The 57,671-nt window shown below is 41.1% G+C and carries 57 protein-coding genes and 3 other annotated features (2 of these 60 cut by a window edge); of the genes, 8 read left to right on the forward strand and 49 right to left on the reverse strand.

The window, feature by feature from the left end; translation table 11 throughout:
• The 8 genes from ACSVDJ_RS13045 to zapA form a co-directional block, all read right to left on the reverse strand.
• Nucleotides 1–1,048 carry the 5' portion of a sensor histidine kinase gene (locus ACSVDJ_RS13045; protein WP_439169918.1) on the reverse strand. It extends 311 nt beyond the left edge of the window, so the window shows 1,048 of its 1,359 coding nt (coding positions 1–1,048); its start codon is at nt 1,046–1,048; the stop codon falls past the left edge of the window.
• Nucleotides 1,045–1,719: a response regulator transcription factor gene (locus ACSVDJ_RS13050; RefSeq protein ID WP_439169917.1), complete on the reverse strand. Its 675-nt coding sequence runs from the start codon at nt 1,717–1,719 to the stop codon at nt 1,045–1,047. Before ACSVDJ_RS13050 ends, ACSVDJ_RS13045 begins: the two co-directional genes overlap by 4 nt.
• A gap of 138 nt (nt 1,720–1,857) precedes the next feature.
• Nucleotides 1,858–3,054 (reverse strand): MFS transporter, encoded by a 1,197-nt coding sequence (locus tag ACSVDJ_RS13055; RefSeq protein ID WP_439169916.1) that lies wholly within the window; start codon nt 3,052–3,054, stop codon nt 1,858–1,860.
• A gap of 175 nt (nt 3,055–3,229) precedes the next feature.
• On the reverse strand, nt 3,230–3,637 hold the full coding sequence (locus tag ACSVDJ_RS13060; RefSeq protein WP_439169915.1) for a DUF350 domain-containing protein: 408 nt from the start codon (nt 3,635–3,637) through the stop codon (nt 3,230–3,232).
• A gap of 25 nt (nt 3,638–3,662) precedes the next feature.
• Nucleotides 3,663–6,017 carry an endonuclease MutS2 gene (locus ACSVDJ_RS13065; protein ID WP_439169914.1) on the reverse strand — a complete coding sequence of 785 codons (2,355 nt, stop codon included), beginning with the start codon at nt 6,015–6,017 and terminating at the stop codon, nt 3,663–3,665.
• 19 nt (nt 6,018–6,036) lie between these two features.
• Nucleotides 6,037–7,746, reverse strand: coding sequence for a DNA polymerase/3'-5' exonuclease PolX (gene polX / locus ACSVDJ_RS13070; protein WP_439169913.1), 1,710 nt, complete (start codon nt 7,744–7,746; stop codon nt 6,037–6,039).
• Nucleotides 7,747–7,824: 78 nt separating this feature from the next.
• Entirely contained in the window at nt 7,825–8,370 is a 546-nt protein-coding gene (locus tag ACSVDJ_RS13075) for a CvpA family protein (protein WP_439169912.1), read from the reverse strand.
• Nucleotides 8,371–8,375: 5 nt separating this feature from the next.
• On the reverse strand, nt 8,376–8,636 hold the full coding sequence (gene zapA / locus ACSVDJ_RS13080; protein ID WP_439169911.1) for a cell division protein ZapA: 261 nt from the start codon (nt 8,634–8,636) through the stop codon (nt 8,376–8,378).
• 91 nt (nt 8,637–8,727) lie between these two features.
• Here zapA and rnhC point away from each other — a divergent pair, with 91 nt between their 5' ends.
• Complete coding sequence (gene rnhC, locus ACSVDJ_RS13085; RefSeq protein WP_439169910.1) at nt 8,728–9,654, forward strand: ribonuclease HIII; 927 nt, start codon at nt 8,728–8,730, stop codon at nt 9,652–9,654.
• Between the two features lie 190 nt (nt 9,655–9,844).
• Here rnhC and ACSVDJ_RS13090 read toward each other — a convergent pair whose 3' ends face one another.
• The 4 genes from ACSVDJ_RS13090 to ACSVDJ_RS13105 form a co-directional block, all read right to left on the reverse strand.
• Nucleotides 9,845–11,524 carry a methyl-accepting chemotaxis protein gene (locus ACSVDJ_RS13090; protein ID WP_439169909.1) on the reverse strand — a complete coding sequence of 560 codons (1,680 nt, stop codon included), beginning with the start codon at nt 11,522–11,524 and terminating at the stop codon, nt 9,845–9,847.
• Between the two features lie 179 nt (nt 11,525–11,703).
• Nucleotides 11,704–14,118 carry a phenylalanine--tRNA ligase subunit beta gene (gene pheT, locus ACSVDJ_RS13095; protein WP_439169908.1) on the reverse strand — a complete coding sequence of 805 codons (2,415 nt, stop codon included), beginning with the start codon at nt 14,116–14,118 and terminating at the stop codon, nt 11,704–11,706.
• A 17-nt stretch (nt 14,119–14,135) separates the two neighbouring features.
• Nucleotides 14,136–15,170, reverse strand: a complete 1,035-nt coding sequence (gene pheS / locus ACSVDJ_RS13100) for a phenylalanine--tRNA ligase subunit alpha (RefSeq protein ID WP_439169907.1) — start codon at nt 15,168–15,170, stop codon at nt 14,136–14,138.
• A 71-nt stretch (nt 15,171–15,241) separates the two neighbouring features.
• Nucleotides 15,242–15,471 (reverse strand) — a binding site (T-box leader).
• Between the two features lie 45 nt (nt 15,472–15,516).
• Nucleotides 15,517–16,284 (reverse strand): TrmH family RNA methyltransferase, encoded by a 768-nt coding sequence (locus ACSVDJ_RS13105; RefSeq protein WP_439169906.1) that lies wholly within the window; start codon nt 16,282–16,284, stop codon nt 15,517–15,519.
• A 116-nt stretch (nt 16,285–16,400) separates the two neighbouring features.
• On the opposite strand from ACSVDJ_RS13105, the gene sspI reads away from it, so the two are divergent.
• Nucleotides 16,401–16,610, forward strand: coding sequence for a small acid-soluble spore protein SspI (gene sspI, locus ACSVDJ_RS13110; RefSeq protein WP_094835357.1), 210 nt, complete (start codon nt 16,401–16,403; stop codon nt 16,608–16,610).
• 954 nt (nt 16,611–17,564) lie between these two features.
• Nucleotides 17,565–17,885 (forward strand): alpha-helical endospore appendage domain-containing protein, encoded by a 321-nt coding sequence (locus ACSVDJ_RS13115; protein ID WP_518619028.1) that lies wholly within the window; start codon nt 17,565–17,567, stop codon nt 17,883–17,885.
• Between the two features lie 16 nt (nt 17,886–17,901).
• Here the strand turns inward: ACSVDJ_RS13115 and ACSVDJ_RS13120 are convergent, their stop codons facing one another.
• The 3 genes from ACSVDJ_RS13120 to ACSVDJ_RS13130 all read right to left on the reverse strand — a co-directional run bounded on the left by ACSVDJ_RS13120 (nt 17,902) and on the right by ACSVDJ_RS13130 (nt 18,909).
• Nucleotides 17,902–18,363, reverse strand: a complete 462-nt coding sequence (locus tag ACSVDJ_RS13120; protein WP_439169904.1) for a hypothetical protein — start codon at nt 18,361–18,363, stop codon at nt 17,902–17,904.
• Nucleotides 18,357–18,704: an alpha-helical endospore appendage domain-containing protein gene (locus tag ACSVDJ_RS13125; RefSeq protein WP_439169903.1), complete on the reverse strand. Its 348-nt coding sequence runs from the start codon at nt 18,702–18,704 to the stop codon at nt 18,357–18,359. The genes ACSVDJ_RS13120 and ACSVDJ_RS13125 overlap by 7 nt, the downstream gene beginning before the upstream one ends.
• 64 nt (nt 18,705–18,768) lie before the next feature.
• Nucleotides 18,769–18,909 (reverse strand): hypothetical protein, encoded by a 141-nt coding sequence (locus tag ACSVDJ_RS13130; protein WP_518619031.1) that lies wholly within the window; start codon nt 18,907–18,909, stop codon nt 18,769–18,771.
• A 167-nt stretch (nt 18,910–19,076) separates the two neighbouring features.
• Between ACSVDJ_RS13130 and ACSVDJ_RS13135 the strand changes: the two genes are divergently transcribed.
• Nucleotides 19,077–19,244, forward strand: coding sequence for a hypothetical protein (locus ACSVDJ_RS13135; protein WP_518619033.1), 168 nt, complete (start codon nt 19,077–19,079; stop codon nt 19,242–19,244).
• A 27-nt stretch (nt 19,245–19,271) separates the two neighbouring features.
• Here the strand turns inward: ACSVDJ_RS13135 and ymaG are convergent, their stop codons facing one another.
• From ymaG to ACSVDJ_RS13210, 15 genes are all read right to left on the reverse strand, one after another.
• Nucleotides 19,272–19,499 carry an inner spore coat protein YmaG gene (ymaG, locus tag ACSVDJ_RS13140; RefSeq protein ID WP_518619035.1) on the reverse strand — a complete coding sequence of 76 codons (228 nt, stop codon included), beginning with the start codon at nt 19,497–19,499 and terminating at the stop codon, nt 19,272–19,274.
• A 123-nt stretch (nt 19,500–19,622) separates the two neighbouring features.
• Complete coding sequence (locus ACSVDJ_RS13145; protein WP_439169900.1) at nt 19,623–20,141, reverse strand: DUF1648 domain-containing protein; 519 nt, start codon at nt 20,139–20,141, stop codon at nt 19,623–19,625.
• A 228-nt stretch (nt 20,142–20,369) separates the two neighbouring features.
• The gene (locus ACSVDJ_RS13150) at nt 20,370–20,537 is read right to left on the reverse strand and encodes a hypothetical protein (RefSeq protein ID WP_439169899.1); all 168 of its coding nucleotides are present in this window, start codon (nt 20,535–20,537) and stop codon (nt 20,370–20,372) included.
• Between the two features lie 182 nt (nt 20,538–20,719).
• Entirely contained in the window at nt 20,720–21,805 is a 1,086-nt protein-coding gene (locus ACSVDJ_RS13155; RefSeq protein WP_439169898.1) for a M42 family metallopeptidase, read from the reverse strand.
• Nucleotides 21,806–21,891: 86 nt separating this feature from the next.
• Nucleotides 21,892–22,329, reverse strand: a complete 438-nt coding sequence (dut, locus tag ACSVDJ_RS13160) for a dUTP diphosphatase (RefSeq protein WP_439169897.1) — start codon at nt 22,327–22,329, stop codon at nt 21,892–21,894.
• Between the two features lie 21 nt (nt 22,330–22,350).
• Nucleotides 22,351–22,635, reverse strand: coding sequence for a DUF1294 domain-containing protein (locus tag ACSVDJ_RS13165; RefSeq protein WP_439169896.1), 285 nt, complete (start codon nt 22,633–22,635; stop codon nt 22,351–22,353).
• A 143-nt stretch (nt 22,636–22,778) separates the two neighbouring features.
• On the reverse strand, nt 22,779–23,138 hold the full coding sequence (rplT, locus tag ACSVDJ_RS13170) for a 50S ribosomal protein L20 (protein WP_095477526.1): 360 nt from the start codon (nt 23,136–23,138) through the stop codon (nt 22,779–22,781).
• A 30-nt stretch (nt 23,139–23,168) separates the two neighbouring features.
• The gene (gene rpmI, locus ACSVDJ_RS13175; RefSeq protein WP_041097707.1) at nt 23,169–23,369 is read right to left on the reverse strand and encodes a 50S ribosomal protein L35; all 201 of its coding nucleotides are present in this window, start codon (nt 23,367–23,369) and stop codon (nt 23,169–23,171) included.
• A gap of 19 nt (nt 23,370–23,388) precedes the next feature.
• Nucleotides 23,389–23,910: a translation initiation factor IF-3 gene (infC, locus tag ACSVDJ_RS13180; RefSeq protein ID WP_439170036.1), complete on the reverse strand. Its 522-nt coding sequence runs from the start codon at nt 23,908–23,910 to the stop codon at nt 23,389–23,391.
• Between the two features lie 68 nt (nt 23,911–23,978).
• Nucleotides 23,979–24,113, reverse strand: a sequence feature (ribosomal protein L20 leader region).
• A gap of 110 nt (nt 24,114–24,223) precedes the next feature.
• Entirely contained in the window at nt 24,224–26,164 is a 1,941-nt protein-coding gene (gene thrS, locus ACSVDJ_RS13185) for a threonine--tRNA ligase (RefSeq protein ID WP_439169895.1), read from the reverse strand.
• A 57-nt stretch (nt 26,165–26,221) separates the two neighbouring features.
• Nucleotides 26,222–26,449 (reverse strand) — a binding site (T-box leader).
• 64 nt (nt 26,450–26,513) lie between these two features.
• On the reverse strand, nt 26,514–27,446 hold the full coding sequence (gene dnaI / locus ACSVDJ_RS13190) for a primosomal protein DnaI (RefSeq protein WP_439169894.1): 933 nt from the start codon (nt 27,444–27,446) through the stop codon (nt 26,514–26,516).
• Complete coding sequence (locus ACSVDJ_RS13195) at nt 27,433–28,833, reverse strand: replication initiation and membrane attachment family protein (protein ID WP_439169893.1); 1,401 nt, start codon at nt 28,831–28,833, stop codon at nt 27,433–27,435. The genes dnaI and ACSVDJ_RS13195 overlap by 14 nt, the downstream gene beginning before the upstream one ends.
• A gap of 54 nt (nt 28,834–28,887) precedes the next feature.
• Nucleotides 28,888–29,346: a transcriptional regulator NrdR gene (gene nrdR, locus ACSVDJ_RS13200; protein ID WP_439169892.1), complete on the reverse strand. Its 459-nt coding sequence runs from the start codon at nt 29,344–29,346 to the stop codon at nt 28,888–28,890.
• Between the two features lie 130 nt (nt 29,347–29,476).
• Nucleotides 29,477–29,854 (reverse strand): adenosylmethionine decarboxylase, encoded by a 378-nt coding sequence (speD, locus tag ACSVDJ_RS13205; RefSeq protein ID WP_094834373.1) that lies wholly within the window; start codon nt 29,852–29,854, stop codon nt 29,477–29,479.
• A 320-nt stretch (nt 29,855–30,174) separates the two neighbouring features.
• Nucleotides 30,175–31,203 carry a glyceraldehyde-3-phosphate dehydrogenase gene (locus ACSVDJ_RS13210; protein WP_439169891.1) on the reverse strand — a complete coding sequence of 343 codons (1,029 nt, stop codon included), beginning with the start codon at nt 31,201–31,203 and terminating at the stop codon, nt 30,175–30,177.
• Nucleotides 31,204–31,453: 250 nt separating this feature from the next.
• Here ACSVDJ_RS13210 and ACSVDJ_RS13215 point away from each other — a divergent pair, with 250 nt between their 5' ends.
• Complete coding sequence (locus ACSVDJ_RS13215) at nt 31,454–32,341, forward strand: PhzF family protein (RefSeq protein WP_439169890.1); 888 nt, start codon at nt 31,454–31,456, stop codon at nt 32,339–32,341.
• A 40-nt stretch (nt 32,342–32,381) separates the two neighbouring features.
• Here the strand turns inward: ACSVDJ_RS13215 and coaE are convergent, their stop codons facing one another.
• From coaE to ACSVDJ_RS13265, 10 genes are all read right to left on the reverse strand, one after another.
• Nucleotides 32,382–32,984, reverse strand: a complete 603-nt coding sequence (gene coaE / locus ACSVDJ_RS13220; RefSeq protein ID WP_439169889.1) for a dephospho-CoA kinase — start codon at nt 32,982–32,984, stop codon at nt 32,382–32,384.
• Nucleotides 32,985–32,997: 13 nt separating this feature from the next.
• Complete coding sequence (gene ytaF / locus ACSVDJ_RS13225) at nt 32,998–33,630, reverse strand: sporulation membrane protein YtaF (protein WP_439169888.1); 633 nt, start codon at nt 33,628–33,630, stop codon at nt 32,998–33,000.
• Between the two features lie 59 nt (nt 33,631–33,689).
• Nucleotides 33,690–34,523, reverse strand: coding sequence for a DNA-formamidopyrimidine glycosylase (gene mutM, locus ACSVDJ_RS13230; protein ID WP_439169887.1), 834 nt, complete (start codon nt 34,521–34,523; stop codon nt 33,690–33,692).
• A 15-nt stretch (nt 34,524–34,538) separates the two neighbouring features.
• Complete coding sequence (gene polA, locus ACSVDJ_RS13235; RefSeq protein ID WP_439169886.1) at nt 34,539–37,163, reverse strand: DNA polymerase I; 2,625 nt, start codon at nt 37,161–37,163, stop codon at nt 34,539–34,541.
• Between the two features lie 243 nt (nt 37,164–37,406).
• Entirely contained in the window at nt 37,407–39,182 is a 1,776-nt protein-coding gene (gene pnpS / locus ACSVDJ_RS13240) for a two-component system histidine kinase PnpS (RefSeq protein WP_439169885.1), read from the reverse strand.
• Entirely contained in the window at nt 39,179–39,895 is a 717-nt protein-coding gene (locus tag ACSVDJ_RS13245) for a response regulator transcription factor (protein ID WP_439169884.1), read from the reverse strand. Before ACSVDJ_RS13245 ends, pnpS begins: the two co-directional genes overlap by 4 nt.
• A 157-nt stretch (nt 39,896–40,052) precedes the next feature.
• Nucleotides 40,053–40,991 carry a malate dehydrogenase gene (gene mdh, locus ACSVDJ_RS13250; RefSeq protein ID WP_439169883.1) on the reverse strand — a complete coding sequence of 313 codons (939 nt, stop codon included), beginning with the start codon at nt 40,989–40,991 and terminating at the stop codon, nt 40,053–40,055.
• Between the two features lie 79 nt (nt 40,992–41,070).
• Nucleotides 41,071–42,339 (reverse strand): NADP-dependent isocitrate dehydrogenase, encoded by a 1,269-nt coding sequence (gene icd / locus ACSVDJ_RS13255; RefSeq protein WP_439169882.1) that lies wholly within the window; start codon nt 42,337–42,339, stop codon nt 41,071–41,073.
• Nucleotides 42,340–42,450: 111 nt separating this feature from the next.
• Nucleotides 42,451–43,566: a citrate synthase gene (gene citZ / locus ACSVDJ_RS13260; RefSeq protein WP_439169881.1), complete on the reverse strand. Its 1,116-nt coding sequence runs from the start codon at nt 43,564–43,566 to the stop codon at nt 42,451–42,453.
• Nucleotides 43,567–43,847: 281 nt separating this feature from the next.
• Nucleotides 43,848–44,306: a DUF441 domain-containing protein gene (locus tag ACSVDJ_RS13265; RefSeq protein WP_439169880.1), complete on the reverse strand. Its 459-nt coding sequence runs from the start codon at nt 44,304–44,306 to the stop codon at nt 43,848–43,850.
• 105 nt (nt 44,307–44,411) lie between these two features.
• On the opposite strand from ACSVDJ_RS13265, the gene ytvI reads away from it, so the two are divergent.
• Nucleotides 44,412–45,542: a sporulation integral membrane protein YtvI gene (gene ytvI / locus ACSVDJ_RS13270; RefSeq protein WP_439169879.1), complete on the forward strand. Its 1,131-nt coding sequence runs from the start codon at nt 44,412–44,414 to the stop codon at nt 45,540–45,542.
• Between the two features lie 29 nt (nt 45,543–45,571).
• Here the strand turns inward: ytvI and ACSVDJ_RS13275 are convergent, their stop codons facing one another.
• From ACSVDJ_RS13275 to dnaE, 8 genes are all read right to left on the reverse strand, one after another.
• Nucleotides 45,572–45,961: an FxsA family protein gene (locus ACSVDJ_RS13275; protein WP_439169878.1), complete on the reverse strand. Its 390-nt coding sequence runs from the start codon at nt 45,959–45,961 to the stop codon at nt 45,572–45,574.
• Between the two features lie 76 nt (nt 45,962–46,037).
• Nucleotides 46,038–47,801: a pyruvate kinase gene (pyk, locus tag ACSVDJ_RS13280; RefSeq protein ID WP_439169877.1), complete on the reverse strand. Its 1,764-nt coding sequence runs from the start codon at nt 47,799–47,801 to the stop codon at nt 46,038–46,040.
• A gap of 29 nt (nt 47,802–47,830) precedes the next feature.
• Nucleotides 47,831–48,790 carry a 6-phosphofructokinase gene (gene pfkA / locus ACSVDJ_RS13285; protein ID WP_439169876.1) on the reverse strand — a complete coding sequence of 320 codons (960 nt, stop codon included), beginning with the start codon at nt 48,788–48,790 and terminating at the stop codon, nt 47,831–47,833.
• A gap of 206 nt (nt 48,791–48,996) precedes the next feature.
• Nucleotides 48,997–49,950: an acetyl-CoA carboxylase carboxyl transferase subunit alpha gene (gene accA / locus ACSVDJ_RS13290; RefSeq protein ID WP_439169875.1), complete on the reverse strand. Its 954-nt coding sequence runs from the start codon at nt 49,948–49,950 to the stop codon at nt 48,997–48,999.
• Nucleotides 49,947–50,819 (reverse strand): acetyl-CoA carboxylase, carboxyltransferase subunit beta, encoded by an 873-nt coding sequence (accD, locus tag ACSVDJ_RS13295; protein WP_439170035.1) that lies wholly within the window; start codon nt 50,817–50,819, stop codon nt 49,947–49,949. The genes accA and accD overlap by 4 nt, the downstream gene beginning before the upstream one ends.
• A 67-nt stretch (nt 50,820–50,886) precedes the next feature.
• Nucleotides 50,887–51,498, reverse strand: a complete 612-nt coding sequence (locus tag ACSVDJ_RS13300) for a FadR/GntR family transcriptional regulator (RefSeq protein ID WP_439169874.1) — start codon at nt 51,496–51,498, stop codon at nt 50,887–50,889.
• A 4-nt stretch (nt 51,499–51,502) separates the two neighbouring features.
• Nucleotides 51,503–52,741 carry an NADP-dependent malic enzyme gene (gene ystJ / locus ACSVDJ_RS13305; RefSeq protein WP_439169873.1) on the reverse strand — a complete coding sequence of 413 codons (1,239 nt, stop codon included), beginning with the start codon at nt 52,739–52,741 and terminating at the stop codon, nt 51,503–51,505.
• A gap of 108 nt (nt 52,742–52,849) precedes the next feature.
• Nucleotides 52,850–56,203: a DNA polymerase III subunit alpha gene (dnaE, locus tag ACSVDJ_RS13310; RefSeq protein WP_439169872.1), complete on the reverse strand. Its 3,354-nt coding sequence runs from the start codon at nt 56,201–56,203 to the stop codon at nt 52,850–52,852.
• 148 nt (nt 56,204–56,351) lie between these two features.
• Here dnaE and ytrH point away from each other — a divergent pair, with 148 nt between their 5' ends.
• Both ytrH and ytrI read left to right on the forward strand, forming a co-directional pair.
• A complete protein-coding gene (gene ytrH / locus ACSVDJ_RS13315) occupies nt 56,352–56,687 on the forward strand; it encodes a sporulation membrane protein YtrH (RefSeq protein ID WP_439169871.1) in 336 nt (111 codons plus the stop codon).
• Nucleotides 56,684–57,193 carry a sporulation membrane protein YtrI gene (gene ytrI, locus ACSVDJ_RS13320; RefSeq protein ID WP_439169870.1) on the forward strand — a complete coding sequence of 170 codons (510 nt, stop codon included), beginning with the start codon at nt 56,684–56,686 and terminating at the stop codon, nt 57,191–57,193. Before ytrH ends, ytrI begins: the two co-directional genes overlap by 4 nt.
• On the opposite strand, the gene ACSVDJ_RS13325 is transcribed toward ytrI, so the two are convergent.
• Nucleotides 57,190–57,671, reverse strand: partial view of a DHH family phosphoesterase gene (locus tag ACSVDJ_RS13325; RefSeq protein WP_439169869.1) — the 3' portion only. The gene runs 463 nt beyond the window's last position; only the last 482 of its 945 coding nucleotides appear in the window; its start codon lies off the right edge, out of view; the stop codon is at nt 57,190–57,192. The genes ytrI and ACSVDJ_RS13325 overlap by 4 nt on opposite strands.

The raw sequence follows: 57,671 nt of genomic DNA on the forward strand, positions 1-57,671 counted from the left end.
TCATCCACACTTGATAAAGCAGATCACGATCAGCTTCAATTGTTGCTTTTGGCAATTTAATCTCAAGCTCCAACGCTTTTTCCAACCATTGAGGCTCCATTTTCAAAATTAAACTACGTATTTGTTCATCTAGAGCATAGGAAACTAGGTGAAAAGGATGTTGATCAGATTCTAACGAGGCGAGACTAAGTAAATTGCTACATAACCTTGATAATCGTTCGCTTTCCTGTTCAATCACTTCACTGAATTCCATTCGATCGACTTCCGATAAACCATCGCGCTTCAACGCTTTAGAAAACCCTCGAATAGAGGTAAGCGGCGTTTGAATTTCATGGGAAACGTCAGAAATAAAGTTGCGGCGCATTTCTTCAAGACGGCTTAAATCTTTCGCCATGGAGTCTATGCTTCTAGCGAGCGTTCCGATTTCATCTTTTCGCTTCGAGTGCAACTGCACATCAAATTGTCCTTTAGCAAGCTTCTTCGTGGCATTCGTCATTTTCGTCAGCGGGTGAACGATGTAACGAGAAACAACTAAAATTAACAGTGCCCCAAGGACAATCGCAACGAACAAGCCAATGTTTAATATTCGATAAAAATCGGTCGTCAGTCCTTTATCATCAATGTAGACAAATGCCGCATATCGCTCGCCTTCCATATCGAAAGGAAGCCCCATCGTCATATAGCCAAAAATATTTTTTTCGCTTTTATATGTCTCCCCCTCTTGAACAGATCGAACAAGATCCTCGGGAATCTTTTCTGGCTTTCCTTCTTCACCGCCAAATACTTGAACATTCCCTGCTTCATCGTATAGTTGAATGCGTAAATACAACGATTCTAGCAATTGACTATATTCCTGCTTTAACAACTGCTTATCAGGAACCATTTTGTAAATCTGTATAAAGCTTTCCCCTTGCTCTAGTAGCATTTTATCTTGCTCTTTACTATATTTTTCATCCATAAAAAAATTCACTGTGACGACTCCCGCCACAAGACTAATAATAAAAATTAAAATATAAATAAGCGTCATTCTCGTATATAGCGTTTTCATGCTATCACTTCTAAACGGTATCCGAGTCCACGAACCGTCACAATTTTAAAATGTTCATCCATTTGCCTCGTTCGCTCACGAATTCGCTTGATGTGAACATCAACGGTACGCTCATCTCCTTCATAATCCATCCCCCAAATTTGCTCGATTAGTTGAGCACGAGTGAAAATTTTTCCTGGGTAGCTAGCTAAACGAAATAATAACTCAAACTCCTTTTGTGGGAGCACAATTGATTGATCGTTCATTGAAATGCTCAAGGCTAATTTATCGAGTAATGCGCTCCCTAGCTGGAGGTGGTGAGACCAGCTAATCCGGTATCTTCTTAATAAAGCTTTTACGCGCATCACAAGCTCCATCGGATCAAACGGCTTCACGATATAATCATCCGCTCCATTTTGAAAGCCATTTAATTTATCGATCCGCTCTCCTTTAGCGGTGACCATTAAAATCGGTAGCTGTGAAAAGGTGCGCACTTCCTTACAAACCTCGATCCCATCCATTTTCGGCATCATAATATCTAATACGAGTAATTCCGGCTGAAGCTCAAATAGTTTATTAAGCGCTTCTTGCCCATCATAAGCTTGAATGACTTCAAACCCTTCAGGCTCTAAATAAATTTTCAACAACCGTTGAATATTAGGATCATCCTCAGCCACTAAAATCCGCACCATGGGTCTATTCCCCCTACTGTTTTCTTCCATCATACCGTAACAACATGAACTATATGTGAACAAATTTCCATTGTTGGAAATAAAAAAACCGACACCTTACCATATAGATGATAAGACATCGGATTCCATTTCCACTCTTCATTTAGTTGACATATAACTTTTCTGCCTTTTCATTAACCGTACAAGCAAGCCAGTCGCAACCATCATCAACAGGCTAGATGTATAGACGGCACTCGGAACGGTCATCATATCGGTTAACACGCCACCAAGCAGAGGACCAATAATCATCGCAAACGCAAACAGCATATTAAAAAAAGCATACGCCGTTCCATATTCATCCCCATCACCGCCATTGTCATCGACTACCTCGCCTAATGCCGAAAGAGTCGGAGAAAGAGTAAAGCCAGCTGCTCCTCCAATGGTGATACCTGCAAACACAAGCACCCATATCGAGGTACTGATCACAAGAAACGGCAACGATAACGCCATCCAAATTAGACCGATCATCATAATTTTATAGGGATTATATTTGCTAGAGAGAGAACCGGAAATCGGCGAGAATACACTGTAGGCAATCGTCATCACACCGAATAACAAGCCAATCGCTTGGGCATCCATGCTTAAATTGTTAGCGGCATATACCGGCAGTACTGGCTCTAGCATCGTGATCATTCCTTCGCCGATCAAAATGACCGCCGTAATCCATCTCACTTCTCTCACTTTTAATAAGGAAAGAATGCCACTTTGTGATTGAGATGGTGTACGCTTCGGTTCTTTTAATAAAAATAAAGTCACCAGAAAAATGATCAGATTGCATATAATCGTTACAACAAATGGTAATTGATAACCACCTAAATTAAATAGCCAGCCGCCAACAGGCGCACCGAGCAACGTTCCCGCCGACACAGCTGATAAAGCAAAGCCCATGATCGGTCCTCTGCTTTTCCCCGGAAATAAGTCAGCAAGCAAGGCAAAGCCAGCTGTCCACGAAGCACCAGCCGCCACACCTTGAATAAAACGAGCAATGATTAACATCCACATATGCTCCGAAACGATAAATAACAGCGTGGAAATAATAAGCGCAAAAATCCCTACTAGCATGGGGATTTTTCGACCAACCTTATCGGATAGTCGTCCTAAAAAAGGAGTAGCGATTAACAATCCGACCGCATAGGTACTAAATAAGACGCCCATCATCGTCGCAGTCGGTTGATACGTTTGATCAATATAAGGAGTAATCGGCACAAGCAAGCTATACATAATCATATCGGTAAACAGCACAGCAATTACAACGAAAAGCCCTGTCTTTTGCAAGTTTGTCCATTCTTTTTTCATTTGAGTCTCTCCTATTTATCTAGCCATTCATGAAAAAAACTTCCTTATTCACAGGAAGTTTTTTCAATTAGATTAAGCGAGAAAAAATAAATAAATTATGCCGATGACGAAAAAGCCCCCGCCCACTACGAGTAACACTTTTGCTAAAGTTTCCATCGCTTCACTACTCTCCTTATCATAATAAAGCTGCGCCAATGACATAGGATAGACCGATAGAGATGACCATAGAGATAAACCCAACTGCGCGATTGTCTTTTTCAATCTCCTCATCAATTTTAAAATGCGGGGTTAAAAATTCAAACATAAAGTAACCGATAAGCAGAAGCGAGAAACCACATACACCCCATCCTACCATCGCAAGCAACGAATCGTTATGCAAAATGGAATGGCGAAAAATATTCGAAATCCCGAATATTTTTCCACCTGTGGCCAGCGCTACAGCCATATTTCCTTTTTTGATTTCTTCCCAATTACGATACTTTGTCACAAGCTCAAACACAGCTAGAAATAAAATTACACAGACAATAACGACACTGATATATCCGGCAAGCTGAACAAAATTATTTTCCCAGAATCGGTTCATCCTCGCAATGTCCCTCCATTATGCCTTACTTGAGCTCAACAACGGTTACGCCGCTGCCACCTTCTCCTGCTTCACCGAAACGAGTGCGTTTAACAGAGCGATGATTCTTCAAATACTCTTGTACGCCTTTTCTTAAAGCACCGGTCCCTTTCCCGTGAATAATGGACACGCGAGAATAGCCGGCAAGTAAAGCATCATCAATATATTTCTCTACTTTTAACAAGGCATCCTCATAACGCTCCCCTCGAAGATCCAGTTCAAGGTTCACATGAAAATCCTTTCCGCGAAGAGTCGCCATCGGCTTCGGCTCGGCTTTTTTCTCCGATTTGATCCACTCTAAATCCGATTCCTCTACCTTCATTTTCATAATGCCCATTTGGACGTGCCATTCCTTCTCTCCGCTTTTTTCAAGAAGATGACCTTTTTGGCCGAAGCTTAAAACTTTCACTTCATCGCCTGGTTTGAATGTGCGTGCTGTAGATGCCGTTTTTTTCTTCTTCGGCTTTGTTGTCTCTGGAACGGCTTCTTCAAGACGACGCTTCGCTTCAATTAATTCATGCTCTTTAATGTTTGCGCGCTGTTCTAGCTGCATTTTGCGTAAATCCTTCATCACGGCTTCCGCTTCCGCTTTTGCTTGTTCGATGATCGCCGCTGCTTTTTCACGCGCTTTTTCCGCTAATTCTTCTTCATGCGCATAGAAATGTTGCATTTGCTTTTGCATATCTTGATGAAGTTTTTCTGCCGTTTTTAAATAATCGCGTGCTTCCTTCTCTTGTTCTTCTGCCTTCTTACGACTTTGTTCAAGTGAAGCAATCATTCGGTCGACTTCATTTGTATCTGCGCCAATTAAGCTCCTCGCCTGATCAATAATATCGAGATTTAACCCAAGACGCTTCGAAATTTCAAAAGCATTGCTTCGTCCTGGCACTCCTATTAACAGTCGATACGTCGGGCTTAACGTTTCCACATCAAATTCCACGCTCGCATTAATGACGCCTTCACGATTATAGCCATATGCCTTTAATTCAGGATAATGCGTCGTGGCAATCACTCGCGCCCCACGGCGATGGACTTCATCCAAAATCGAAATCGCTAGAGCCGCTCCCTCTTGTGGGTCCGTTCCTGCTCCTAACTCATCAAACAGAACTAAACTTTCATGATCGACTTCTTGTAAAATGTCGACGATGTTCACCATATGAGATGAGAACGTACTTAAGCTTTGTTCAATGGACTGCTCATCGCCAATATCAGCAAAGATAGACTGGAAAACTGCTGTTTCAGAACCATCAAGTGCCGGAATCGGTAGTCCGGCTTGCGCCATTAACGTCGTTAGTCCGACCGTTTTTAACGTCACCGTTTTTCCGCCTGTATTCGGTCCGGTGATAACAATCGTGTTGAATTCTTTTCCAAGCTCTACATCACTCGGTACAGCTTCATCCATCGGCAAGAGCGGATGTCTCGCTTTATGTAAGCGAATGTAGCCATCAGGGTTGACGTTCGGCTTCGATCCTTTAATCGTCTTGCCGTACTTTGCTTTCGTAAACATAAAGTCTAACTCACCAAGTAAACCCGTTAAATGATAGAGCTCAGACCCGTGCAGTTCAACTTCCGCCGTCAACTCGCTGAAAATCCGTTCGATTTCTAACGCTTCTTTCAACTTCAATTCCCGGACTTGATTGTTCATTTCCACCACTGATTCCGGCTCAATAAATAATGTCTGTCCAGAAGAAGATTGATCATGAACAATACCACCGTAATGGCCACGATATTCCTGTTTCACCGGAAGCACATAGCGATCGTTTCGAATCGTAATAATGGCATCCGACAGCATTGTTTGCGCGTTTTTTCCTCGGATTAAGCTTTCTAGCTTGCTGCGAACGCGGCTTTCATTCGCTCGCAATTGCTGGCGAATATGTCTTAATGCATCACTCGCGGAGTCTAATACGCCTCCATGCTCATCGACCGTATGTTTAATTCGATGCTCAAGCGGAGTTAACACTGGAATCCGTTCTTCTTTTTCTGAAAGGATCGGTAGTTGCTCTCCTTCTTCCATCAATCCAATAATGAAATTTTTCATCATTCGACCTGCATAAATCGTACTGGCGATTTGGACAAACTCCATTCCATTGAGCATGCCGCCAATTTGTGAGCGTTTCACATGCGGACGGATGTTGTAAATACCGCCAAGCGGCGCATGCCCTTTCATCCGCAACACTTGAGCGGCTTCATCTGTTTCTTCCTGCAAACGAACGACTTCTTCATAAACAAGTGCCGGCATTAACGCTTCTGCTTGCTCTCTTCCTAACGAAGACGCTGCGTGTTCCGCTAATTGCTGCTTAATTTTGTCAAACTCAAGAGTCGCTAATACTTTTTTATTCACGGAAAAAATTTCCTCCCACTTATCTATTTAAAAAAGCTAAGAAATCGGCTTTACTGTACGTGTTGATGACCGTTTCTGGACGAAGCCACCCTTTACGGCCAGCCTTCACACCGACCTCCATAAAGTTAAGATGTTCAATAGCATGAGCATCGGTATTAATGATCACTTTCACACCTGCTTCTTGCGCTTGGCGAAGGTGCTCGGCGCATAAATCAAGCCGATGCGGATTCGCATTTAATTCCAGAGCGGTGTTCGTTTCCTTCGCCAATTGAATCAACATCTCCATATCGACAGCATAGCCTTCTCGACGGCCGATAATTCTGCCTGTCGGGTGCGCAATCAGATCGACATGCGGATTACTTAACGCCGTTTTTAAACGGTCCATAATGATGTTTTCAGCTTGAGAAAAACTAGAGTGAATCGACGCAATTACAAAATCGAGCTCACTTAATAGCTCATCTTCATAATCTAACGTTCCATCCGGCAAAATATCCATTTCAATACCTGATAAAATTTCAATATCATCGTATTTGGCATTTAATCGGCGAATTTCTTCGTTTTGCTTTAATAGCCGTTCAATCGATAACCCATTGGCGACTTTTAAATAACGAGAATGATCGGTGATCGCCATATATTCATAGCCCTTAGCTCGACACGCTTCAACCATTTCTTCAATCGAATTGGCTCCATCTGACCATGTCGTATGCATATGAAGATCGCCTTTGATTTGCTTCTCATCTAATAAGCTTCCCTCTTCTGTGAATCGCTCCACTTCCATACCATCTTCTCGAATTTCAGGTGGAATCCACGGCAAGTCAAAATGATGGTAGAAATCTGCTTCAGATTGAAATGTTTTTATTTCGCCTGTTTCGTTATTTTCTACTCCATACTCACTGATTTTTTCCCCACGCTCTTTCGCTAGCTGACGCATGCGAACGTTATGGTCTTTTGAACCGGTGAAATGATGAAGAGTAGAGGCAAATTCCGCTTCTGTCACAATCCGAAAATCAACAGAAACATCCCACTCCCCATCGAGGACAACGGATACTTTTGTATCTCCGCCGGCAATGATTTCTTTAATATTCGGCAGTTCTAATAATTGCTCCTTCACGGTCGCCGCTTCTTTTGTCGCGATGATAAAATCTAAATCTTTAATCGTTTCTCGCAAACGACGTAAGCTGCCCGCTCGTGAAAATTTCTCTATCTCGCGCATCGACGCAAGCTCTGCTTCAACCGACTCCGCCACTGTTAACATATAAGAAATCGGCAATCGTTCTGGTCGCTGTCCAACGTTCGCAATCGCGGCTAAAATTTTCTCCTCTGTTTTGGCTCCAAACCCAGTTAGACCGCGCACACTCTGATTTTCACACGCCGCCTTTAATTCATCGACATTTGTAATTTCAAGTTCTTTATAGAGCTTGGCAATTTTTTTGCCGCCAAGTCCTGGAAGCTGCAATAACGGAATTAAACCAGCTGGCACCTCTTCTTGAAGCTCGGCCAAAACGGTCGATTGACCTGTTTCACGATATTCTTCAATCACCGTTGCTGTCCCTTTTCCAATTCCGGCAAGCTTTGTCACATCATCGATTTCGGTTAAGCTTCTTTCATCATTTTCTAAAGCTGCAGCTGCCTTACGAAACGCTGATATTTTAAACGGATTATCTCCTTTTAATTCCATATATATCGCAATTTTTTCTAACAAACGAATAATATCTTTTTTATTGATCATAATGGGTCACCATGCTTTCCAAATGACTATCTTCCTTATATACTAGCAGAAAAGCTAGATAAAATAAAAACTTCTCTACTAAAAAGAGAAGTTGTTCACATAACTCATTGGATCAAACGTTTTTAATGCTTCTGATAAATAAGGTGTGTCATGAAGAATATAAGTAGCAATCGTGGACTGGGCCACTAGCTGTTGAATGTCATTTCCTGCAAACAAAGCTCCAACATAAAGCAAAACAAATAAAACGAGGTACACTTCCGCAAACCCGAGAAGTCCCCCACCAATTTTATTGATCTCCTTTATAAGAGGGATTTTCGCCAGCATATTGACAAAAGACGCTACAATCGATAAAGCGACTTTCACAAGAAAAAATAAAAGGATAAAAGCTATTGTGCCATAATAAAAGGCTTCAAAATGATCCGGGATGTATTGAAAGATCGGCGTATCCTCAATCGGTGGCATCGGAATCCATTGAAGCATTGGTGCCACTTGTTCACGCATAGAAATCGCCACAATAACAGCGATAATTGTGCCTACCATGTGAAACACTTGCAAGATAAAGCCTCGCTTTAACCCTATGGCAATTCCTGCTAATAAAAATATGAATAAAATAATATCAATCATTGAGGTCAATCCTTTAATTTTTTTAATTCTTCTTTTAGTTGTTCCACTTCTTCTTGAAGCTTCAAATAGTCATGAACGGTATTCACAGCGGTTAATACAGCGATTTTATTTAAGTCTAGCATTGGATTCTTTACGCTGATTTCACGCATTTTTTCGTCGACCATATTGGCCACTTCACGAATATGGCTTTTCGATTCTGTCCCGATAATAGTATAATGATGTCCACGTATTTCTACGGTAATTCGAGTTTTTTCTCTACCTTGCAATTTGAATGGCCTCCATTCTAAAGAATCCTAACTGTTATCATACCACGAGTATTATTGTGTGAAAAGTCGAAACTATAAAGGGGGATTTTCATTGAACCATACTGTATTAAAAGTTACTAACCGGACGCTTGAAGAGATGAAAAAGCATTACGCAGGTGCTGCTACTGGAAAATTACCAACAGGCGCTGTATTTGCTGCTAAAACGAGCAATTGTTCAATCACAGGCTACCGTTCAGGCAAAGTGTTGTTTCAAGGAAAAGGAGCGAGCACAGAAGCCGCTCGCTGGAGTGGAGAAACCGCCGCTCCCGTCCAAAAGAAAAAAACAGCTACAAACACCTTGCCAGCTAATTTTCACTCATTGTCCGTCATCGGCAGTGATGAAGTCGGAACGGGTGATTACTTCGGCCCGATGACGGTCGTTGCAGCATTTGTGAAAAAAGAGCAAATTGCTATGCTCCAAGCGATCGGTGTTCAAGACTCCAAAAACTTAACCGATGCCCAAATTATCAATCTAGCGAAGCAAATCGTCAAAATAATTCCTTACAGCTTGCTCATTTTACACAACGAAAAATACAATGAACTACAAATGCAAGGAATGTCACAAGGAAAAATTAAAGCATTGCTTCACAACCAAGCATTGATCAAGCTCAATGAAAAAATCTTGCCTGATCGCCCTGAAGCAGTATTAATCGACCAGTTTGCTGAAAAAACAACGTATTACCGCTATTTAAAAGAACAGAAACGAATTTTTCAAGAAAATGTCTACTTCAGCACAAAAGGAGAAAGCGTTCATCTCGCTGTTGCCGCAGCCTCGATCATCGCTCGCTACGCATTTGTGAAAGAGATGGACAAATTAAGCAAAGAAGCAGGCTTCACGATTCCTAAAGGAGCAGGTAGCCAAGTCGACGTTGCCGCAGCCCGCTTAATTCACGAAAAAGGAGAAGCCGCCCTCCTTCATTTTACGAAACGGCATTTTGCTAATACGGAAAAAGCAAAGAAACTCGTCAACAGAAGATAATACGGGAATGGCTGGCTCATTAACAGGGTCAGCCTATTTATAGAAGAAGAGGGTGTCCAAAAAAGTCGAAGAAACCGTTCGTAAAGTCAAAGAAGCCTCCAGAAAATCAGTGAAAACTGACTTTCTGGATAGCTTCTCAAATTTATTCCATATTAACAGGCTACGAAAAAACAATCATCGACCTTTCACTTTATACTTTAAATCGTCGCACAAGTGTATTTAGCTTCTCTGCAAGACTTGCCAATGAATCCGCATTTCTGGAAATTTCCTGCATCGAGATGGTCGATTGTTCGGACGAAGCCGCTGTTTGTTCAACTCCCGCCGCTGTTTCTTCTGAAATGGAAGCGATGCTAGTGATCGCTCCTTCCATCTCTTCTGTTTCTTGTACAATTCCAGATAAATCGTTTGTAACAGCTTGAATTTTGTAAGTAATGTCTTCAATAGAAGATGTAATGGTGTCGAAAGCTTCACCTGTTTGTTTGATTTGAATCGTTCCTTCATCTACTAATTCAAAGCTTTCCTCAAGAGAACGAACGACTGATCCGGTTTCACTTTGAATCGCTGTCACAATATCGGTAATTTCCGTTACAGAATTCCCCACTTGTTCAGATAACGCTCGAACTTCTCCCGCCACGATCGCAAAGCCTTTGCCGTGCTCGCCAGCTCTAGCTGCTTCAATCGCTGCATTTAAAGCTAGCATATTCGTTTGTTCAGAAACTGCTGAAATCACTTGTACTAACTGGGAGATCTCTTTTGTATGTTCATATAGGCTTTGCACTTTTGTTACAGCCTCTTTCACATTTTCATCAATGACATTCATTTTCGTCACGGACTCCACCATCAATTGATTCCCTTGCTTTGATAATGCTAAAACATCCTCTGATACATCCGATACTTTTATACTATTTCCATTCGCATCTTGAATATTGCTCATAAACTTCTTCATGGAATCCGACAATTCCGTCGTTGTACGAGCTTGTGATTCTACCACTTTAGCTAATTCTTCCATCGTGGAAGATATTTGCAAACTACCTTCTCCTACCTCTTGTGACGACTGTGTCAACTCTTCACTTTGACTAGCCACTATATCCGATACTTCTTGAATGTCCATCGTCATCGTCCGAATTTCCTTGTTCATGTCATTGATTGAATGAACTAATTCTCCGACTTCATCTTTCGTAGTTGCTTGTAAATCTTCCTGTGTTAAATCGCCACTCGAAACCTCTTTCATTCTAGTTACAGCACGAATAATTGGCTTTGTTAAAGAGTTAGCAATATAAACAGCGATCACTATCCCAAGAATGACAACAGCAGCCACAATCGTTTTGACCATAAAAGCGATCTTGTCTCCAGACTGCACTACGTTTTCTCCTTGCTGCTTAATTTCTCCCTCTCTTTTTTCAGCCATTTGATTCAATTCTTGCATAATCTCTTGGCCGAGCGGAGCGACTTTATTATCTAAGTTTTTCAATGCTGCTTCTTTGTTCCCTTGATCATACAGGGTAAATACCTCTTCGGTGAGCAAATTTCGCCATTGTATACTTTTCTGTACTAATTCTTTCGTAGCCGCTGAGTGATTGATCGCAAGCAATTCTTCTTGAAGCTGCTTACTCTCTTCTGTATAACGATCAAATTCGTCTCGGAAGCTTTGATTTTCTAAAAGAAGATAACCGCGAGCAGCTGAAATTCGTTGAGATATATTGAATCTTAATTTTTCATCTAACATTAGCAAAGGAAGATCTTTTTGAATGACCTCTTCAGAATCCTTGTTAATAGAAGATAAAGACACAATGTTAAAAATACCCATAATAAGCGTCAGTCCGATAATAACGAAAAATGCGCTTAAAATCTTGGCCTTCAAACTTTTCATTGTTTTTCCACCTTTCAAACCACATCTATCTACCTATCTTAAACATCTATTCTATCAGATAACCTATATAGTTGTTAAGATTTCCAAGACGAACGTTTGGAAAAATGGGGATAAATATTCTCTCCATGCAAAAAAAGAAGATACCCTTATTAGAGTATCTTCTAAATAAAGCAACTAAATTAGCTGCGCAATTCAGCACCGGCTTTTTCTTTCAATGCTTCAAGAACACCGTTGTGGACGTTGACTACTTCTTCATCTGTCAGTGTTTTGGCCGGGTCTACGTATGTTAATGTGAAGGCAACAGATTTTTTATCTGGCTCCATATGCTCGCCTTCGTATAGATCAAATACGTGAACGCCTTTCAGTAAGTCACCGCCTGCTTCCTCGATGACCGCTTGCAGTGCTTCTGCTTCTGTTTGATGATCAACAACGAGTGCGATATCGCGAGTAATCGATGGGAAACGTGGAATCGGCTCGTAAGCCACCGCTTCTTTTTCCGCTCCAAGAAGGGCGTTCAATTTTAATTCGAACACGTACGTTTCTTTTACATCGAGATCTTTCGCTTGCTGTGGATGCACTTGACCGATAAATCCGATAAATTGACCGTCTAATTCAACAGCCGCTGTACGTCCTGGATGCATGCCTTCAATGTCTGCTTTTTTATAAGCGATACGCTTCTCTAAGCCTAAACGAGCAAACAATCCTTCAAGTACACCTTTCGCTACGAAGAAATCGACCGCCTTCTTTTCTCCTTGCCAAGCGTTTTCTTCCCATAGCCCAGTGATAACACCAGCTACATGCTCGCGTTCAAAAGGTAATTCACCCTCTACTTCTTTTAAGAACACAGAACCTACTTCATAAAGCGCTAGTGAGTCCATTTGACGGGCGTTGTTATAAGCAACAACCTCCAGTAATTGTGGAATAAGGCTTAAACGTAAAAATGCACGCTCTTCACTCATCGGCATCGCTAAAGCAACTGGCTCACGAGTTTCTAATGCGTATTGAGTTGATTTTTTCTCACTCGTTAAAGAGTAAGTGATTGCTTGGTTTAAGCCTGCCCCTTCTAAATAACGGCGAACGACGCGACGCTTTAATTGATAATCAGTTAATCGGCCCGGTTTTGATTCACCTGTTGGAAGCGTCGTTGGCAAATGATCGTATCCATACATACGCGCCACTTCTTCCACTAAATCTTCTGGGATCGTGATGTCACCGCGGCGAGTTGGAACCGTAACAATGAATTCATTATTATCTGTCTGTACTTCAAACTGCAAACGACGGAAAATATCTTCCACTTCAGCTACTTGTAAATCCGTCCCGAGGACACGATTCAATTTTTCAAGCGTAATAGAAACGACTTTCGGCTCTGCGGCCATTTCTCCTGCGACGACACGACCAGAAAGCACTTCTCCACCCGCTAGCTCGACCATTAATTGAGTTGCACGATCAGCTGCTGCTTGCACGCGATTCGGGTCCACGCCTTTTTCAAAACGAGCACTTGCTTCTGAACGAAGACCGTGATCTTTGGACGCTTGACGCACACGTTGACCGTCAAAATAAGCTGATTCAATTAGAACGGTTGTCGTATCAGCTTGCACTTCAGAGTTCGCACCACCCATGACACCCGCAATCGCGACTGGCTCTTGGCCGTTTGTAATCACTAAATGCTCAGCCGATAATGTACGTTCTGCCTCATCCAATGTAACGATTTTTTCGCCTGCTTGAGCGCGGCGAACAACGATTTCTTTTGACCCTAAACGATCATAATCAAACGCATGAAGCGGTTGACCGTACTCTAATAAAATATAGTTCGTAATGTCAACAACATTGTTATGTGGACGAATACCAGCCGCCATTAAGCGAGTTTGCAACCAAAGTGGAGATGGCGCAATGTTGATATTTTTCACGATGCGAGCGATATAAAGTGGGGTATCCTCTTTCGCTTCAATGCGAATGTCGATCTGTCCTTCTGCTTTTTCGCTCACTTCTTGCACGTCTGTCGCAGGAAGCTTGACGCTTGTGCCAAGAATCGCTGCCACTTCATAAGCAACACCTAACATGCTTAAGCAGTCGGAACGGTTTGGGGTTAACCCAAGCTCTAACACTTCATCATGTAAGTTCAACTGCTCAAGAGCGTCTTCTCCTGGTGTCACTTCATTCGGGAAGACGAAAATTCCTTCTGAAAATTCTTTCGCTACTAGCTTACTTTCGATACCAAGCTCTTGTAGCGAGCAAATCATGCCGTGTGAAGCTTCACCACGTAGCTTTGCTTTTTTAATTTTGAAATTGCCAGGAAGAACAGCGCCTACTTTTGCGACAACGACTTTTTGACCTTTATCCACGTTGGCTGCACCACAAATAATTTGAACCGGCTCTTCCTCACCGACATCGACTAAACATTTATTTAATTTATCAGCATTCGGATGCTGTTCACGCTCAAGCACATGACCGACAACGACATTTTTAATGCCTTCGCCTAAGTGCTCGACTCCTTCTACTTCAATTCCGCTACGGGTAATTTTCTCTGCTAATTCTTTTGCTGGCATTCCGCCAAGATCAACGTACTCGCTTAGCCATTTATATGAAACGAACATTGTTATTTCCCTCCTAATTATTCATGTACCGAAAATTGTTTTAAAAAGCGTAAATCATCTGTATAAAATAGACGAATATCATCAATGCCATATTTCAACATTGCAATTCGTTCCGCTCCCATACCAAACGCAAAGCCTGTATATTTCTTCGAGTCGTAACCGGCCATTTCAAGGACGTTCGGATGTACCATACCTGCTCCTAACACTTCGATCCAACCCGTTTGCTTACAAATGTTACAGCCTTTACCGCCGCACATACAGCTAACATCGACTTCTACTGATGGCTCAGTGAATGGGAAGAAGCTTGGGCGTAGACGGATTTCACGATCTTCACCGAACATTTTTTTCGCAAAAGCTTGAAGCGTGCCTTTTAAATCACCCATACTAATGTTTTCATCAACGACAAGACCTTCAATTTGCATAAATTGATGAGAATGTGTCGCATCGTCATTGTCGCGGCGGAATACTTTTCCTGGACAAATGATCTTTACTGGGCCTTTTTCTGTATTGTTTTCCATCGTGCGTGCTTGCACAGGAGATGTGTGTGTACGAAGTAGAATATCTTCTGTGATATAGAAAGAATCCTGCATATCGCGTGCCGGATGACCTTTCGGAAGGTTCAATGCTTCAAAGTTATAGTAATCCTTTTCCACCTCTGGCCCTTCTGCGACAGCATAGCCCATGCCGATAAATAAATCTTCAATTTCCTCGACTACGCGTGTTAACGGGTGGTGGTTGCCTGTTTTCACTGGACGACCTGGAAGTGTAATGTCGATCGTTTCTTTAGCTAATTGTGCTTGAATCGCTTGTTGCTCTAATGTCGTTTGCTTTGCTTCGATCGCTGAAGCAATCGCTCCGCGCACTTCATTAGCCAGTGCCCCCATCTTCGGACGTTCTTCCGCCGATAATTTTCCCATGCCTTTCAATACTTCTGTCACAGGTCCTTTTTTTCCTAAATAAGCGACACGAACGTCATTCAGCTGTTTTAAATCAGCGGCTGTTTCAATTTGCGCCAGCGCCTCTGTTTGTAATTGCTTTAATTGCTGTTCCACAGTGTAATTCCTCCTTTTTTGTTGGCAAAAAGCGGTTTCGGATCGTAAACACAAAAAAGCCCCGTCTCCCGAAAAGGGACGAGGCTTTGGTCGCGGTACCACCCTTATTAACATGCTTAAATACATGTTCACTTCATTGATGTAACGGTTCTTCACCGGGGCATTTTTACGCTGATGGCGGTCCTAATGCCGGCTCAAGAGGTGAACTTCGCTTACCGTTTCATAAAAGTGCTTCCAGTCTGCGGCACTTTCTCCCTGAAAAAAACTAATATAAACTACTCTTCTCTATCATTGCCTTTTGCCTTATACAATTTGTTCTCATTATAGTACATTTTCACTCAAAAGTTCAAACATTTTTCAATGAATGTTTAAAATGATACAGCAACACACCAGCTGCCACCGCCACGTTCAACGATTCGCTACCGCCGTAGATCGGAATAAATACATTACTTGTCGTCTCGGCTAACAGCGCTTCGTTCACACCGCCACCTTCATTTCCAACAAGAAGAGCGAAGGCATCTTGCACTTCCGCTTCCCGATAATCGACTGCTTGTTGTAAAGACGTACCAAACACCGGAATTTGCTGATTTTTTAATTGTTGAATCGCTTCATCGAGCGGCATTTGAATAAGCGGCAAATGAAAATGACTACCTTGCGCGGCACGAAGCACTTTCGGATTGTACGGATCGGCACAGCCTGTTCCTAAAATCACACCATCTAGCCCCGAGGCATCCGCTGTGCGAATCATCGTCCCGATATTACCTGGATCTTGCACTGCATCAATGAGTAAATACGTACGACCGATGAAAGACTCAGGCAATGGACGTTTGCGACAAACGGCAAACACTCCTTGGTTCGTTTCTGTATCGGCAAGCTCCTTCGTAACCTCCGCTGTCACCATCGTCATTTCAACCCCATCCATATTCCAATGGGCAGGTAAAGAAATATCTTCTGATACAACGACTTCCACAATCTCTTCTTTATGATTTAACGCCTCTTCCACTAAATGAAGACCTTCTAGCAAATATAGTCCTGTTTTTTCTCGCTCTTTTTTCGTTAACAGCTTCTTCCACTGCTTCACTTGAACATTTTTCGTTGATTGAATAAATTTCACTTTTTCCGCTCCTTTAATGCATAGGGATTTTCGTTTCATTATAGCTTATTTTTTTCGCATATTAAATGAAAGCTCAGGAGAAAATAATAAAGACTATGGGAAAAGGAGCGATTTGGATGAACTTTAATTTGCGGCAAGCAGTATTAAATAATGTTACAGGCAGTTCCCAACAACAACTAGAACAAACGATTGTCGATGCGATTCAGCGAAATGAAGAAAAGATGCTTCCGGGTCTTGGCGTATTGTTTGAGGTATTTTGGCAGCACGCTGAAGAACAGGAGAAGCAGCATATGCTACAAACATTAGAGACGGGATTAAAACAATAAAGTGAAACTTCAATCAGTGGGGGGGTTTCTTCATCCCCCACTGATTGTTAGTTGAACCAATCGGGCTTTTACGGGCTGTTGATCTCCTACCTACACGCCTGCGCTTTTTCTGCCCTGTTGAGGTGGGAGTCTTACAGCCCGTTAATGCGGGATAAATTTAGAAAGGGCAGTCAGGTTTCTCCTGATCGCTCTTTTTTTGTGTGTAACGATGAGGAGAATGTGCGATTGATTCAAGATAACTCACCTATACTCGGTGCTTGTTTAAACATAAGATACAGAAAGGTGTTCTTAATGTATACGATGATTAAGTAATACCTTTTATGCACTCGAAAAAGGAGGGGATATTATGGCTTATAAATCAAGGAAGCGTAAAAAAAGATGTTCTAACAGCTGTATTGATAAGATGTGTTTCTACAAACCAAAATATGTAACAATCTCTTGTGGAGATGACCATCATCAGACAAAAGAAAAAAAATGCGGGTGCTCTGACTAATCGCTAGATTGCAAGAAAAGCAAACACTGATCGTCATTTTACCAATAAATATGCGATTGATTCGAGGTATTTATCTATACGCAACGTTTGTTTAAACATAAGATAAAGTAAAGAAGCTTAACAGCCTTCTTTCAAAGGAGGTGAAAACTCATGGGTTCTAAATCACATGGACACAAACACGGATCTTTCAACCCTTGTATCCACAAAATTAAGATTAAAAAAGTGAAATATTTAACAGTTAATTGTAAAGATTGTGGCGGTTACGGAGGATATTCCAATTCCGAGGACTGAGAAGATGAATAAAGAAAAAGCAGGCAATTTGTTTGTCTGCTTTTCTTTTTGAAAGCCCATTTCTTCATCCTTTTATCTATTTTGGTTTTTTGTCCAGTTCATGACTACCTTCATCAGAATATAGTAGTCATGAAATATAAGACTAAATGAAAGGATCGAAAATGATGACTATGCCTAAGTTACCAAATGATCTGTACGAAGATCGCGAACATGCAATTAATTCGTTATTAGCTTCTATTGCTTTAGAGGAACTAGCCCTTGCCCATGTAATCAATGCAGAGGCTGAGAAAATTCAAAGGGTAGTTGGGACATTGAAGCCTTACCCAGAGCATCCTCCTTGCTTAGACGATTTATTAGATGTGAATGAAAGCGTACAAGAAACATTACAAAAAGTGATTATTAAAGAAATCATACTATTATTCAAATTAGAAGCTGTTCTCAAAGTCCCTGACCCTTTGGATCTCTTTGATTCCTGTTGTCACGAAGAATAGAATAACAAGCTTTTTGTTAGCTAAAAGAAAGCCATCTCGTTGCCGGGTCATTTTCTAGAAATGCTTGAGATCGTAACAAAGATTGTCTCTTTCTATATAATAGTTGATTTTCTTGCAATAGCTCATATATTTCTTGTCTGTCTTCTGTTGACAACGATAAAGAATTGACTATTTCTTTCATTTGAGCCATTTGATTAGCTAAAAGCGCTGAATGATCACGCCCTTTAATGAAACAAGGCCCATCTAGTTGTTCAAAATATTGAACCCAGCGCTTATTTTTTTTTAATACCCACCTTTGCAGCTGCGCAATTTCCATATTCGTATAAACAATGAACTCTTTCAATACTTCCTCTTCCGCCACATAGTGACGTTCAGCTTCAGCTAATTGAATGAGCGCTTCTGTCAATGCTAGAAAGGATTCGTCTAAAGATTGAACAGAGCGTAAGAAGGATTGTTGATGCTTTCTATCTGCTAGCATGAATGATGCCCTTTTCCTTTACATTTAGGACAATGGGATTTATCAGGTGGAATAGGGAGAAAATCAATCACATTTTCTAACTTTTTCAGCAGCAACCACTCTTTCATGACGACTGTTTCGATGAGACTTTGAACAGATTTATTAAATTTGATGATCTCATGATTGTTAGGTTTCGTCGGAAAATCCAAACATTCACCGACAAATGCTTGGATTTTTTCCGCTTCTGCATTGAGGATATGTGATAAGGCAATTTCTTCTAGTGCAATCGATTCTAGTAAATCGATAATAACTTCGCATTGATCAGGACGATGGGGTTCCCTAGGGATGGACGGCATACTCATAACGGTTTCACTCCTTTTTCGGATTCTCTAATTAATGTATTAACCATCCGAAAAATAAGTTCCTTTACTGACCTTCTATTTCATCATAAGCAATTAATACAATGTTTTCTCCTATTTCATGACGAAGTTCTTTCTCTAAAGATCGAATCTTATTTAGTTGATGTTCATTCAGTGAAGCAACTGGATAGTGATCATTATTTGTCATCACAATTCCCTCCTTTTATGACTTAGTCTCACCTTTTTTAATTGTATTATGCTTATGTAATGCTTCTATAGACAACGGGCTACTAGACACTCATCTAGTAGCCCGTTGTGTGCTGTTTTACCAGCCACCATGCCCGTGTCCATAGCCATAACCAGGATAATAAGGATATGAATGGTGTGGATGATGATGGTGATGCGGGTGGTGATGCGAGTGATGATGGTGGTGGTGCGGATAATAGTACGGATAGTGGTGGTGATGATACGGATGATGGTAATAATGTTGTTGTCTTTCATCTACAAAATCAAAAAACTCTTGTTCATGCTGATTCCACATAATGGTTTCTCTCCTTTACATGTTTTAATTTAATAAAAACCTCCGTACGGATATCCGTAGTAAGGGTAGCTATAGTAAGGATACCCATAATAAGGAGCATATAACGAGCTAGCTAACAATCCACCAACAAAGCCACCTAAGAAGGGCGCTCCCCAGAACGGACGACCGAAACCAAACCCAAAGGGACGACCGATAATTCTTTCATCTTGCTGTACGCCATGAGGCATAACGGACAAGCCATCATTCATGACAAACATTCTCCCTTTCCATCTCAATTAACAACCTCGCCTTTCCATTAACATGCTATGCATTGGATCGAAAGAGGGCGATTGCCTTTCTGAAAAATAGGTAATCGCCTAAATAAAAAAAACGATCCTCCATTACAGAGAATCGCTTGTTTGTTTTAATTTGAAAGATCGATACATGAAAAATCCCATCGTACCGAATATCGCCCCTAAAAAAATGGGAAGCTCCCATATACCAAGACCGAAGCTATTTCCATGTGCGACTTGCACACTTTGATAACTTGCTAGTACCATAAAAATAATAATTTCCGTTTTAATCACATTGAGCATCATTCGCGAGTTACGATATTGGGATTCGACATTTCCCTCCGTTAAACCACTATAATTATGCAAGTGTGGTACTCTCTCTAGTAACGTAAGACCAACCCACAAAAGAGAGGCCATAATTGGCAAAAACCAAATCATTCCTTTGCTTCCCCAGCCATCTGCTTCTCCGGTAATCCCAAAATGAATAGGTACTTGCTTCGGCAAGTCGCCCCATTGAATCAATAAATAGATCACATTCACGACAAGCAGTAGCAAAGACAAGATAGTAGAGAGCTTTTCAAAAGTTGTTTGTGGGATTTTTAATATTGGTTGATTCTCTAGTTTCATAATTCCTCCTTACGGGATAAGCACTCATTACTTCTTCTTCCGTTACCGATTCTTTAATAATTGAATTTCCCATCACACATCTCCTCTATCTATTATAAATAAACACCCCACCCTAGTTATTTCTATTATATCAAAAAGTAGAAATAACTAGCATAATCACCAAATAGAAAAAAGCGTGATGAACAACTCATTCGCTCATCACGCTTTTTGAAATAAATTTTAATCATCTTATTCATCTTTGCGATAAGTCAACATCGATTCACTCACGTTCATCGTGTTTCCTTTATCTCGATCGGATCGCTCCAGTCCATACGTCGCTGAACAGCGCCTTCCGCTTTTCTTGTCTAGCTGCAACGGCCAGACTCTCGGACATAAGTCGTCACGCCTGTGTGGCAAAGAACGCCACTTCGGCGGTCCGCCTTATGTCTGCCGAGTCTAAACAGCCGTTTCCGCTTTCCTTGTCCAGCTCCGCCTCCTAAACACTCGAGTCAAATGCCAGCCTGACTGCATGGCTGAAGAACGCCATTACATCATTCTGCCATTTGCTTGTCGTGTTTGAACAGTCGGCTCCGCTTTTCTTAATCAAACGTAATTTTGTTCACTGTATCGCGGTCTAGGCGCAGGATGACTTCTCCTAAAAGCTTGACGGCGTTTTCGTAGTCGTCACGGTGAAGCATCGCTGCGTGCGAGTGGATGTAGCGTGTCGCGATGGTAACAGATAAGCTTGGAACTCCACCTGCTGTTACGTGGATCGCTCCTGAATCTGTGCCGCCGCCAGCCATCGCATCGAATTGATACGGAATTTCTAGCTCATCTGCCACATCTGTGACAAAATCACGTAATCCTTTATGAGATATCATAGATGCATCATACAAAATAATTTGTGGACCTTTGCCCATTTTGCTCATCGCTTCTTTTTCAGAGATGCCAGGTGTGTCACCAGCAATACCGACATCTACACCGAAAGCGATATCTGGCTTAATCGTTTGAGCCGCTGTTTTCGCTCCACGCAATCCAACTTCTTCCTGTACCGTTCCTACACCGTATACAACATTTTTATGTTGCTTGTCCTTCACATATTTCATAACGTCGATCGCAATTGCACAGCCGATACGGTTATCCCATGCTTTCGCTAATAACATTTTCTCATTGTTCATCACAGTGAATTCGAAGTAAGGTACAACCATGTCTCCCGGACGAATGCCCCATTCCATCGCTTCTTCTTTACTTGAAGCACCGATATCAATAAACATATCTTTAATTTCTACCGGTTTTTTACGAGCTTCTGGCGGTAAAATATGCGGTGGCTTTGAACCAATGATTCCCGTTACATCGCCTTTTCTCGTGACAATGGTCACGCGTTGAGCAAGCATGACTTGACCCCACCAGCCGCCGACAGTTTGGAAACGAAGGAAACCTTTATCATCGATTTGAGTAATCATGAAGCCGACTTCATCTAAGTGACCAGCTACCATGATTTTCGGTCCATTTTCATCGCCTGCTTTTTTAGCGATTAAGCTTCCTAAGTTGTCTGTTGTAACTTCATCTGAAAGCGGCTCTATGTATTTTTTCATGACAGCACGAACTTCACGCTCATTACCCGGAATTCCTTTCGCATCTGTCAATTCTTTCAGCATCGTTAACGTTTCATCCATTTTCGGCATAAAAAATCCTCCTTTTATCAAAAATGTCTATCTATTTAAGTATACGCATTTTTGCTCAAATATTCAAAATTCGGGGTGAACAACCTTCATTTTACACCTGAAGACCCGAATCCTCCTTCTCCTCTCTCGGAAGTGGACAACTCTTCCACTTGAGTGATCGTTACTGTTGCCACAGATGCGATCACCATTTGAGCAATTCTCATGTGCTTCTCTACTTTAAAATCTGCCTTTCCATGATTAATGAGGATCACTTTAATTTCTCCTCTATATCCTTCATCGATCGTGCCTGGGCTATTTAATACCGTCACCGCATGCTTCAACGCTAAGCCGCTTCTCGGTCTCACTTGCGCTTCCGTTCCTTGCGGCAACTCGATGCTAATTCCCGTGCTAATTAATTCCGCTTCTCCTGGCTTAATGACCTTTTCTTCTGCGGAAAACAAATCTAACCCTGCATCTCCTACATTCGCTTGAAATGGTAAAAGAGCCTCATTATGTAGTAATTTTATTTTTAAGTTATAGTTCATTGTGACCATTCTCCTTATTCTTTATGAAAAATACGCAAGCAACCCCAGATCGATTACCGCTAAGATCGGCATCCCATATTTAAAGGAAGCATGCTTCGTTTTATGTCGGTGTGTCTGCATCGCTACCCAGCTACCAACCGCTCCACCAGTGAACGCTAACAACCATAGCGTGAACTCACTCGTCCGCCAAGCTCCTCGTTTCGCCTTCCTCTTATCATTCGCCATCACCGCATAGCTAATGACATTGATGAGAACAAAATAAATGAACAAATTCGATCTCCTCCCAGCATTTATTGTATCAAACATTTCGCTTTTCAGAAATCGTGAGGATTTTTTGCTAAGTTGATGCGCTTTATTACTGACTCGTAGCTCGCTTTTACTGAATCCTCACTCTTTCCACCCAAAATAAAAAATCAGACGCGCCGAAGCGGTCTGATTTTGAACAAACATTATTTGTTTAATTGAGCTTTTGCAGCGTCTGCTAATTGAGCAAATGCTTTCTCGTCGCTAATTGCTAAATCAGCAAGCATTTTGCGGTTCACTTCGATTTCAGCAAGCTTTAAACCGTGCATTAAACGGCTGTAAGAAAGACCGTTCATGCGAGCTGCTGCGTTGATACGAGTGATCCAAAGCTTACGGAAGTCACGTTTTTTCTGGCGACGATCACGGTAAGCATATTGTAAAGATTTCATTACTTGTTGGTTTGCAACTTTATATAAACGGTGTTTAGCACCGAAAAAACCTTTTGCTAATTTAAGAACTTTTTTACGACGTCTGCGAGTTACTGTTCCGCCTTTTACGCGTGGCATAATATTTCCCTCCTATAATGGTTCCTATTCTTACTTCAGATTGTCTAACATGTGACGAATGCGTTTGAAATCGCCTTTAGATACAAGCGTTCCTTTGCGAAGCTTACGTTTTTGTTTCGTAGATTTGTTGGCAAATAAGTGACTTGTGTAGCCATGAGAACGTTTTAATTTACCAGAACCTGTCTTTTTGAAACGCTTAGCTGAGCCGCGGTGGGTTTTCATTTTTGGCATTTGTAATTCCTCCTCAAACTTATTGCTTTTCGTTTTTAGGTGCTAAGATTAAGAACATACTGCGACCATCCATTTTTGGTTTAGTCTCAACAGTAGCCACTTCCTCACAAGCTTTAGAAAAACGGTCAAGAACACGTTGTCCAATTTCTTTATGAGTAATCGCACGTCCCTTGAAGCGGATGGAAGCTTTCACTTTATCCCCTTTTTCAAGGAATTTGATGGCATTGCGAAGTTTCGTATTAAAATCATGCTCTTCAATCGTCGGACTAAGACGAACTTCTTTAAGATTAATGATTTTTTGATTTTTACGAGCCTCTTTCTCTTTCTTCTGCTGTTCAAATTTGAACTTCCCGTAGTCCATAATACGAGCTACTGGTGGTTTCGCATTCGGAGCAACAAGCACAAGATCAAGATTAACGCGTGAAGCAATTTCGAGCGCATCGAATTTTGATTTAATTCCTAACTGCTCTCCATTTTGGTCAATGAGACGGACTTCACGGGAACGAATTCCCTCGTTTAAAAACATATCTTTGCTAATAATTAGCCACCTCCAAGGTTTATTAGAATACACGTATATTCACGAATACACATTACCGTCAAACTGTTTAAAGGCAATAAAAAATGCGGGTATATGAGCATACCCGCATTGAAATAGCCGTATAATGGCCATTAATCATTACATTCAAACCTGCCAACTGCTTGGCGCGTCAATCAGGTGAGAAGCGGGTGCTTCTGCTTGTGTATTCTGTTCACCTTAGTAACTATATCACAATGAATCATATTCGTCAATTCATTGTCAGCAACAAAAATTATATTAACAAAGCTTGAACAAAAGATCAAGGACTTTTTTTCAATTACCCTTTTTTCGCTTCTTTTTTAATCATTTCTAAGAAGGCATCGAAAGCCACTGTTTCTGATTTTTGTTCACCATACTTACGAACGTTAACGGACTTCGTTTCGATTTCTTTATCACCAACAACAAGCATGTACGGTGTTTTTTGAATTTGTGCTTCACGGATTTTATAGCCGATTTTTTCGTCGCGATCATCTAGTTCTGCGCGAATGCCAGCTGCGCGTAAACTTTCTTGGACTTCCTTCGCATAGTCAAAATGAACATCGGCAGAAACAGGAATCACTTGTACTTGAATTGGCGCTAACCAAGTTGGGAATGCCCCTTTGTATTCTTCAATTAAGAAGGCAACGAAACGTTCCATTGTTGATACGACTCCACGGTGAATAACGATTGGACGATGTTGTTTCCCATCTTCACCGATGTATGTTAAATCAAAGCGCTGTGGCAATAAGAAGTCTAGCTGTGCTGTTGATAAAGTTTCTTCTTTACCTAATGCTGTTTTCACCATCACATCTAGCTTCGGACCATAGAATGCTGCTTCGCCCTCTGCTTCATAATATTCAAGACCAAGCTCATCCATCGCTTCCTTCAACATACCTTGTGCTTTTTCCCACATTTGGTCATCGTCATAATACTTCTCTGTATCAGCCGGATCACGATAAGATAAACGGAAAGAGTAGTCATTTAAATCGAAGTCTTTATATACTTCAAGAATTAATTGAACGACACGTTTAAGCTCTTCTTTAATTTGGTCAGGGCGAACGAAAATATGGGCATCATTCAATGTCATACCTCGTACACGTTGAAGTCCTGAAAGCGCTCCTGACATTTCATAACGGTGCATCGTACCAAGTTCAGCAATACGAATCGGTAATTGACGATACGAATGAATGCCATTTTTATAAATCATCATATGATGCGGGCAGTTCATCGGACGAAGGAACAACTGTTCATTGTCCATTTCCATTACCGGGAACATACTATCTTGATAGTGATCTAAGTGACCGCTCGTTTTATAAAGTTCAATGCTACCCATGACTGGTGTATACACGTGATCGTAGCCAAGTTTTTCCTCTTTATCAACGATGTAACGTTCGACGATACGACGAATCGTTGCGCCTTTCGGTAACCACATCGGCAAACCTTGACCAACTTTCATTGAATTCATAAATAAATTTAACTCTTTACCGATTTTACGGTGGTCACGCTCTTTCGCTTCTTCTAGCATTTGCAAATGTTTTTTCAAATCTTCTTTTGTGAAGAACGCTGTACCATAAATACGTTGTAGCATTTTATTATTGCTATCTCCACGCCAGTACGCACCGGCAATGCTTAGTAGCTTAAATTCTTTAATTTTGTTAGTAGACGGAACGTGAACGCCACGGCAAAGGTCGATAAAGTCACCTTGCTCATACATCGTCACTGTTTCCTCTTCAGGAATCGCATCAAGTAGTTCAATTTTGTATTCATCGCCAATTTCTTGATAAAACTTCAGCGCTTCATTGCGACTCACTTCTTTGCGAACCACTTCAATATTTTCGCCGATGATTTTCTTCATTTCTTTTTCTATTTTCGGCAAATCTTCTGCTGATATCGATTCATCTAAATCGATATCGTAATAAAATCCACCTTCGATAACTGGACCAACACCTAATTTCACATTTTCTGCGCCGTAGATCCGTTTAACCGCTTGAGCCATTAAATGCGCTGTGCTGTGACGCAAAATTTCTAACGCATCTTCATGGTCTGGTGTCACAATTTCTAAACTGCCATCCTCGGCAATCGGTGTGCGTAAATCAAATAATTGACCACTCACTTTACCAGCTAATGCTTTTTTTCTTAGCCCCGGGCTAATTGATTGAGCAATTTCTTCTGTTGTCGTTCCTTTAGGAAACTCCTTGATGGACCCATCAGGGAATGTAATTTTCATCATGTCAGACATTACTTCCAACTCCTTCTTTTTCATAAAAAATAAAAAAACCCCATCCCTTCAATTTAATGAAGGGACGAGGTTTTAATCGCGATTCCACCCTACTTTTTCAACAAAAAATGTTGAAATCTCCAGTTCAGATAACGGCTGCTGCCGGCGGTCCATTACTAGCAAGGCTTGCGTTCACGGCCGTGGTTCAGAGGTGGTAAGTGTTTTTTTCGTGTTAGGAAAGTTTCAGCCTAGCTCTCCCTCTCTGAAAACCGTAAAAAAAACTCGTGTCCTCGTCATAACCTGTCGATATTTATCATGTATGTACGTTATTATAGAACTTCCTTACATGAAAATCAATAGGGCTTGTTCATTATTTCCGACGATTCTGACCTTTCATTTCCACCGGCGCCGTTAAATAGCGAATTCGCTCCATCACTCGTTTCGCTTTTAGCTCTTCCTTTTCTCCACGCTGCGAGTACGTTAAATGGTGCTCTAATTCAGCATAACTAAAGTTAGACGTAAAGAAAGTCGGCAGTCCTTCTAGCATCCGAAATTGCAAAATCGTCCCAAGAATATCATCGCGCATCCAGCTAGACATAGATTCCGCTCCGATATCGTCAAGCATTAACACCGGTGCTTTTTTCACGACCTCTAGCTTACTATTCATCGACTGATCATTAAAAGATTGCTTCATTTCGCGAATGAATTCTGGGAAATAAACGATAAGTGAGGAAACATTTATTTCTGCCAAATCATTAGCGATCGCCCCAAGCAAGTATGATTTCCCTACACCGAACGGTCCATGAATAAACAAACCTTTCGCGTGTGGATCTTTCGCATATGCTTCGGTAAAGTGCTGTGCTGCTTCAATCGCTTGCCAACGATCAGGATCTTGCAAGTCTAAATTCGTGAACGTCGCATGCAAAATATCTTTCGGTACGTAAATACTATCGATTAACTTCTCATTTTTGCGTTTTTCGTCGTCACGAATTTTGCGCGGACAACGATGGTAATCAATATCAATAGCTCCCCGACGCCACACAAGCTTCGGTTCAAAGCCTTTCATGACATTGATACAGCCATCAAGGTTTGGGCATTTATCACAGGAAAAACTTTGCGATTTATATTCGTATAATTTCATTAAATTTTTATTGATCATGTTCGATGAAATCTCTTGTTCATGCTCCTTGATAAATTGCTGAATGGATGGAGTGTTTAAAATTTCGCTTCTCATATTCTCATAACGTGTTTGAAAATCAGAGGAACTCATTAACCTTTTCATCGTTTCATCAATTTTCTTCATTTTGTTTCACCTGCCTCTTCAATCGACTATTTTTAATCTTCTGTTCTAATTCACGCCTTTTCGCTTCTACATTAGTGGACTCATTCACTACAGGCTTATCCGCCTCTGCCGTTTCATGAAACCATTCAGGTAGCTTTTCCGTGCGAATCGCTGCTTTTTTGCTCGGTTGTTTTTTATTTTGCGCCCAGTCTAAATATTGGCGGTGCTCGCTTTTCGCCAACTCCATCGCATCTTTCACTGTTTTTACTTTTTTCCGCGCCCAGTGAGAGGCGATTTTCTCCACGTAGCTTTTTGTCATTTTCATATCGGTTTTCAGAAGAACATATTGAATGAGCACATTGACAACACCGGCTGGCAATTTATGCTGGAACATCACATCTTCAATGACCTTTAAATCCGATTTCGATGGCAAGCTACCTGAAATGTCAATGAGTATTTGCCTTGGAGATGTCGTTTCCAAATAATGCATCAATTGCTCTTCTTGCGTCGTCGGCTCATGCTCCACCGTTCGTAATGGGGCCGGTTGTACGCGGTGAATCAGTTCAGGAAGTTCACTATTTTTCTCTAGTTGATACCAATCACGCGCTGATTTTCGCAACACTTCTAGATCAATCTCATCTTTTTCATCCATCGAGGATAAAAGTAGATTTTTCATTTCAAGCGGTTCAATGCCATAAAGAACGGATAATTTCACAATCGTTTCCTTTACAGAGGGCGTCAATATGACTTTTGAGAGCATCGCCCCTTTTAAAGCACTTTCAAGAAAACTGAAATCAAAGGTATCCTCGGAAAGCGGAATACCTTTACTTTCTTCCTTAGAAATAAATTGTTGGCTTTCGGAAACTTGACTCGCCTCCATCGCCTCTTTGTTAATCGTTGGTTGACCAGCAGAAAACACTTCCTGAAAGTCTCTCGTCACATCATGATATTCTGTTTTTGGGACGAGCTGATCAACAAAAAATTCCTTTAACCGCTGAAAATGCGAACGACCAATTTTCCGGTACAGAAATACATTCAGCATACCATCATGAAAAAACTGCTCCGCGCTGAGCGGCGGCTGCAATTCATATATAAATTCACGAATGTCGCCCCTTTTTTTGGCGTATGTCTTTAATAAACCTAACGCTTCTAGTTTGAGACGTTCTTTATATATCTCTTCTAGGCTCATATCCATAAAATTCATTAAATAATAATGGTTGGACACGCGCGCAATGAGACGATTTTCTTCTACTTCCGCCCATAATGTCATATATAAACTAAAACATTTTGCACCGATTAATGGCTGGTACAGAAATGTTAATATTTTGCGATCTGCTTCATGAAGTACCCCGCTTAAACAGGACTTGTACTCATCGACGGGTTGAATTTCATTCCAGTGTAGGGACATCGTTTATCTAACCTTTCGTTGAAAAAAGCTAGAGCACTGTCTGCCTCCAGCCTGTTATTTCACTTTTTTAATTAATTCTTTCAACTCATCCAAAAAGACGTTAATATCTTTAAATTGACGATAGACAGAGGCAAAACGAACGTAAGCGACTTCATCTACTTCTGCTAAACGATCCATCACCATCTCACCGATCTTATCTGAATCAATCTCTGAATACCCTTGGCTACGAATTCCCTTCTCCACATCGAGAGAGATTTTTTCTAATTGCTCAAGCGATACCGGGCGTTTTTCGCATGCTTTCACTAATCCCCGTAGCATTTTGTCCCGGTTAAATTCTTCTCGCATTCCTTCCTTCTTCACGACAATCAACGGTAAATCCTCCACTTTTTCAAACGTTGTGAATCGGTACGCACAAGATTCACATTCCCGCCGCCGTCGAATCGACCGACCATCATCTATCGGTCTAGAATCGATTACACGTGTGCCATTGTATTGGCAAGCCGGACATTTCATCGTATCAACTCCGATTTATTTTTATCTTATATTTATCCTATCATATAAAAAAGAAGCAGAATGCACAAGAAAAGAAAGGCTACTTCAATAGGAAAAGGTGTATGCTTAGTCGCATACACCTTGTTTTTTGTTAGCTTATAGTCGCTTTTTCTTTCGCTTGTACAGGGCCCATTCCACGAGGCAATTCAATTGTTTCACGCGTTTCTGCCTCTAAAGCCTCTGCAATATAGTTAGCAGCGATATTCGGATCTAAATCTCCGCATGTATATACGTCAATGCTTGCGTATCCATGCTCTGGGAAGCTGTGAATCGTTAAATGAGATTCGGAAATAATGACTACTCCACTAACTCCTTGTGGTGCAAATTTATGAAAAGCTACTTCGCGAATTTCTGCACCTGATTTCAATGCAGCATCCACAAAAATTTGCTCGATTTTTTCCATATCATTTAACTTTTCTAAGTTACATCCCCATAGTTCTGAAATTACATGACGACCCATTGTTTCCATGATCGTTTCCCCCTTTTACAATGATTTTTTTCACCATAGGCTTTTGTAAAAGTGATAACTACCACGGGGGAAAGTTAGTCCGAAGAGGTCCTAACCCTTTAAGTAGCTATTTTGTTTCACGAAAATTAGTATACTTTGATCTGTTCAAATTTGCAACAGCCATTTTGAAAGTTTTTATTATTATTATGCAAGGGGGATGCGGACGAAAGGTTCAAATGCCCGCCTTTAATAGTATAGCCTTTAGCTCGAGGTTTATCATTTTTAAGCACAACAAAGCCGACTTGAGTAAACCTCTCAAGCCGACTTAAAATTTGATGGAGTTAAGCTGTTACTTCAGCTTTTTTTTTCATCTCTTCTGCTACATAGTTCACTAAGTCAACAACGCGGCAAGAATAGCCCCACTCGTTGTCGTACCAAGAAAGAACTTTCACTTTTGTTCCTTCCATTACGATCGTAGAAAGTCCATCTATAATAGAAGAATGTGGATTTGTATTGAAGTCGATAGATACTAACGGCTCTGTTGTGAAATCAAGGATTCCTTTCAGTTCACCTTGAGCTGCTTCGATAAACGCTTCGTTTACTTCTTCTACTGTTACTTCACGCTTTAAGTCAACAACAAGGTCCACAAGAGAAACGTTAGAAGTTGGTACACGTAACGCCATACCGTGAAGTTTACCTTTTAATTCAGGAAGAACAAGTGACAACGCTTTCGCCGCTCCAGTTGAAGTCGGAATAATTGATTGTGCACATGCACGAGCACGACGTAAATCTTTATGTGGATTGTCGATATTTTTTTGGTCATTTGTATAAGCATGAACAGTTGTCATTAAACCATTCTCAATGCCGAACTTCTCATTCAACACTTTCGCTACTGGAGCTAGACAGTTTGTTGTACAAGATGCATTGGAAATGACCTCATGCTCAACAATGTTTAACGCTTCATCATTTACACCCATAACGATCGTCACATCTTCATTTTTACCAGGTGCTGTTAAAATAACTTTCTTCGCTCCTGCTTGAAGGTGAAGTGCCGCTTTATCGCGAGCATTGAATTTACCTGTTGCTTCAATGACGATGTCAATGCCAAGATCTTTCCAAGGAAGCTCTAGTGGGTCACGGCTGCTTAATAATTGAATACGCTTACCATTAACGACTAATGCATTCTCTTCCGTTGTTACTTCGCCTTCAAACTTGCCATGGTTTGTATCATATTTAATTAAATGAGCAAGAGTCTCTGGAGGGTAGCTTGCATTCACAGCTACAATATCCAAACCTTCCTCTAAAATCGCTTTACGAAATACCATTCTTCCGATACGGCCAAATCCGTTAATTGCCACTTTCGCCTTCATATACCGGCTCCTCCTATATCCATCAATGTTATATACTTAATTGTTTGTTTTGCTGTAATTAGTATAACATAATTAATTTTTAATGGAACCTTTAAATCATCAAAATAAGAAATTTAACTATTCAGAAAAGACAAGCGTCATTATGGCTATTTCCATGAATGAATCGAGCATTTTTCTTTTGCTTTTCCAGAACTTTTTCCCTTTTTATGTGATACGATGAAAAAAGTCTATCATATGGGAGGTTGTCATTTTGAAAACAGTAATGGCTTTTCAGTTTGATGCATTTAGCAAGGAACCTAATAAAGGAAACCCAGCAGGTGTAGTGTTAGGTGCAGATCAGCTAACGGAAGAGGAAATGCAAGAAATTGCCTTAAAAGTAGGTTTTAACGAGACTGCTTTTACATTATCATCAGACAAAGCGGATGTCAGAATTCGCTATTTCACACCTGGTCATGAAATGAATTTATGCGGCCATGGAACGATCGCCACCATTTTTGCGATGATCACTAACGGATTATTACAAGAAAAAAGCAACATCATGATCGAAACAAAGGCTGGCATTCTTCCTCTTAAAATAGATGCTCGTACAAAAGATGAAGTATACATCACCATGAAGCAGGCCCCGGCGGAATTTCGTGAATTTCAAGGGTCAGTTGATGATTTAGCTTCCTCTATTGGGTTAGAGAAGAATGATATCGACATGACATTACCGATCGTTTATGGCAGTACAGGAATTTGGACATTATTAGTGCCAATCAAAAAGCTAAGCACTTTTCAAAAAATGAAACCTAATAATCAGCGTTTTCCAGACGTATTAAAGGAAATGCCTAGAGCCTCCGTTCACCCTTTTTGTTTAGAAACCTTTGATCCACACGCTCATATGCATGGACGTCATTTTTCTTCCGCGTTTTCAGGCACAATAGAAGACGCTGTCACAGGCACTGCTTCCGGAGTGATGGGTGCGTATTATTCAAAATATATTGAACGTAAAGAACAGATCGAGCTGTTAATTGAACAAGGACAGGAAATGGACAAAGACGGAAAAGTTCTTGTTTCTGTTGTAAAAAAAGGGACTACCTTCGAAGTGGAAATCACAGGACAAGCGGTGTTTGTGAAAGAATTTGAAATGTCTATTTAATTTTTTTCAAAAGCAAAAACCGCCCTATAATAAGGACGGTTTACGGCTGCAAATGCCAATCGATTAAAATCTGTTCTAGCTGTTCTTTCGTTTCTTCCATTGTTCCATTATTGTTGATGACCACATCGGCTTGAGCAGCTTTATCACTGAGACTAAGCTGAGAAGCGATTCGAGATTTAGCTGTTGCTTCATCAAAATCATTGCGTGCCATTAACCTATGTAGTTGAGTATCTTCATTTACATACACAACAATCACTTTTTCAACCATCCATGTTAATTGGCTTTCAAATAATAAAGGAATATCCATAATGATCGTTTTCTTCCCTGCTTCGATGGCAGCTTCTTTTTCAGCAAGCATAAATTGACGGACAGCTGGATGCACGATGCTATTCAGCTTCTTCCGTTCCACTTCATTGTTAAAAATACGTTCCCCGAGCTTCAAACGATCAAGCGAGCCATCTTCTTGTAAGATGGCTTTTCCAAATGTCTCAATAATTTGCGTTAACGCTTGTTGACCAGGCTCAACTACAGCACGTGCCGCTACATCCGCATCCACGATCGCAAAGCCCTTTTCTTTCAACATTTGGCTCACGGTACTTTTGCCACTAGCGATTCCGCCCGTTAGCCCAATTATATTAGCCATTTACTTCCACCCTTCACATTTTAAACGTACCTAATATGATTAATAAAATGCCTGGTAAAAACGCCACATGTTGTATCCATTGTACGTTAGCAAATTTCCTTCCGCACCAGAGCCCACTCGTCACAAATAAGAAGTTCATTCCAGCGACAGAAGCAGCCAAAATGAAGGGAGAGAACCCTAGCAAAGCGGCTCCAATTCCAGCACCAAAGGAATCGAGCGATAACGCGAGTCCAAGCAGGACAGCTTCCATTCCCGAAATCGTTCCTGACTTATCGAGGTCAGCCGCTGCTGGACTTTTTAAAATTTGAATCACGATGCCGAGACGTTTCAATTCTAAGTAGACAAGAGGCTGATCTTCCAATTGATCTCCTTTATGATCCGCACGGAAAAATTGCCAAAGCACCCAAGCACCAAGGCCAATTAAAATAAATCCGCCAATTTGACTAGCTGTTTGCTCTGAAATGAATTGACTTAATATATGCCCCGTCATCATCGCCACAAGTAAAGACCCAGCTGAACAAAGAGACAAAACAATCGAAGACTTCATCGGAAGCTTCAACCGCTTCAGTCCATAAGCGAGTCCGGCACTAAAGCTATCTAAACTAACGGCGACAGCGAGCATATACAATGAAAGGTACGCATCCATCAAGCAGCTCCTCCCCTATCGAATGATTACGATAGTATATGAAGGAGCAATGAGAAGGTTCATTGAGGGAGGGGTTGACAGTTCGGACAAATATGCGTGCCACGCCCTGCTACTTTCATTTTTTCGATGGCCATCCCACACGTATGACAAGGCTCTCCTTTTTTACCATACACAAACAGCTGTTGCTGGAACATCCCCATCTGTCCTTGACTGTTGACGTAAGAGCGAATCGTACTTCCACCTTGATCAACCGCCTCCTTCAATGTGGCGACAATTTCTCGATGAAGTGTAACGATCTCATCCTCTACAAGCGAGCGGGCTGTTCGTTCTGGATGAATTCCTGCCCGAAATAACGCTTCATCGACATAAATATTACCAAGTCCAACAAATACTTTTTGGTCAAGCAACACCGCCTTGATCATTCGCTCTGTTTTATTCAGCTTCGACTTCACGTACGCTAAAGTAAATTCGTCGGAAAAAGGTTCAGGGCCTAGTTGCGAAAGCGGGAGTGCCATGCTCTCCTCCCCTTTCACGAACAAGTGCATCGTTCCAAATTTACGCACATCTCGATAACGCAATTGCGTTCCATCTGTGAATGTAAATAAAACGTGCGTGTGCGGCTCTTCTTCCTCGCCTTTTTCATGAAGGCGATACTTCCCTTCCATTCGCAAATGCGAAACGAGCGAATAATGATCGAGGATAAAAATTAGGAATTTCCCTCTTCTTAATACGTCGTGAATCGTTTCCCCGACAAGTGCATCTGCAAATTGCTCCGCCTGTTCGGGTTTTTTAATGATGTTTGCCCAGCGAACCTCCACTTCCTGAATCGTTTTTCCAACAACCAGTTGTGTGAGGGTGCGCCGGACCGTTTCTACCTCTGGAAGCTCCGGCAACTCATTTTCCTCCTTTTATTTCGCATCATACCAAGTGGCACCGTAAGAAAAGTCGACTTTGAGCGGAACTTCTAACAGAACAGCCTGCTCCATCACTTCCGGCACAAGTTTACTCATAATGTCGATCTCTTCTTTTGGCACTTCGAAAATTAATTCATCATGCACTTGTAAAAGCAATTTCGACTGTAACTGTTCTTTTTCTAATCGCTCAGCTACATCAATCATCGCTTTTTTAATAATGTCAGCGGCACTTCCTTGGATTGGCGTATTCATCGCTGTTCGTTCTCCAAAGCTGCGTAAGTTGAAGTTTCGGCTTGTAATTTCAGGAATATAACGTCTTCTGTGCAGCAACGTCGTAACATAGCCCTTTTCCTTCGCCTCACGAATAATGGCATCCATATATTCTTTCACGCCTGGATACGTCGTTAAATAACGTTCAATAAAGTCAGCCGCTTCTTTTCTCCTAATGCCCAAGTTTTGTGATAAACCATAATCACTAATGCCATACACAATCCCAAAGTTGACCGCTTTCGCTTGACGGCGCATATTGCTGTCAACTTCTTCTTTCGCCACATGGAACACATCCATCGCGGTCGCTGTATGAATATCTAATCCTTGACGAAAGGCTTCAATTAATTTTTCATCCTTAGCAATATGAGCGAGTACCCTTAGTTCAATTTGGGAATAATCCGCCGCAAAAATAACCGAGTCGCTGTTGGTCGGCACAAAGGCTTGACGAATTTTTCTTCCTTCTTCTAATCGAATCGGGATGTTTTGCAAATTCGGTTCTGTTGAACTGAGTCGACCTGTTTGCGTTAACGCTTGGTTAAAACGAGTATGAATTTTATTTGCGTCACTTACCACTTTCAGCAGGCCTTCAATATACGTCGATTGCAGCTTTCCGAGCTGACGATAATGAAGAATATGCTCTACCACTTCATGAGATGGGGCTAGCTTTTCTAACACATCAGCCGAAGTAGAATAGCCCGTTTTCGTTTTCTTAATCGGAGGTAAGCCTAGCTTTTCAAACAAAACGACACCGAGCTGCTTTGGTGAGTTAATGTTAAACTCTGTTCCGGCCAACTGATAAATCGTTTGTTCAATGACAGACAACTGATTTTTCAACTCTTCCCCCATTTGTTTCAAACGATCAACATCGACCTGTACCCCTTCTGATTCCATATCAGCTAAGATCAAAGCTAAAGGTAATTCCAGTTCATAAAATAGTTCGAGTTGCTGATTTCCTTCCAATCCCTGCAAACAAGTTTCTTTTAATTGTGCTAACGCTGCCGCTTTGGAAGCAATATGTTCAGCGTACACCTCTTCTTCAGGTAGCTTAAGCTTTGCCCCTTTGCCATACACTGCTTCATCGGACTGAATCGTTCCAAATCCATGCAATTTCGCTACTGCCGAAAAATCCTCTGGTGATTCCGATGGGTTAATTAAATAGGAAGCTAATAGTAAATCGAAATCAACTCCTCTTAGCTCAATCCCATAACGTCTTAAGCCGATCACCGTCCGCTTCGCATCAAACACCGATTTTTTCTGTTCTTCATTTTCGGCCCACGCTTTAAAATCCGGGGAAGCTAATGCGACTTCAGTAGGTATATAAGAGACTCCACCTTCCGTCGCTAGAGCAAATCCAGCGACCTCTGCATGATGATAGTTCTCCGTGATCATTTCCAAATAAAACGAAGACTGATCGCTAAACAATTGCTCCGTTACCTCGCTCACTTTCTCAAATTTCACAGTTTCATGAGCCGCCGCTTCATGAGCTGGCCGATCTAATTTATCAAGCAATGAATTAAAACCAAGGTCTTTGAACAGCTCATACACTTGATCATTGTCTGGCCCTTCATATTGTAAGCTATCTAATGAAACATCCATCGGTACTTCTCGCAAAATCGTCACTAGCTGCTTACTCATTAAAGCTAAGTCTTTATGCTCCTCTAGCTTTTCTTTTAGTTTCTTCCCGCTAACATCATCAATCGAGTCAAGCAACTGTTCAACAGATGTAAATTGTTTTAATAGCTTAATCGCTGTCTTCTCTCCCACGCCTGGCACCCCGGGAATATTATCGGAAGAATCGCCCATTAACCCTTTCATATCAATAATTTGTTCCGGCGTAAGGCCATACTTTTCTTGAATATGATCAGGTGTGTACACTTCGATATCTGTGATCCCTTTTCGAGTAATACAAACCGTCGTAGCCTCTGAGCTTAATTGAGTTAAATCTTTATCTCCAGAAAAAATTTTTACTTGGAACCCATCTTTTTCTGCCTGTAATGACAATGTACCGATAATGTCATCCGCTTCATAGTTCTCTAATTCAAAATATGGAATATGATAACTAGTTAATAGTTCGCGTAAATACGGGAATTGTTCTGATAGTTCAGGAGGAGTTTTTTGTCGTCCCCCTTTATATTCTTGATACGTTTCATGCCGAAACGTCGTTTTCCCCGCATCAAAAGCCACAAGTATATGAGTAGGCTGCTCTTCTTGTAAGATTTTCATTAACATCATCGTAAATCCATAAACTGCATTTGTATGTATTCCCTTATCATTGTTTAATAAAGGAAGAGCAAAAAACGCCCGATAGGCTACACTATTTCCATCAATTAAAACAATTTTTTTCTCCAACCTCGTCTCCTCCTTGTATAACAACATAAAAAGCCGCTATTTTCCTTCTTATTCTAACATGTCTAGAATAAAAAAAGAAAATAACGGCCTTGTATCATCCCACTATAAAAAAAGCGAGGGGCATAAAGCCCCTCCAAAGGACAGCTTTTGGATAAAGGGGGTTGATAGATTACATTATAGTCTCTATTTATAAAGCAGGTGTAAACTCTACATTAATATTTTGTAAATAAGGTGAAACTTCAATCATTCCCCTTCAACTTCAGGCTGCTTTTTCAACTTAACGATGAATGTAGTACCTTCATTTACTTTACTTTGCACAGAAATTTTGCCATCATGTGCTTCTAATATATGCTTAACAATCGCTAACCCTAGACCCGTTCCACCTGAATTACGGCTTCTTGCTTTATCTACACGATAAAATCTTTCAAAAATTCGCGGAACCTCTTCCGGTTCCATGCCAATACCATTATCAGATACTTGCACTTCAACGTAAGACCCTTGATCAAAAGTAGCTATATGAACAGCTCCTCCCTCTTGGGTATACAATATAGCATTGTTAATTAAATTAATAAACACTTGTTTCAAACGATACAAATCACCAAGGATTTCAAGATTTCTCTCCATATTTAACGTCAATGAAATCCGCTTATCTTGCATGCGATTTTCAAGAGTAGGAAGAATTTCTTCAATGACTTCATCCACTCGCACCGGCTTCAAATTTAACACGATTCCATTTTGTTCAATTTTAGATAAATCTAACAAATCCATCACTAGCGTTTGCATTCGTTCACTTTCTTTTAAAATAATATTTAAAAACATCGACAACGCTTCTGGATCACTCATCGCTCCGTCTAATAGCGTCTCAGTAAACCCTTTAATTGAAGTGATCGGTGTTTTTAATTCGTGAGAGACATTCGCAACAAAGTCTTTTCGCATCTGTTCTAACTTTTTTATTTCGGTAATATCGTGAAAGACAATTAATATGCCCTTCCACTCATCATTTGTTCCGATGATCGGCGCACCTGAAACTTCAAAATGCTTACGCTCAATGCCGAGAGGAAGCAAGATCTGCTTACGCACATTTTCCTCGGTCATAAACACTTCTTCAATGATCTCAATCACTTCTTTATATTGAATCGCTTCATAGTATCTTTTTTTAATTAATCGTTCATTTTTCACATGAAAGAACTTTTTAAACGATTTATTGACAACGATGATAAATCCACGATCATCAATGAGTAGCAAACCATTCTCCATATTTTCAATTAAAGTGGTTAGTCGGTTTTGGTGGACTTCCTGTGCTTGCGTCATTTCCTGAAGGTTTCGGGCAAGTATATTAATAGAAGTATTCAACATTCCGACTTCATTCGTCGGTGTATCATACGTTCTCGCACGGTAGTTTCCTTTTGCCAATTCGATCGCTACTTTCGTAACGGATTCGATTGGCTTTGTGTAGCGATTAGTAATTTTCATTCCTAATAAAACAATTAATAAAAGTGCCGCACCGATAGAAATGAGTAAGATCATCCAAATTTGCTTATACACATCCGTCAAATCATCCACTTTTGTGTTGAGGATCACTACCCCTTCCATCGCTCCTTCATCGTTATCAATTGTGCGCCAATGGAATTGCTCATCATATTTAATCGCTAACGCCTCTTGATAATTTTTCGGTGCTTCTAGATTAGCAATGCGCTGCACTAATTTCTGATACTCAGCCTTCTTGGTCGCATCATACATTTCGCTGTCAAAGAGCAAATCTCCAGAAGGATCTATAATAGAAACACGAACCTTTAACTGTTCACTCCAACCCTTCACTCGCTCCTCCGTCATTTGAGAAATGCCACCTTCTCGACTAATCTGCTCAGCTAAAAGAACCGTCTCTTTCTCTAAACGGTCATTTAACGTTTCTAAATTATACGTTTTAAACATCTCGCTTAAAACGAAACCTAGAGCGACGAGAACGAGAAACACAAGAAAAGTCAGCCCTAGTACTAATCGGGTGCGAAGCTTAATCATGAAGTTTTTGGCTCCTCAAGCTTATAGCCAAGCCCTCTGATTGTCTTTATGTACTGTGGCTTTCTCGTATTTTTTTCGATTTTTTCTCGCAAATGACTAATGTGGACATCAACAATTCGCGTATCTCCAGCAAAGTCGTATTTCCACACGGCACTCAACAGCTGATCCCGAGTCAACACCCGCCCTTTATTTTCCACTAAATAAAGCAGCAATTCAAATTCCTTCGGTGTCAATTCGAGCAAATCTTCTAGAAAATAAGCTTCATATTGATCTGGAAATATTCTTAACTCAGACACTTCAAAATAACGTTCTTCACTTTCAATGACCTCTTCTTCCTTCATTAAATGCTGAAGCCGACGTAAAATTGCTTTCACTCGCGCAAGCAACTCTCTAGGACTAAATGGCTTCGTCATATAGTCATCCGCCCCTAATTCTAGCCCGAGCACCTTATCAAATTCCTCATCCTTTGCTGTGAGCATCAAAATAGGTACGCTAATTTTTCTCTGTCTTAACTCCTTACATACTTCCATGCCATCCATACCTGGAAGCATCCAATCAAGGATCATTAAATCGGGACTTTCCTCTATTGCTTTCTCAAGCCCTTCCCGCCCATCAAAAGCAGTAAGTACTTGATAACCAGCTTGCTCCAAATTATATTTAATTAATGTGACGATGGATTGCTCATCATCAACAACTAAAATCGTCTTTGCCATGCCGTCCTCCTCAAATGAAATAGTAACTATTCCTAATCTATTATATATAATTTGTCTCATTTAAGAAAGAACAAGAAAAGCGATGCCCGCTGTCCACTCAAGAAAAAAAAGAGATGTCTCCATAAGCAAGACACCTCCTTCTCATTTATTTCAAAAATTAAGCAAGTACTTCCATTACGTTACGAACAGAGGCAGCGGATTTAGCAAGGGCTGCTTTCTCATCTTCTGTTAACTCTAGTTCGATGATTTGTTCGATACCGCCTTTACCGAGGATCGTTGGCACTCCAAGATAAATACCGTCAAACCCATATTCGCCTTCTAAGTAAGCGATAGAAGGAATGACGCGGCGTTGATCTTTCAAAATCGCTTCAGCCATTTCAACAAGGGCTGCTGCTGGAGCATAATAAGCGGAACCATTACCTAAAAGGGCTACAATTTCACCGCCACCTTTACGCGTACGCTCTACGATTGCATCTAAACGATCTTTTGGAATTAACGTTTCTAAAGGAATGCCTCCAGCGTAAGAGTAACGTACAAGTGGCACCATATCATCTCCATGGCCCCCTAGAACGAAGCCCGTCACATCTTTCACTGAAAGATTTAATTCTTGCGCTACAAATGTACGGAAACGAGCTGTATCTAGTACACCCGATTGTCCGATTACACGATTTTTAGGAAAGCCAGACTCTTTATAAACTGTATATGTCATTGCATCTACTGGATTTGTTAATACAAGGATGGTACAGTTTGGAGAATTTTTCACGATCTCTCCCGTGACAGCTTTCATTACTTTTTGGTTTGTTTGCACTAAGTCATCTCGGCTCATGCCTGGCTTACGAGCGATACCAGCAGTGATGATCACGATGTCGGAGTCTTTCGTATCTACGTAGTCAGAAGTACCAATGATGTTTGCATCAAAACCTTGAACTGGGCTTGCTTCAAGCATATCAAGCGCTTTTCCTTTTGTTGGGCCGTCTGCTTGCGGAATATCAACTAACACGACATCTCCAAGCTCTTTTTGAGCAAGTAAGAAAGCAGTTGTTGCACCAGTGAAACCTGCACCAATAACAGAGATCTTTTTACGTTGCAAACTCATTTTTAAGTGCCCCCTTAAAAATTATCAATATATAATGCTAAGACGACCGTTTAATAGGTCGTCTTAGTTCAATCATTGATTATAAATTTTTGATTAGCTCATCAGCAAATTCAGAAGTTTTAACTTCCGTTGCACCTTCCATTAGTCGAGCAAAGTCGTAAGTAACAACTTTAGAAGCAATTGTTTGCTCTACTGATTTTGTAATCATTTGAGCTGCTTCATTCCAACCTAAATGCTCAAGCAATAATACACCTGATAAAAGGACAGATGAAGGGTTTACTTTATCTAAACCTGCGTATTTAGGAGCTGTACCGTGAGTTGCTTCGAAAATAGCATGTCCAGTTTCATAGTTAATGTTTGCTCCAGGAGCGATACCGATACCGCCAACTTGAGCAGCAAGAGCGTCAGAGATATAGTCGCCATTCAAGTTCATTGTCGCAACGACATCAAACTCTTTCGGACGAGTTAAAATTTGTTGAAGGAAAATATCAGCGATTGAATCTTTTACGATGATTTTTCCAGCCGCTTCCGCATCCGCTTGTGCTTTGTTCGCCGCTTCTGCTCCTTGCTCTTCTTTAATTTGATCGTATTGTGCCCAAGTAAATACTTGATCACCAAATTCTTTTTCAGCTAGTTCATAGCCCCAATTTTTAAAAGCGCCTTCAGTGAACTTCATGATGTTCCCTTTATGTACTAAAGTAACAGATTTACGACCTTCTTTAATCGCATAGTTGATCGCTGAACGAACTAGACGGCTTGTCCCTTCTTTTGAAATCGGCTTAATTCCAAGACCTGATGTTTCAGGGAAACGAATTTTGTTCACGCCCATTTCATTTTGAAGGAATGCTAATAATTTCTTCACTTCGTCTGAACCTTCCGCGTACTCAATACCCGCGTAGATATCTTCTGTGTTCTCACGGAAAATAACCATGTCAGTATCTTCTGGACGCTTGATTGGTGAAGGAACACCATCGAAGTAGCGCACTGGACGAAGACATACAAATAAGTCCAGCTCTTGACGTAACGCTACGTTTAGTGAACGAATTCCACCGCCAATTGGAGTAGTTAAAGGGCCTTTAATTGCGATTAAGTATTCACGAATTAGGTCTAGCGTTTCTGCTGGAAGCCACTCACCAGTTTTATCGAAAGCTTTCTCTCCAGCATATACTTCTTTCCACTCGATTTTCTTTTCACCATTGTAAGCTTTTTCAACAGCTGCGTCTAATACACGAGAAGCTGCCGCCCAAATATCAGGACCAATTCCGTCCCCTTCGATAAATGGAATAATCGGATGATTTGGTACGTTTAACACACCATTTTGTACAGTAATTTTTTCGCCTTGAGTCATCTTACAATACCTCCAATTCCAGAATCAAAGGCTAGCAGCATAGAGCGTCTAACCTTTGTACTTACCTTTATATTACAACAATTTTTATTCATTTTGTAAATATCAGAATTATTAACGCTCGTTAATCGGCACAAATTTTTGCATATCTGGACCTGTGTACTCCGCACGAGGACGGATTAAACGGTTGTTAGAATACTGCTCTAAAATATGTGCTAACCAACCAGATACACGGCTAATAGCGAAAATTGGCGTAAATAAATCATGCTCAATTTTTAAACTGTGATACACAGACGCAGAATAAAAGTCTACGTTTGGCGGCAAACTTTTCTGAGATGTCACTAACTCTTCGATTTGCATAGACATTTCATACCATTGCGGTTCGCCAGTAATCTCTGTCAATTTTTTAGACATTTCGCGCAAATGCTTCGCACGAGGATCACCTTGACGATAGACGCGATGGCCAAAGCCCATAATTTTCTCTTTATTATTTAATTTGTTTAAGATATAAGGTTCTACGTTATCTACTGAACCAATTTCAGAAAGCATTTTCATTACTTGTTCATTCGCACCACCATGAAGAGGACCTTTCAACGCACTGATCGCTGCAGTCACACCAGAATACACATCTGATAGCGTCGCTACACAGACGCGAGCTGTAAATGTTGATGCGTTTAATTCATGATCCGCATGCAAGACAAGCGCTTTATCAAACGCTTCTACTTCGATTGGTGCTGGCTCTTTACCAGATAGCATATACAAGAAGTTTGCCGCTAACCCTAAATCTTTGCGCGGAGCAACTGGTTCTTGCCCTTGACGAATGCGCGCAAAAGCTGTTACGAGAGTAGAAATTTTCGCTTGAAGGCGAATGGCTTTTCGATAATTAGCCTCCTCTGTCATTACGTCTACTTCATCATCATATAAACCTAATAAAGAGACTGCAGTACGTAATGCTGCCATCGGATGGACCTTATCGATAGGATACATTTTGAAGTGGTTCAATACTTCTTGAGGAATATCATAGTTATCCGCTAATTGCTGCTTTAATTCATCCAGTTCAGCTTGTGCAGGAAGACGGCGGTGCCAAAGCAAATAAATAACTTCTTCAAAGCTCGCATTCTCTGCTAAGTCATCGATGTTATAGCCTGCATATGTAAGAGTATCATCAATAATCGAACTAACCGATGACGTTGTTGCAACTACTCCTTCTAATCCACGAGTTGTAGTCATAGTTTTTCTCTCCTTCGCCTTTAAATTTCCCCATATACCTTTTTTAAACCACCACACTATCGAGCGCTTGCTCAGTAACTACGAAGCAAAAGTCATTATAGAATTGGTAAAAGGTTGCGCTTTCATTTCCTATTATAAACAACTATCTATATTTTGTGAATCGAAAGCGTCGAAAAATAGTCAAAATTATTTTGCTTTACGAATAAAACTAAATAATTTTTCATGTTATACTGAAAAATTATTTAGTTACGTAATATTATACATTGAAAATACATAAATATCTATTGAAATATTTCAAATATTTTCATTGTTATATAGGCAATTCCCGCTCCGATGACCGGACCAACAGCGACGCCGTTAAATAACGCTACCGCGGCAATCGTTCCTAACACAAGAGCAGCTGTAATATGAGGGTCCTCCGCGAGTAAAACGATTCCTTGTTTTCCCAATAAGGCAACGGCCATTCCTGAAACAAGTGCAATCCAAGCATACGGCGATTTGAGTGCTTCTTGTAGCTCTTTAAACCCAATCTCACCTGTCGCAATCGGAGCTAACACAGCGATTGTAATGATCGTCACACCCCAATTAATTCCTTTTGATTGAAACATAGAAAAAAACTTTTCATCCATGCCGATGACTTTCATCACCAACAAAACGGAGACAGCGATTAAAAGCGATTGATTCTTGGCTATGGCGCTAATAAACAACAGCAATAATAAAAATAAATAAGACTGTAACATAAGTATTCCTTCCTCCTCCTTCTCCTTCTAAGCTTTATTCTTTTCTTCAAGCAACCAAACCGTTACAATAAGTACAAACATTTGCTTATTAACGGAGGTATGTGAATGAATCCGGTCAACAGGGATCGACTTGTCAGATTTTTCATTGTCATTGTATCCACTGTCTTACTATTTCTTGCTTTATATTATACCGCAAAAGTAACGTATCCTTTTATTATAGGATTTGCGATCGCATTTTTAATGAAACCGTTTATCCGCTTCTTAGAAAACAAAGCGAAATTTCCGCGCCCTGCAGCTGTTGTAACGTCAATCATTACTATGATTGCACTGTTTGCAGGAATTATTACACTATTAATTGCTGAAATTGTTGCTGGTGCTAATTATTTCGCCGAAGTAGTGCCAGGGCATATTGATACAATGGTGAAATATTTCGAAGGGGTATTTGCTTCTCAAATCATCCCTTTTTATGAACGAATATCCGGCATGTTCCGAACATTAGGGACCGATCAGCAAGAAACCATTTTAGCCAATATCAAAAATGCTAGTGAAACATTTGCTTCTACTGCGGGAGACTTTTTGCAAAACTTCTTTTTGAAGTTACCTAACTTAATCTCTTGGATTCCTAATTTTGCGACGGTGATTATTTTCTCTTTTCTTGCTGCTTTCTTCATCAGCAAAGATTGGGAGCGACTGCAACAGCATTTCTCTACCTTTTTACCAAATAAAGCGTCCTTCAGCATCATTCGAGTATTTTCCTCCCTGAAACAAGCACTGTTTGGCTACGTAAAAGCAACGATGACACTCGTTTCCATCACGACAGTCACCGTGTTAATCGGCTTTCTCATATTGAAAGTCAACTACGCGATCACACTCGCTTTAATTGCCGGGCTTGTTGATGTCCTTCCTTACTTAGGAACAGGGGCTATATTTGTTCCTTGGATTATTTATGAATTCATTGCAGGAGATTCCGGCCTTGCTATCGGGCTCACGATTCTGTATACGATCGTTGTCGTTCAGCGTCAAATTATTGAGCCGAAAGTTTTGTCATCTAGCATCGGCTTAGATCCCCTTGCCACCTTAGTCGCTTTATTCATCGGTTTTAAGCTTTTCGGCTTTTTCGGACTAATTTTAGGTCCTGTGACATTGGTGATTCTCAACTCACTGCGAAGCGCTGGTGTATTTTCTGACCTTTGGCAATATATTATGGGGAAAGACACTCCAACACCGCAAAAATAAAACGTCAGCATAAGCGCTGACGTTCTTTTTTATTTCATAATAATGATATTGCTACCGCCTTGGAATAAACGACGAAATATTTTGTACAAAAGTGGCTTGAAATATTTCCTCGTAGCCGGGAATAGCAATAAAAAGCCCGTTGTATCTGTTATAAAGCCAGGAGTCAATAACAACAGACCTCCCACTAGTATACAAACACCGTCTAAGACCGCATCGCCCATATACTGACCCGTTTGCATGTCCGCTTTCAACTTTTCAATCGTTTGCAATCCTTGCTTCTTGGCTAAATACGCCCCTAAAAAGCCGGTTGCTAAAATAAGTGAAATCGTTAGCCAAATACCTAATGTTTTCCCAAAATACATCAATAAACCAAGTTCTAAGGCTGGAATAATAATGAAAAATGGAATAATCGCTCTCATAGAATGATTCTCCTTTATCATATTCAAGTATGAATTTCATTATATCATCCAACCTCAAAATAGAGAAAAAAACCGCTTATAATACGTTCGCGTGACCATTGTAAATAATTCCGCGTGCCGCATCGACTGTAATTTCTTGTCCATCATTTAACACGGAAACAGCCTTTTCCACACCGACAATTACCGGGATTCCTAAATTGATCCCAACGACTGCCGCATGACTAGTTAAGCCACCTTCTTCAGTAATGACAGCCGCACACTTTTCAATCACCTGTACCATCTCTTTATCTGTACCAAGTGTCACTAAAATAGAGCCTTCTTCTACTTTTTCAAGAGCTTCAGCAGCGTTTTTCGCAACGACTACTTTGCCATAAGCAGATTTGCGACCGATTCCTTGTCCTTTCATGAGAACGTCGCCAACGATGTGGATTTTCATTAAGTTCGTTGTACCAGATTCACCTACAGGAACACCAGCTGTGATTACGATTAAATCGCCATGTTCAACAAGACCGGTCGTCAAGCTTTGCTGTACCGCCAGCTCAAGCATGTCATCCGTTGTTTTCACAGTTGGCCCGATCTTTGAAAACACTCCCCAAACGAGCGAAAGACTTCGAGAAATGCGTTCATTCGAAGTAACTGCGACAATTGGTGCTTTCGAGCGGTAACGTGAAATCATTCGTGCCGTATGACCGCTTTCAGTCGGTGTTACAATTGCCTTCACATCGAGATTATTTGACGTATGAGCAACCGATTGTCCAATCGCATCTGTCATTGTACGACGGTTACTTAATTTGCTACGGCTAGTCAAAATATCTGAATAATTAAGCGCCGTTTCTGTCCGATCAGCGATGTTATGCATCGTTTTTACCGCTTCGACTGGATACATTCCGGCCGCTGTTTCTCCTGACAACATAATCGCATCTGTTCCGTCGAAAATCGCATTCGCTACGTCGCTTGCTTCCGCACGTGTCGGGCGAGGGTTACGTTGCATCGAATCAAGCATTTGTGTCGCTGTAATGACTGGTTTTCCAAGCACATTACATTTTAAAATTAAATTTTTCTGCACAAGCGGCACTTCTTCTGCCGGAATTTCTACTCCTAAATCCCCACGTGCGACCATCAAGCCATCGGATACTTCAAGAATGCTATCGATGTTATCTACACCTTCTTGATTCTCGATTTTTGGAATGATTTGAATATGATCCGCACCATGCTTTTCAAGCAACTCACGAATTTCTAACACATCGGATGGGCGACGAACGAAAGAAGCCGCGATAAAATCGATGTCTTGGCGAATACCAAATTCAATATCTTCCGCATCTTTTTCCGTAATTCCAGGAAGATTGACAGATACCCCTGGCACGTTCACACCTTTTTTATTTTTTAATGTCCCGCTATTTAATACCTTTGTTTGAATTTCATTTTTATGCGGATCAATCCCAACAACTTCTAAAGCAATTAATCCATCATCTAATAAAATTTTGCTGCCATTCGTTACATCATTGATTAGCCCACTATACGTCACAGAGAACTTCTCCGGCGTACCGAGAACTTCCGTCATAGAAACGATAGCATCGTTACCTGCTACCAATTCAATCGAATCATTTTCCATGTTATGTGTTCGGATTTCCGGACCTTTCGTATCTAACAAAATACCTACCGACTTCCCAGTCAGCTCTGCCGCTTTTCGAATCGTTTGAATGCGTAATGCATGCTCCTCATGGTTTCCGTGAGAGAAGTTTAATCGAGCGACATTCATCCCTGCTTCCATTAAATTTGTTAGCATGTCTAAGCTTTCACTTGCCGGACCAATCGTACACACAATTTTTGTCTTTCTCATTTTTGTATCCTCCTAAAGTTAGGTGTTCCTTAAATGGATAATTCCTTAGATAAACGATAAATATCTAAATCGAGTTGATGAGGCATCGCTAATGCTTCACTAATATCGTAGTCGACTAAGCGATTTTTCTCAATCCCCACTGTTCGCCCACCTTTTCCTTCGATGAGCAATTCTACCGCTCTAGCGCCAAGACGGCTTGCCAGCATGCGGTCTACAGCGGTCGGAGATCCTCCTCGTTGCATATGACCGAGAACTGATACCCGCGTATCAAATTGAGTCTCTTCTTCCAGCCTCTTCGCAAACTCATTTCCACTCATCACACCTTCAGCAACGATAATAATACTATGTCTCTTTCCACGCTCATGACCTTTCAGTAAACGCTCTTTAATGGAGTCCATATCAAATGGATCTTCCGGAATCAAAATCGTTTCTGCTCCTGCTGATAGTCCAGCCCAAAGCGCTAAATCACCGGCATTTCGTCCCATTACTTCTACCACAAAAGTGCGCTCATGTGAACTCGCCGTGTCCCTAATTTTATCAATGACGTCAATCACTGTATTTAATGCGGTATCAAAGCCGATCGTAAAGTCCGTTCCTGGAATATCATTATCGATCGTGCCAGGCACGCCAACACAAGGGAAACCAAGCTCCGTTAGTGCTTTCGCTCCCCGATAAGATCCATCCCCGCCAATTACAATCAGCCCTTCAATATCGAGCGCTTGTAATTGCTGTAGCCCTTTCATCTGCCCTTCTTTTGTCACGAATTCTGGGCATCTTGCTGAACGAAGCATCGTACCACCACGATGAATAATATCGCCGACCGATCCAACTTCTAACTTTTGGATCTGACCTGTCATTAAACCTTGGTATCCTTGATAAATACCGTACACTTCTACGCCTTGATAAATCGCTTTCCGAACAACCGCACGTACAGCGGCATTCATACCTGGTGCATCACCACCGCTCGTTAACACTCCGATACGCTTCACATTGATCACCTCATAACGATTTTTATGTAATTGTCATATAAAAGTTCTCTTGTCTATTTTAAAATAACAGAAAGGTCTGACCTTCACAATGGTGAACGATAGCTTTACAAATAAATAATAAAGTTTTGCAATTGGAAACGTTTTCTTTTTTAAAAAAGAACTAAAAAAAGAACAAGCCTTGTATAGGTAGCTTGTTCTCTTTCACTCTATTCTTGCAAATAGGCACCGATTTTTTTATATTTTTCATAGCGCTTTTCTAGAAGTTCTTCAGGTGATTGTTTTAATAAATCCGCTAAAGCTTCTTTTAGTGTAGCATCGATAAATTCAGCTTGCTGCTTAACGTCACGATGAGCGCCTCCACTTGCTTCTGGAATAATGCCATCAATCACCCCTAGCTCTTTTAAATCGCCAGCGGTAATCTTCATTGTCTCAGCTGCTCGCTTCGCTTGAGTCGCATCTTTCCATAATAAAGCAGCAGCTCCTTCTGGCGAAATAACGGAATAAGTAGAATTTTCAAGCATAAATAAACGATCACCTACACCAAGAGCTAATGCTCCACCACTTCCACCTTCTCCGATGACGATACAAATGACAGGAACGTCCATGCCCGCCATTTCAAATAAATTTTTGGCGATCGCTTCACTTTGTCCACGTTCTTCTGCTGCTTTCCCAGGATAAGCACCTTTCGTATCAATTAAACAGATGATCGGGCGTTTAAATTTCACCGCTTGATTCATGAGACGAAGTGCTTTACGGTAACCTTCCGGATGCGGCATCCCGAATGTACGGCGAATGTTTTCCTTCGTGCCACGACCGCGCTGATGACCAATTACGGTAACTGGAAGCCCGCGATATTTCGCCACTCCACCGACAATCGCAGCATCATCACCAAATAAACGATCCCCATGCAACTCCATAAAATCAGTAAACAAATGATCAATATAATCAAGCGTCGTCGGTCGTTCTGGATGACGTGCCATTTGAACGCGATCCCATGGTCTCATGCTTTCATAAATATCTTTCTCTAGCTTGCGTAGCCGATCCTCAAGCTTTTCAATTTCCTCTGTCAAGTCAACATCTGACGTAGAGGTGAATTCTTTCAGCTCAGCAATCTTTTCCTTCAACTCCAACACCGGCTTTTCAAATTCTAATCCTATCATGCCAGTTCACCACCCGGTTGATGTATATCTAATAATAGGCCGATTTTCTCCTTCATTTCATGACGATGTAGCACTGCATCTAGCTGACCATGCTTTAATAGAAACTCAGCCGTTTGAAAATCCTCTGGAAGTTCTTCACGGATCGTTTGTTCAATAATACGTCGTCCAGCAAAACCGATGAGCGCACCAGGTTCTGCAAAATTGTAATCTCCTAATGAAGCAAAGCTTGCCGATACACCACCCGTTGTTGGATGTGTCATGATCGAAATAATTAATCCACCCTGATCGCTAAAGCGCTTTAGCGCGACGCTCGTTTTCGCCATTTGCATTAACGACAACACGCCTTCTTGCATTCTAGCTCCTCCAGAAGCGGTAAAAATAATGAATGGTACATGAAGACGACCAGCTTCTTCAATCGCTCTCGTAATTTTCTCACCAACGACCGATCCCATACTTCCCATGCGGAAATTTGAATCCATAATCGCTACGACAACATCATTTCCATCGACTTGACCTGTCCCAGTCAAAATCGCTTCGTTCAGCTTCGTTTTTTCACGGTCTTTCTCGACTTTCTCCATATAGTCTGGAAAATCAAGTGGATTAGTGGAGCGTAAGTTTTCATCTAACTCTTTAAACGTTCCCTCATCAATGAAAATATCTCGGCGCTCAAAAGCATTCATTCCATAATGATAGTCACATTGCAGGCAAACATGCATATTCTGCTTTAATTCCTTCGTATACATAATTTTCTTACACTTAGGGCACTTTTGCATTATCCCTTCAGGAACATCTTGCTTGCTCGCTGCAGAAGGAATCGTCGCATACTTTTTCTTCTTCGGCTTTTGCTTTTGAAATAAGTCTTTAATCAACATGTTTCCTCCCCCTGTAAAGGTTTTCAACTCGTTTAGTTGAGACTTCTAATGTATTAGATGTTTGTTAACTAAGCTGCTTGTATGCTTCAAATACCGCTTGCATATTTTTCGTTTTTAATTGTTCGAGTAAGTGAAAAAAACGAGGCTTATTATGAACCATTCGGTCTACCGAATAAAATGAAGCCACGTAATCGGAAATAATCGTCCAAATCTTGCTCAATAATTCATTTTCGCTCAATGCCATTATAGAAGAAAAGAAATCCTCTTCCGTGTAATCGAGCGCCTTCATTTCCTCTGCAATAACCGACAGTTCTTCTTCTAGATGGCAACGTTGGATCACAAACGATAAACAACCGAACTCGATTATTTCCTTCGTTCGGATAACACCTTGCTTCTTCTCATCATTTTGTAAAATAAACGTGCTCAGAAGTTCAAGCAACTGATGATCGCGAAAATCGCGGAGAAAGGTTCCTTCTCCGCGCCTCGTTTCGATCAGCCCAAGCAGTTCAAGGGCTCTAAGTGCTTCCCGGACAGAAGACCGAGCAACAGATAAACGCTCAGATAGTTCTCTTTCAGACGGAAGCTTATCACCTGGAAGCAAGCCGTCTTCCAAAATGATGTGTCGAATTTGTTCGACTACCTTTTCGAATTTAGAATGAGAACGAGCGATTTCCACCTTGTTATTCTCCTTTTCCAATCATCGACAATTGAACTGTCCGCTCTCTAATTTCTTCTGGATCAGCTTTCAAACGAGCAACTCCTGTTTCCATTGCCGCCTTCGCTACTGCTGCTGCCACTGCTGGTGCTACTCTTGGATCAAACGGACCTGGGATAACACAATCAGCGTTTAATTCTGATTCAGGAATTAAATTAGCAATCGCTTCTACCGCTGCTTGCTTCATCTTTTCATTAATATGAGTAGCGCGTACATCAAGCGCTCCACGGAAAATACCTGGAAAAGCTAGCACGTTATTAACTTGGTTTGGAAAATCAGAACGTCCAGTTCCAACCACTTTCGCTCCTGCTGCTTTCGCTTCATCTGGCATAATTTCAGGTATTGGGTTCGCCATCGCAAAAATAATTGGATCGGCATTCATTGTTTGAACCATTTCCTTTGTTAATGCCCCTGCTACAGATACGCCAATAAAGACGTCTGCCTCTTTGATAATATCCTCTAAAGTACCTTCTTCACGGCTCCTATTTGTATATTTAGCTACTTCTTCCTTGACAGGATTCATGCCTTCAGGACGCCCTTCGTAAATCGCACCACGAGAGTCACACATAATAATATTATTTACACCATAGCTAACTAACAATTTAATAATCGCAATCCCTGCTGCTCCTGCACCGTTAGCAACTACTTTAATATCAGTCATTTTTTTACCTGTCAGTTTCAACGCATTGACTAAGCCCGCCACTGTTACAATAGCTGTCCCGTGTTGATCATCATGAAACACAGGAATATTCGCTTCCTTCTTCAAGCGCTCCTCAATTTCAAAGCAGTTAGGCGCCGCAATATCCTCTAGATTAACTCCACCAAATGTTGGCTCCATTAACTTCACAGTTTCAACAATTTTATCTACGTCCGTTGTATTTAAGCAGATCGGAAAAGCATCAACGCCTGCAAAGCTTTTAAATAAAACCGCTTTTCCTTCCATTACCGGCATAGCTGCTTCTGGACCGATATCTCCTAGTCCTAGCACAGCTGTTCCATCAGACACAACAGCTACAGTATTACCTTTTATTGTATAATCATAAACCATTTCTGGTTTTTCGTAAATTTCTTTACAAGGCTCCGCAACACCAGGTGAATAAGCCAAGCTTAAATCCTTCGCATTTTTCACCTCTACTTTAATGCCTGTAGACAATTTTCCTTGGTTGACTTTATGCATATGTAATGCTTCTTCTCTAATTGACATTTAACACCACTCCCTAATCTAAACAATCCACTCTTTATTTCTTAAGTGGTCAGACCACATTTTCGTCTATTACAACACAATAAACTATGAAAAGAAGGTTGTAAAGTATTATTGTTTCTTCAACACCACATGACCTTTTCCAACAATCTTCTCTAACTCTACCATTAACCGCTCTGACGGCTTAATCCAACTCTTCTCTTTTAACTTCACCGTTTGATGAGTTCGTTCATAATGTAGCACAACGGGGGTCAGTCCTTGAAATTGCTGAAAAACACGATGAACATCCTCAAGAATTAAATGTTCATCTGGCGTATGAGGAATCTTAACATACAACACTTTATTTCTTTCTTCCTGCAATAATTGTAGTTCTTCTGCTGTTTGGACGTGCTTCACCACTAGTTGTTTTCGCCCATTTCGCTCCTCTACATCTCCTTTTAATAAGAAAATCATACCATCCTGTACTAAAGTGGACACTTGCCGATAAATAGCTGGAAAGAGGACTCCTTCGATCTCTCCACTCTCATCAGATAATTGCACAAAGGCCATATTCTCTCCTTTCTTCGTACGAATTACCCTCACTTCATTCATAAATATACCAACCGCTACTTGACGGCGCCCTGGCAACAATTGGGCAAGTTGAACACTTCCGAACGCCTTAAATATTGGCTGATATGGCTTTGTCGGATGAGCAGATACATATACACCTAGCACTTCTTTCTCGAACGTTAGCTTCTCTTGAATCGACATCGGCTTAGCCTCACCGTATTTTGGCTTTGGAAAAAAGTCCGTATCATTAAATAAACCAAGTCCTTCATCTTCTGGTCCGACAAGCTCTACATGATCGATCGCGACATCAAGACTTGCTAACAACACCGCACGATCTTGACCGAACTCATCGAATGCTCCTGAAAAAATGAGCGATTCGATCGCTTTTCTATTCACAATTTTCAAAGGTACTCTGAGGCAAAAATCAAACAAATCAATAAAAGGCCCCTTTTCTCTCGCCGACAAAATGGCTTTCAGCACACTCGCTCCGATTCCACGAATAGCCGCTAAACTATGACGAACACCACTCTTTTCTGCTTTAAAAGGAAAATGACTTTTATTAATCGAAGGCGGAAGCACTTGCACACCGATCGCTTTCGCTTCACTCACATACTGTTTGATTTTTTCTTCATTGCCAATCGCAGCTGTTAAAAGCGCCGCCATAAAATTAATCGGATAATGAGCTTTTAAATAAGCTAACTGATAAGCAATGAAACTATAAGCTACCGCATGGCTGCGATTAAATCCATAGTTAGCAAATTGCACGATTAGATGATACACCTCGTCTGCGGTTGCTTCGCTATAACCCTTTTGACGTGCACCTTGCACAAAATGGTTTCGCTCCGCATCCAACACATCCCTTTTCTTTTTACTGACGGCTCTTCTTAATAAATCGGCTTCTCCTAATGAAAACCCTGCAAGCTTTGAGGCAATTTGCATAATTTGCTCTTGATAAATTAACACACCATAGGTCGGTTCTAAAATCTCCTTTATATCCGGATGCGGATACTCAACTGGTTTTCGACCATGCTTGCGATCGATGTAAGCAGGGATGTTCTCCATCGGTCCTGGTCGATAAAGCGCATTTACTGCCACAATATCTTCAAAGTGACTCGGCTGCAAACGCATAAGCACCTTCCGCATACCTTCTGATTCTAGTTGAAAGACGCCCGTCGTTCGCCCTTCCCCTAATAGCTGAAAGGTTTGACGGTCTTGTAAAGGTATATTCTTCAAATTCAACTTTTTTCCTTCTGAATAATAAATAGATTCTAAAATCCGCTCTAAAATCGTTAAATTTCGCAAGCCAAGCAAGTCGATTTTTAATAAGCCTAATTGTTCTAATATATCCATCGGGAACTGAGTAAGAAACGTTTGTTCATGCCCTTCTTGAATCGCAATCAGATCCGTTAGCGGCTGCTCGGTAATCACCATTCCTGCTGCATGAGTCGATGTATGGCGCGGAAGCCCTTCTAACGTTAACGCTGTTTTATATAGCTTTTCATTATTGGAGGAGGCTCCGACCCACGCCCGAAACTTCTCCGACTCTTCATATACTTGCTGTAACTTAATACCAAGACGTGTTGGGATCATTTTAGACAGCTGTTCAAGCTCTTTCGTTGAAAAACCGAACGTTCTTGCCACATCACGCATGACCGCCTTAGCGGATAACGTACCGAACGTAATAATTTGGGCTGCATGGAGCGAGCCATATGTTTGGGAAATATATTGAATTACTTCATCGCGACGATGGTCCGGAAAATCTAAATCGATATCCGGCATCGACACACGCTCCGGGTTCAAAAATCGTTCAAATAACAATCCGTATTCAAGCGGATCTACCGTTGTAATATGGAGGACATAGGCAACGAGCGAACCCGCCGCTGATCCTCGCCCTGGCCCCGTTAAAATATGCTGCTCTCTAGCAAACTTCATAAAATCCCAAACAATCAAGAAATAATCGCTAAACCCCATGCGCTCAATGATGTTTAATTCATAAAACAATCGTTCCCTATACTCTGGCTGATGAGCTAAGTCCGCTTCTTCTAACCCTTTCAGACATAACTCCTGCAAAAACACTCCGGCAGACTTGCCTTCTGTATGTGGAAAACGAGGTAGCAACGGGCGACCGAAAGAGATTTCTACTTCGCAAGCGGCGGCAATTTCATTCGTTCGTTGCAACGCTTCTGGTACGTCGGCAAATAATTCATTCATGTCTTGTTGTGAAGTGAAATAGGCTCTTTGCTGATCGTCTATCATTTGATCGACTAACAGTTCTCCATCACGAATCGCCTCTAAGCATTGCAAAGCAAACGCCTCATCTTTTTCAATATATGCCACTTGATGAGTCACGATGAGCGGAATCGAAAGCTTCTCACTTAACACTTTCATCCCTTCATTCACTAGCTCCTCTTCTTGCTTACCGTGCCGCTGCAGCGATAAAAAAAAGTGACCTGGTTCAAATACCTCGTTGAAAAACTGGGCAACTTCTTCCGCCTTTGACGAATCTTTTAGCAGCAAGCCTTCAATTTCTCCTTCTGCACCTGGGGTAAAAGCAAATAAACCAGCAGAATAGCCTTTGAGCCATTTAACCGGAATACCGTCTTTTGCCTTCGTTTGAATCACACTTGAGATTTTTAACAAATGGTGATACCCAGTATTATTCTTTGCTAGTAGCACAAGCGGATAGGAGATATCATCGGCAAACTCGCTCTTCACATCAACCGTTAAGCCAATTAACGGCTTGATCCCTGCTTCTTTACACGCCTGATAAAACGGGATCACTCCATACATGACGTTACGATCAGTAATTGCTAACGCTTTATAGTCAAGTTGTTTTGCTTTCATCATCAGTTTATCGATAGAAACCGTGCTTGAAAGCAAGCTATAACCTGTCTGAATTTGTAAATGTGTGAACATTTGATCATTCCCTTATTTACAGATTTCATCCTGTACTTTACTTACATTATAAAGCGGGCAGAGATAAAAAGAAAATACGTTCTGTTTTCATACAAGCTTAAACGATTGCATATATAGAAAGAAAGACAGATCATTAATTGGAGGAGCTATGGCTGATACCTTTTTCCAAGAACTATTAAAATGTTATTTTATCGCTTTCGGCGTATTGCTAGGCGGATCATTAATCGGAGGAACAGCCTCCTTCGTGACCGGCAAACCACTTTTTACAGGGATCGCTCAAATTAGTAAAAGTCTGCATATTTGGGCGATTGTCGCAGCGATTGGCGGCACATTCGATACGCTATCCAACTTCGAGCGCGGCTTTCAAGAAGGGGAAACGAAAGAAGTATTTAAACAGTTTTTGCTCATTTTATCAGCTATGGGCGGCACACATACCGCTTCATTAATCATTTCCTGGCTAACAGGAGAACATATCGCTCCATGAGAGTTCCTGCCTTTCATAAACGTCAGAAAAGAAAATGGTTGTTAAGTGGAGCCGTGATTGGTGCCTGCATCAGCTGGCTATTATTTCTCTATATGTTTGGCACGCTACAAGAAAGACAAGCCCTTACGATCGAGCTACAAAAAAATGAAATTCAGGACTTATCCGCCCATTTAGACATTTGGCAGGAAGAGTATAAACTATTGAATAAAAAAACCCTGCACAAGCTAACTGTGCAGGAGGTTGAAATTGATATTATTAACTATGAAAAATACGGCATTGATGACGCTCAAAGTATTTATGCGATACAGGAAAGCATCAAAAAAGACTTATCTGTGCTTGCCGCTAAAGATTTAGAAACGGTGTATTCACAAAAAGAATTACTGCGTCAAACGATTGAAAACAAAACGATCAACATCAATCAAAAAAACTATTCGTTGCGCGTGAAAGAATGGCTCTTTTACACGACGATTCATATTCAACTAGAGCTAACGCTGCAAAGTCATTAGTTTTCGTATGTGCTACACACCTGCTTGAGGTCCTTCGCTACAAGCTCGGCTTCCTCCCAAGAATAAACAGACGCACCAGCGGCAAGCGGATGGCCTCCTCCATTATATTTCTTAGCAATTTCATTAATAACAGGACCTTTCGAGCGAAGGCGAACACGAATTTGATCATCCTCTTCAACGAAGAAGACCCACGCTTTCATTCCTTTGACTTCACCAAGCGAGCTAACGAGCAAAGAAGCTTCGGATGGAGCGACATCAAACTTTTCAAGTAGCTCTTTTTTCAATGTGACAACGGCTGCACCACTTTCTTCTAATTGAAAGTGCTGTAAAATATACCCTTGCAGTTTCACCACTTTCTCTTCTGTTTCATACATGCGAGTAAATAACTCATGGCGATCGAATTTGTACTCAATTAATTCTCCCGCATATTCCATCGTTCGGTCGGTTGTGCTTGGATAAAGAAAACGGCCCGTATCGC

Source organism: Bacillus sp. Hm123, from assembly GCF_051842975.2.
GTDB lineage: Bacteria > Bacillota > Bacilli > Bacillales > Domibacillaceae > Bacillus_CE.

Excerpts from the sequence above, each read along its gene's own strand:
- citZ (WP_439169881.1), bottom strand. The coding sequence starts at position 43,566 with ATGACTACAACTCGTGGATTAGAAGGAGTAGTTGCAACAACGTCATCG.
- ytaF (WP_439169888.1), bottom strand. The coding sequence starts at position 33,630 with ATGGATGCGTACCTTTCATTGTATATGCTCGCTGTCGCCGTTAGTTTA.
- pnpS (WP_439169885.1), bottom strand. The coding sequence starts at position 39,182 with ATGATTAAGCTTCGCACCCGATTAGTACTAGGGCTGACTTTTCTTGTG.
- nrdR (WP_439169892.1), bottom strand. The coding sequence starts at position 29,346 with ATGAAATGTCCGGCTTGCCAATACAATGGCACACGTGTAATCGATTCT.
- ACSVDJ_RS13120 (WP_439169904.1), bottom strand. The coding sequence starts at position 18,363 with ATGCTAGCAGATAGAAAGCATCAACAATCCTTCTTACGCTCTGTTCAA.
- ytrI (WP_439169870.1), top strand. The coding sequence starts at position 56,684 with ATGAGAGTTCCTGCCTTTCATAAACGTCAGAAAAGAAAATGGTTGTTA.
- ACSVDJ_RS13275 (WP_439169878.1), bottom strand. The coding sequence starts at position 45,961 with ATGAGAGCGATTATTCCATTTTTCATTATTATTCCAGCCTTAGAACTT.
- ACSVDJ_RS13265 (WP_439169880.1), bottom strand. The coding sequence starts at position 44,306 with ATGTTACAGTCTTATTTATTTTTATTATTGCTGTTGTTTATTAGCGCC.
- ystJ (WP_439169873.1), bottom strand. The coding sequence starts at position 52,741 with ATGTCAATTAGAGAAGAAGCATTACATATGCATAAAGTCAACCAAGGA.
- pheT (WP_439169908.1), bottom strand. The coding sequence starts at position 14,118 with ATGTTCGTTTCATATAAATGGCTAAGCGAGTACGTTGATCTTGGCGGA.
- ACSVDJ_RS13155 (WP_439169898.1), bottom strand. The coding sequence starts at position 21,805 with ATGCCGAAAATGGATGAAACGTTAACGATGCTGAAAGAATTGACAGAT.
- ACSVDJ_RS13115 (WP_518619028.1), top strand. The coding sequence starts at position 17,565 with ATGCCTAAGTTACCAAATGATCTGTACGAAGATCGCGAACATGCAATT.
- ACSVDJ_RS13125 (WP_439169903.1), bottom strand. The coding sequence starts at position 18,704 with ATGAGTATGCCGTCCATCCCTAGGGAACCCCATCGTCCTGATCAATGC.
- ACSVDJ_RS13135 (WP_518619033.1), top strand. The coding sequence starts at position 19,077 with ATGAATGGTGTGGATGATGATGGTGATGCGGGTGGTGATGCGAGTGAT.
- ytvI (WP_439169879.1), top strand. The coding sequence starts at position 44,412 with ATGAATCCGGTCAACAGGGATCGACTTGTCAGATTTTTCATTGTCATT.
- ymaG (WP_518619035.1), bottom strand. The coding sequence starts at position 19,499 with ATGTTTGTCATGAATGATGGCTTGTCCGTTATGCCTCATGGCGTACAG.
- ACSVDJ_RS13210 (WP_439169891.1), bottom strand. The coding sequence starts at position 31,203 with ATGAAGGCGAAAGTGGCAATTAACGGATTTGGCCGTATCGGAAGAATG.
- ACSVDJ_RS13145 (WP_439169900.1), bottom strand. The coding sequence starts at position 20,141 with ATGAAACTAGAGAATCAACCAATATTAAAAATCCCACAAACAACTTTT.
- ytrH (WP_439169871.1), top strand. The coding sequence starts at position 56,352 with ATGGCTGATACCTTTTTCCAAGAACTATTAAAATGTTATTTTATCGCT.
- rpmI (WP_041097707.1), bottom strand. The coding sequence starts at position 23,369 with ATGCCAAAAATGAAAACCCACCGCGGCTCAGCTAAGCGTTTCAAAAAG.
- ACSVDJ_RS13165 (WP_439169896.1), bottom strand. The coding sequence starts at position 22,635 with ATGTTTGATACAATAAATGCTGGGAGGAGATCGAATTTGTTCATTTAT.
- rplT (WP_095477526.1), bottom strand. The coding sequence starts at position 23,138 with ATGCCACGCGTAAAAGGCGGAACAGTAACTCGCAGACGTCGTAAAAAA.
- ACSVDJ_RS13245 (WP_439169884.1), bottom strand. The coding sequence starts at position 39,895 with ATGGCAAAGACGATTTTAGTTGTTGATGATGAGCAATCCATCGTCACA.
- polX (WP_439169913.1), bottom strand. The coding sequence starts at position 7,746 with ATGATCAATAAAAAAGATATTATTCGTTTGTTAGAAAAAATTGCGATA.
- dnaE (WP_439169872.1), bottom strand. The coding sequence starts at position 56,203 with ATGTTCACACATTTACAAATTCAGACAGGTTATAGCTTGCTTTCAAGC.
- pyk (WP_439169877.1), bottom strand. The coding sequence starts at position 47,801 with ATGAGAAAGACAAAAATTGTGTGTACGATTGGTCCGGCAAGTGAAAGC.
- dnaI (WP_439169894.1), bottom strand. The coding sequence starts at position 27,446 with ATGAAGAAAATTGATGAAACGATGAAAAGGTTAATGAGTTCCTCTGAT.
- coaE (WP_439169889.1), bottom strand. The coding sequence starts at position 32,984 with ATGGCTAATATAATTGGGCTAACGGGCGGAATCGCTAGTGGCAAAAGT.
- ACSVDJ_RS13130 (WP_518619031.1), bottom strand. The coding sequence starts at position 18,909 with ATGACAAATAATGATCACTATCCAGTTGCTTCACTGAATGAACATCAA.
- icd (WP_439169882.1), bottom strand. The coding sequence starts at position 42,339 with ATGACTCAAGGCGAAAAAATTACTGTACAAAATGGTGTGTTAAACGTA.
- ACSVDJ_RS13055 (WP_439169916.1), bottom strand. The coding sequence starts at position 3,054 with ATGAAAAAAGAATGGACAAACTTGCAAAAGACAGGGCTTTTCGTTGTA.
- ACSVDJ_RS13090 (WP_439169909.1), bottom strand. The coding sequence starts at position 11,524 with ATGAAAAGTTTGAAGGCCAAGATTTTAAGCGCATTTTTCGTTATTATC.
- ACSVDJ_RS13060 (WP_439169915.1), bottom strand. The coding sequence starts at position 3,637 with ATGAACCGATTCTGGGAAAATAATTTTGTTCAGCTTGCCGGATATATC.
- ACSVDJ_RS13195 (WP_439169893.1), bottom strand. The coding sequence starts at position 28,833 with ATGTCCCTACACTGGAATGAAATTCAACCCGTCGATGAGTACAAGTCC.
- dut (WP_439169897.1), bottom strand. The coding sequence starts at position 22,329 with ATGAACTATAACTTAAAAATAAAATTACTACATAATGAGGCTCTTTTA.
- ACSVDJ_RS13075 (WP_439169912.1), bottom strand. The coding sequence starts at position 8,370 with ATGATTGATATTATTTTATTCATATTTTTATTAGCAGGAATTGCCATA.
- mdh (WP_439169883.1), bottom strand. The coding sequence starts at position 40,991 with ATGAGTTTGCAACGTAAAAAGATCTCTGTTATTGGTGCAGGTTTCACT.
- accA (WP_439169875.1), bottom strand. The coding sequence starts at position 49,950 with ATGATAGGATTAGAATTTGAAAAGCCGGTGTTGGAGTTGAAGGAAAAG.
- speD (WP_094834373.1), bottom strand. The coding sequence starts at position 29,854 with ATGGAAACAATGGGTCGTCATGTAATTTCAGAACTATGGGGATGTAAC.
- thrS (WP_439169895.1), bottom strand. The coding sequence starts at position 26,164 with ATGTCTGACATGATGAAAATTACATTCCCTGATGGGTCCATCAAGGAG.
- sspI (WP_094835357.1), top strand. The coding sequence starts at position 16,401 with ATGAACTTTAATTTGCGGCAAGCAGTATTAAATAATGTTACAGGCAGT.
- ACSVDJ_RS13050 (WP_439169917.1), bottom strand. The coding sequence starts at position 1,719 with ATGGTGCGGATTTTAGTGGCTGAGGATGATCCTAATATTCAACGGTTG.